The following is a 41,181-nucleotide window of genomic DNA, read 5'->3' as shown; positions in this document are numbered from 1 at the left end:
AGTAAGCCGAATTACTACGACTTATTACGGATTACTCCGTTTCGTGTACTCCTCATAGGGCTAAACACACTCAGAGCTAAACACAGTCTTAATATTGTGTTTTTGCCTACCTGAATACTCTCGAATTTCTGCAAATCCTGCTTTTGTAAGAAGTTTTGCCCCAAAGCTACACAGATGAAACGTAAAAATTCGATGTATGGTCTTAAGGTAAGAAGCATGTGTCCTGAAGCCAAAAACCTCTAAAGAACGTTCCTGGTTGTTATAGCCCCACCCAAAATTCAAAAGTTCTGGATTTGTTATCATCATCCCAAGTTGATGAGCAATGATTTGCAGTTGCTGCACATCTTGCTCGCCAAATTGGTGAGACTGAAATTTACCAACATGTAGAACTCCTACTATGCCCTGTTCAAGAGGTAAGGGGATGCCTAAGAGCGATCGCAGATTCTTCTGACGCAAAATATGGCTGAAAATCTCGACTTGCGATAAATCATTAACTATCATTGGTTCCATCTTCGCGGCGATCTGACCAGCAATGCCCTGTCCTATTGGAATCCGGATCTGTTGTTCAATTTCCTCTTCAAGCCCAATGGTAGCGTATACAGCCAAATTCTGTTGGTCTATGGGCACAAGGAGGGTAACAGTGTCTACGGACATGTAATCTTGCACCCACTTCAGTACTTTTTTCGCAGAGTCGGTACGCTCAGCTTCTGTACAGTTTTGCTCATGATCCATAAGTATATTCCAGCCTCTATAGGACTTGGGCAAATCTGTATTGTTTTTCCAAAACACCATAACTCAACTCCATTAATTAACTACCAAATACTGAAATGATAGTTATAATTTGTGACATTTACAACCCTACCGTACCTGAAAATTTAGGGATTTATTCACATTCTTTTTTTTCCATAGAAACGTATTTTAAGGAAATTCCAAAAAATAAATGATCACTGCTACTGCATTCACCACGACTTCTTGCCCCTTGTTCTCCTTACCTTGTGAGCAATTGAATCTTTTTTTATTTGGAAGTCCCTAATGTGAGGAGGCTTAAGCAATTCAAAACTAGGTTGAAACTGAGTTTAGCTTAGCAATAACATCATCAGCAGCCTTTTGCCCAGCGCGAATAGCACCTTCTATGTAATTGACCCAAATACTAGAGCGTTCCGTACCAGCCCAATGAATTCGACCGACTGGACTACGGAGAGCAGAACCAGCAGTCGTGAGTAAACCAGGTGGTAAGACAGAAATGCATCCACCTGTCCAAGGTTGATGATTCCAATCGAATTCTACCCACTCCAATGGTTGTTGTGTTGTTTCACCAAAAGTTTCTCTCAAAAATGCAAGGCACAACTCTTGGCGTTCCGACTTCAGTAAGGTTGTGTAATCGGGAGCTAACAATCCAACAATAACACCTTTACTTCCATCTTCCGGCGAGATATCCAACACCTCAATTTTGGTATCGATACTGAGAAAGTGACCACTGATGATTTCACTTTGCCACCAAGGTTTTTCATAGATGGCATGAAATTTAATCCAACTCATCGTCTCCCACTCTGCAATCAGTTGATGGTGAATCGGAGGAAGAGGAGGGTCAAATTGGATACGAGCAACAGCTTTGGGCATCATCGCCACAATAACTTGTTGAGCAAACACAATTCCATGTTCATAAACCAGCTCAACACAGGAGCCATCATAACCTGATATTTTAGTAACAGGCGCATTTAGTAAAACCCGTTTCCCTAAGCGTTCTGCAATATTTAAGGAAATCTGTTGTGCTCCACCAACAAAACAAAAATCTTCAGCAGTCTCTAACAAATCATTGAATCCTGCGGTATGAACAAAATGAAGCATCCATAAAAGCGAAACTTTGTTTGGATCACCACTGAGAATTTGCCGTACACACCCCTCAAACCAAGCCCGTGCTTCATCAGTGCTTGTATTCTGCTCAATCCAAGTTCCCATTGTCATAGAGTCTAAACCCTTTCCATTCGGAGCTTGCCAAGGAGCTTCTACTGGAACAGTACGGCATAAAGCCTCAAACGTTGTCATCGCTTGAGCGAAATCTTTTTGAGCAATGTCTGATTCTAATGTTGGAGAGACTTCTAGCATAGTCCATTTCTGGCGGAAACCATAAAGTGTCTGACCTTCAAGCTTTCCTTTTTTGATAGAAACCTCCATTTCTTTTGCTAGATTCAGCAAAGCAGTTTGGGTAGGACCTGCCCATGTACCACCTTGTTCAACATAACCCCCTGACACAAGAGGATAATTGAGAGTCCGTCCGCCTACTCGTGAATTGGCTTCTAGTACAACTAGAGATTCAACTCCTAATTTATACAATTGCCAAGCTGCACTCAAACCAGAAATACCTGCACCCACAATAGCAACTTCTACATGAAAACTCATGGTGATGAACTTTATTTATGCTACATAGTTGATTTATACTATATAGTTACAACTTTTTTAGGCAAAACAATACCAGTTAACTGTATTCCTGCGTAAGTCTAAGGATATAAAGATTTAATATCGCAATCCTAAATAATTCGTCAAAAAAATGAATCACATATAAACAACGGGCAACTACTTCTCCTCAACAAAAAAGCCTCTCACATCATGAGAGGCTGGAATAGGACAGGAAGATAAGATATCAAATTATACTAGCAAAAGTATAGCAACGGCTCCTCCAACAGCGGAAAAAATTCCTGAAACGACTGCTGTGGTAAAGAGCCACCAGGCCGCAGATGCAGCAGCTTTGCGTGTTTCTTCGGCTTGGCGTTGTGCTTGAAGTTTCACTTCTTCTAAACGTCGCTGTGCTTCCTGCTGGATGCGTTCTGCCCGTTGCAGTACGTTGTTTCGTGCTCGTTCAACTTGGTCGATAATACGGTTAGCGTCTTCTTGGGAGATATCCTCACGGGAACTCAAAACTGCGACTAGGGTATCGCGATTGAAAGAAGATAGGCGATCGCGCAACGCATCAAACCCTGCTTGTGGGTCATCAAACAATGTGCGAACATCACGCTTAATGCTATCGTAGTTGAGTTCCGGACGCTCTAAAGAGTTGAGGTAGTTGCGAATGCGACCAAAAACTCCATCAACCACATCTTGAATGCGCCGCTGGATACCCCGCACTTGTTCCACAACCTGCTCACGCACTGATATCATTGTATCTGCAATTCTTGCGGCTTCCTCATCACTCAAGTCTTCCCGCAGCTTCAGCAGGGTGATGATGGTGGAACGGTCAAATTGGGAAAGGCGATCGCCTATACTTTCTATTCCCACTTGTGGATCATGCAGCAACAGATTGAGGTCGCGCTTAATACCTTCTGGATTGAGTTCATCTTTGCCACTCCTGCGTAGGTACTCTTCCAAATATGCTTGGAAAGTTTGTACTCTTTGCTGAGTTCGGGTGGCTAGGCGACGAGGTGTATGTATGATGTTGCGAATCGAAGTTTGCACAGAATCAATAACTTGATTGACTTGCTCTTCACTCAAGTCCTGACGTTGACTGAGCAACTTGACTAAGGTATCTCTATCAACCTGTGACAACCGACGACGCAGTGAGACGACGCCTTCTTTTGGATTTTGGAACAGTGTATTCAAATCCCGCTGAATTCCTTCAGGGTTGAGTTCTTGTTTACCCGTGTTCCGCAGATAATCTGCAATTGTGGTCGTTACGGAGTCGTACTGTTCTTTAGCTTTATCTACGACAGTTCTTGGTGCATAGCGAATGTTACTCCAGTTTTCCTCAACATTGTCCAAGATTTGATTCGCTTGGTCTTCGCTCAAGTCTTGCCGCTGACTCAGTAATTTCACTAATGTATCACGATCAAAACGAGACAACCGCGCTCTCATTGCTGCAAATCCTGCTTGTGGGTCATCTAAAAGTCTTGTGAGGTCAGCGCGGATACCGTCAGGGTTAAGTTCTTCTTTGCCTGTGTTCCGCAGGTAAGATTGTAAATTCAACCACAACGATTCAGCTTGATATTTTGCCTGCTCTGCAATTCCTTTGGATTCGACTAAGACTTGATCACGCTGTTTTTCTAACTGGTCAAGGATTGTGTCTGCTTCTTCTGGATAAATATCATTGCGTTCTAGCAGGATTTCCCGCATTTCCTGACGGTCAAACTGAGCAAGTCGGCGAGAAAGAGTTTCATAATCTGCATCTGAATCTTCCAACAGAGGCTTGAAATCCCGATGAATGCCTTCTACACTTAAGTCTGACTTGGGGGTCACAAGTAGATAGCTTTCGACTCGGCGTTGCAAGTCTTGTACTATCTCTCTTTCTTCTTCTGCAGTGACCGCAATCAACACGTCTTGGCGGATCAATTCCAACTGATTTGCAATGCGCTGAATTTCTGTTTGAGTCAGTAGACCTCTAGTTTTCAGGATTTTAACAAAATCACTCCGAGAAAGTCGCTCTAACTCTCGTCGTACTGTTCCTGGATCTGCGGCTGGATCGTAAATAACCTCACGAAATTCTTGGGTAACTTTTTCTGAACCGAGTTGCCAAGCGTATGTGTTAAGTAAGTAATTTTCTACATCAGCACGAATGGGAGTGTAAGGCTGTTTTGGTGTAGGAAGACCCAGCTTATCTGCTTGTTGGGTAAGTTTATCTTTAGCATTTGTCAAGGCAGCGAGAATTTTTTCGACATCCAAGTCTGATAAATCGGTTCGCCCCAACGCCACACCGGTTAAGGTTGTGATTGCCTGCTGAATTGTCCGTTGAATTGGACCTGGGGCGGTTTCTTGAGCTGCCCTTTGGTCAGCTTCTTTTGCAGACCGCATTTGGACCATCAGTTGATCCAGTTTGGCGTTGAGTTCATCAGTTCTGGTTTGTCCGGGTGGCAATGACTTGAGATAATTAACCAATTCTCCCAAACGGTCTGGCATTGGTTGTTGTTGACCGACCACCTGTTGCCAAACGCTATACAGTGTGTCAGCAATACGGTTGATTTCTCGCTTGGAAAGGTCAGTGCGACTGCTGATTAATTCCACAAACTTCTGGCGATCTATATTGCTTAGATCTGGACTACCGGCGATCGCCTTCAGTTGCGGATCGTTTAGTAAGCTTTCAAATTCGCCCCGAATCTTAGATATATCGAGTTCTGGTGGACGCACCATTTCCAAGTAATCTTCGACTTTATCTCGAAGCGTGCCGGGGTCTATAGCACTGCCTAATTCCCGACGTACAGCAGCAGCAGCAGCCTCAGCTGTTGCGACAACTTGCTGATTGACAGCTTTTGCCCCCAACGCAGCCGTCGCAGTTCCCATAATCGCTTGTAAGCCAGAAGTTGCTGTGTTGACTAACGAGCCAATTAAAGAACCCACCGTGGTTGAACTCACCCACACCAGCAGCAAGAAGTACGCTCCCCAAATCACCAACCCAAGAATTGCTCCTTGTACAGGAGACCAATTTCCAAAAATACTAAGTCTTACCGCTAAAAAACAAGCAATAGCAAGTGCGATCGTTACAGTTATTAATGTCCATAGTCCTACTGCTGTACCTATTTTGCGAATGGTACCGCCGAAACTTTCAACCTCTCCATGACCTCCATTTGAATCTGATGGACGACCCAAGTAGGAAATACCTGCAGCAACGGAGAGATTTGTGAGAACTAATTGTATGGCAAAAGCCAGGATCACACCAGAGATTAAAGCGAAGAAAAAGTGTGGCCCTAATCCAGGTAAATATGACTGGTTAGCATTTGTTGGCTGGTTATCAATTTGTGCCACCCAAAAAAGTGACCTGTATAATGCCAGTGTGATGTGCGTACTCTGAAACATCCTAATTTCTTCCTCTGTAGCTCAAGTTGGTGGCGATGAAAGTTACATGAGAGTAAATTTTGTATTTGTCATAATACAGTAAATTTTGTATCTATCATAAATACCCAACTCATGAGCATAGAATGCTGGAATTATAGTACTTTCAGCATCCCTCCAAGGTTTGAAAGCTTGCTACAGCGTGAGATAGAAGTTTTTCTACCTATTCAATTGCGTGAATCTTCTAGTGTCAAAGAAAAATTCCGAATTTTCACTCTTGACTTTTTTGTCTTATTTCCTATTCTGATTCCTTCAATTTTTACAAAAATTTTGTGAGGATTGATAGGCTTATTACTCATATGATATTCTATCGGGCTGCAAGCGGGAGGATGAGAACCCCTACCATGCGCGGGAGACGCATTGTCCCCGAAAAATTAGCCAGCCTTATTTACATCACGAGTACCCGACTTCGCCGACAGATCAACCAGGAAGGCTGGCTAATTTTTTACGTGTAAGACCCTCGGGGGGATGAAATCCGACTCGACGGGTTTTAACCCGGCGTTTCTGTTTCTAGGTATTGGCGGATAGCTTCGCGAATAAGGTCATTGATTGACCTTTCTGTAGAAGCAGACTTTTTCTTCAAATCTTCATACTCTTTATCGGATAATCGAAGATTGTAACGCTGCATAATCCCATATAAGTGTTAATATAGGATTAGTTTAACACCACTGGATGAAAAACTCCAAATAATAAAAACGTGTGTGCTAAACGTCTGAACCACGACAATTGTTAGCGTAGCGTGCGCCCTTGGCGCATAGATATGGGGTTGTGTTGAAAAGTCTTTTTTGAGCCGTCAACACGTAAAATCTAGTTCCTAAGAGGAACCGCTACGCTTCACGGTTGGAAGATACCAAAGTAGCCGCACAGCCTAGAAATAGGTCGAGGCGGGTAGGACTGTTTGAACCAGTCAAAGCCCCTTTGGGGCAGAACAACGTTGCGTAGTCCGATTTCTAATCGGCGTAGCAACAACAGTTCAGAATCTACGTTTTTCAAAGCGTGGAGAGTTCAAGCAAAACATACCTCTAATTCACTCTAGTTGCCATACACTCTCCTCCACCCCGATCTAGTCCACCTTGATGTAGGATGACACGTGATGCCCTGCCTGTCTCATCTACTACGAATGTGCGTTGAGCGTTTATCACCTTCAAAAAAAACTTTGTTGAGGACTCTGGAAACATTTCAACTCGTTCTTGTCCAGCCCATTGAGTAAAAATGTGATTAGACTCTTTTGTAACGGTCAAGACCAATCCAATGATCATTGGTATTGAATTAATGGAATCTCGGACGAAAAAATCATGGTTTGGGAAGGTCGTTTTGAATGCGATCAGCCGGAGGCTAATCGCATGTGCGTATCGCAAAAGTTAAAAAGATGCCGTGAAAAGTCAAATTCCGAGCTAATCTCTCTTTGATGATCATGAGCAAGCAATATTTGCTCTGCCCATGCTATCTCTTTCTACCAAGCACTTTTAACCACACCGATTCAAAACTGGCACTCATATATTTTGCTATTTTGCTCAGTTTTTACAAAGTCCCACAGGTCACGAGGTTCCGGCTTAGAAAAACAGCCAGCCTTATTTACCACGCGTAAACGAGGGGGCTTGACGATCAACACCTCAGCTTTGCTGTTTTTCTCTTCGCCTAATGCGTCAAAACCAGCTTATTCGTTACTTTTGTAACATTTTTTTACAAAAACTTTTTTTGCACCATCTCTAGGTGGATTTATTTAAGAAAACATCGTTGTCATAATCGTCCACAAGAGGTGCAGATGGTTTGTACCCAATGACAGAAAGCAGCAGAGTTGTAAATAGCTACATTGAAGTCAAGACACAAACTGAACTTGAACAAGGAAAAAAAATGGAAACTCGTCCTAGTACAAATTTGCCACCAGTTGCTACAGAATACAACGGCAAAGACCGCAATGCCTTTCTATTTGGTTTAAATCCCCAAGCAGAACTGTGGAATGGTCGATTGGCAATGATTGGTTTTCTTGCCTATCTACTTTGGGATTTGGCTGGCTACAGTGTCCTGCGTGATGTTCTGCACTTCATCGGATACTAATCTAAATTTTGTAGAGATGTAGCGTGCTACGTCTGTTAATCAAGTTAATCAAATATCAGCTTAATTTTGGAGAAACAAACAATGCAAACTCCTGAAAATCGCCCCTCTACAGATTTACCAACTGTTGCGACTGCTTACAATGGTGTAGATCGTAACGCCTTTCTATTTGGTTTAAATCCCCAAGCAGAACTGTGGAATGGTCGTTTGGCAATGATTGGTTTTCTTGCCTACCTACTTTGGGATTTGGCTGGCTACAGTGTCCTGCGTGATGTTCTGCACTTCATCGGATAATAGTCAGAAATTTAGTAGAGACGTAGTACGCTACGTCTCTACACTAAATATGAATGAAAACTTATTTTTTCTAGTTTTTTCTGAGTTTATTTCAGGATGTACTCAACCAAGTATTATTACAAGTTACTTTACAACTTCAATAGTGTTTTTATAGTAGAAAACGAACTAATACATAACATCCTGAAGTCAAAAGTTGTAGCAACATGACTGGTATACCATAGTGCAAAAAAGTTTTAAATGATATACGACGACCGTGCTGTTCAGAAATTCCTGCAGCGACGATATTAGAAGATGCTCCTACCAATGTACCATTGCCTCCCAAAGTAGCACCGAACATCATAGCGTAGAACATTGGCAGGACTTCGGGTGGAAATTGCCCGTGAAAATCTGGTGCAAGCACTTCTGTAGGTGCTAACCCAACGTTAACAACGTACTGTTTCAATAACGGTACCATTCCTACTACTAAGGGAATATTAGGAACAACACTGGATAACATCCCTACAAAAAATAGTAGAGATAAAGAACCAAAGAAAATATTTTTTCCTAAAATAATTGCTAATATCTTAGATAAACTATTGATGATACCTGTTTTTTCTAATCCTCCAATTAAGACAAAGATACTCATAAAAAATATCAATGTACTCCAGTCTATATCCCGTAATATATTGTTGACTGAGTCTATTTTGCTTTGATGTGATAAAAGCAGTGCTAAAGCTGCTCCTAGCAACGCAACACCAGCGGGTGAAATAGGAACTGGCAGATATTCTCCAACAACAAAAAATATTAGTACAAAAGCCATTATTAACCCACCGAGCATCAAAACCCGTGGATGATTGATTTGAGGATGTGGTAGTTGTTCAAGATTTTCTAGTTGTGTGTTCCAAATTTTGCGAAATAAAATTGGTAAGATAGCAACCACAGTAGCAACGGCGATCGCCCCTCCCAAACTTAAACGCCATAGATAATCTATAAAGCTGATATTAATAGCATCACCCACGATAAATGTTGCTGGATCACCAACTAAGGTTAACAGTCCTGCACTATTAGCAACAAAGACTAAAAGAATAAGTAATGGTACAAAATTTACCCCTACTTCTTGTGCCATAGGTGGAATTAAAGGCGCTAAAAGCATGACTGTGGTAGCATTTGGTAAAACAGCACAAATCGGAGTCGTAATCCCTACAATACCAAGTAAGAGACGATTGCCTTTTCCTTGAGCAAGGAGTACTATTTGTGTCGCTAGGTATTCAAAAATTTTGGTTGGTTCAAATGCCCTGATAAGCACCATGACTCCAAAGAATAAACCTAGTGTTCCATGACTGTTGCCGATATATCCAACAGCTTCTTCTAAAGTCATGACGTTAGTAAAAACCAGTAACAATGCTCCCAATAAGGCAGCAATTGTGAGGTGAACCCACTCTGTCATTATTAGTATAATGACACTTAGAAATGTGACAGCGCTAACAACTGTGTGCCAGTTTTCCACTCAAAAATCCTCTCTTATATTTTTTATTTAATAGGACTTACGCACTCGCGACGAAAAATAAGGCTTTGCGATTGCTTCCCTCCGGTCGCAATGACTCCAATTGCGTTATTTTTGCGTAAGTCCTGTTTAATTGAAAAAAAAACCACATATTTATGTGGTTTTGCACATCAAAAAATAGGAACAATCATCCTGTTAGTCAAAGGTTTAAGAAACAAAGTTTCTATACTCAGGAGTCTCTCCACAACATTCCCAACTATCTGGGCTAAATGTGTTTTTCATTGACAAAATTAGGTATCCCCAGTACTGAACAGGGAAAGTTATCACCAAGCTGTTGGACTATCGGATGATTAACAGAGTTACAGCCAAGTAAGAGTAAATTGGCAGCTTCTGATGTCACGACTTTTCTTAGTTCCTTGGCAATACAACCAAAGCGAAGATGGGCTTTAAAAGAACTTTTCCATTCTGCAGCTAGACAACTTGCTTGCCGAAGAATACATTCTGCTTGTGCAAATTTATCTACCAATATTTCTTGGGAATGGGCTGCATTATCTTGTGGTTTGGGTTGAGTTGTCACACCTGTGTCAAACTCTCTTAAGGAGAAACTAGTGGAACTGTATGGTGAATTTTGTTCCGTAACACCCTGAGTGACAAATTTTTCTCTTTGCAAAATATCTGCGCGATAACGATTCTGCTTTCCCTCTATCACATAGACAACTTGAACTGTTACTTGCGCCTTTGTTGCCAAACGTGTTTGATGAGCCATTAACAAGGCAATATCTAACGCAGTATGACTGTTGGGAGAGCTATTATAACCAACGATTAAATTGATTGATTTTGCAGATTGAGCCTGTGCAGAAACAGGTGTCTCTGGTACGGGAATTAATACCATTTGCTCAATCAAATCGTCTCTTCCGATTGCGTTTTGCAGACGCACCAAGATTGGTTTAAGATTCATAACTTTATAGTATCGCTAGAGAAAAATTTACAAAGACAATAATTGATTTGCTGTTTCTAACCCGTAATTAAGCTGATAGTTGCGAATTACGGATTATGAATGAGAAACTTTTTGATTACTCGTCTTGGGTGAAATACCGATCCAGGAAATTGAGCGCGTAGTTGCGCAGTTCGTAGTATTCTTTTGAGTTCCTCATAGCAGTGCGATCGCGTGGATGAGGAAACGGTACTTCTATGATCTCCCCAATGTTCGCAGCTGGTCCATTCGTCATGAGAATAATGCGATCCGACATATAAATCGCTTCATCCACATCATGGGTAACCATCATGACTGCTTGCCGGTGACTTTCCCAGATATCTAACACTTGCCGCTGCAATTTACCCCGAGTCAGCGCATCTAACGCTCCAAAAGGTTCGTCCATGAGCAACATTTTTGGGCGAATCGCCAATGCTCTGGCAATACCCACCCGTTGCTTCATGCCACCAGAAATTTCATCAGGATACTTATCAGCTGCTGCTGTCAAATTTACCATTGCCAGGTGTTCGTTCACAATGCTAATTTTTTCAGAACGATTAGCATCTTTTAGCACTTCGTCTACAGCAAGCCGGATGTTTTCCCGGACAGTTAACCAAGGCAATAATGAGTAGTGTTGAAACACCATCATACGCTCAGCTCCTGGTTTACGAATTTCTTTGCCATCTAACCGCACTGAGCCAGAAGTTGCTTTTTCTAATCCTGCCACAATCTTCAAAAGTGTGGATTTACCGCAACCAGAGTGCCCAATCACAGAAATATATTCATCTTCACCCACTGTCAAATTAACGTTATCTAAAACAACAAATTGATTGCCATCAGGTGTTCGATATGATTTCTGCAAATTTTCAATTTCTAAAAATCCAGTGCGCGGTGAAGCCTGATCATAGGTATCTTTTGAGAAAGAGGTAGATTTCATTTAACACTCCTGCAAAACTCTATTTATGAATCGTTCAAAAATGACAACATGAGTTATTCGTAAATCACTAAGGACGAATTGCCAAGAACAGTCAACACCAAGTTGACTTTGGTTAGTCTCTTAAGACATAAAGAAAGATTTAGGAGCGTTAGCTCTAATTTCAAAACTCTTAAGATATCCTTCTGGATCACTGGGATCAAAAGCTTTTTTGTCGATAAATAGTTCCGCCTGTTCTATCTTGTAATCTTCTTTTGGACATTCAATTCCCATGTCAGCAGCAATTTCTCGATACAAGTCAGTTCGCCAAGCTTTACGAGCTAATTCTTCAGCATTTTTGGGAATTTCTTTAATTTGTCCCCAACGAGCCGACTGAGTCATTAGCCAAAGACTCTGAGATTGCCAGAGAAATGTAGAATGGTCATTTGGTGCTTTCACAAGATTAGCCGGTGTGTCAAAGAAAATTGTTGTTTCAGGTGCTTTCCAAATCCGTTTTTGACTATCAAAACCGCCGTAATTGTATTCACCAACAATGGCTGGTTTTGTGAGTTTAAGTTTTGCTCCTGTAAACGATTTGCTCGTGAGAATTTTAGCGACTTCCTCCCGGTTTTTTGGATCACTACAATAGCGACAAGCTTCTATCATTGCCTTAACCAAAGAGCGATAGGTTTTCGGATTTTCTTGGATGAAAGATTCCATCACACCTAAAAGTCTGTCTGGATGTCCTTGCCAAATTTCTCTCCCTTGAGCAAAGGTGAAGCCAATCCCGTCATTACCAGTAATTGCTCGTGAATTCCAAGGTTCTGCCACCATATATCCTTGCATTGCTCCAATTCTCATATTCACGACCATCTGCGGAGGCGGGACAATAATAATGCGAAATTCTTGATCAGGAGCAACTCCAGCAGCAGCAGCTAAATAGCGGACAAAGTATTCATAAATTGCTGAACTCAGTACTACTGCCCAAACTTTTTTCTCAGATGGTAATTTTGCAAAGTAATTACGAAAATCTCGTCCAAACTCTTCTAAATTACCGTTATAGTCTCGCCAAGGACGCAATCCAGACTCCCACATTGCTTTATTCATCGTCATCGCATTACCATGACGGTGAATTGTCATCGCTGCACACAAAGGAGCATGACGTGCGCCTTCTGCACCTGTTCTCGCGTTTGTGACTGCACCACTCACCACCGGGGAAGCATCAAGGCGTCCAAAAATAATACCATCACGAGATGTCGCCCAGCTTGCTTCACGGCTGAGGGTGACATTTAAACCATATTTACGGAAAAGTCCTTTTTCCCAGGCTACAGCAAAGGGAGCGCAGTCATTCACTGGCACATACCCCACTGTAATGTTAGGTTTTTCTAGTGTCTTGGGATCGACGACTGGTTCTACCGCCGACGCCGCTTTTGACAAGCCTTTAGGAGCACGGTTAGCATTAATGGCACAAGAAGACATTCCAGTTGCGAATGCTGTTGCTCCTAGCCCTGTGATGAAGTTTCGTCGCGTCCAGTTGTTTGTGTTATTGTGACTCATGAAAAACCTCCTGCGGCGAAATGACTCAGAATATTAGCCACGAAGACACAAAAGTTCCTGTTTCATCTGTCACATCTTTTATTTGTGACAGTTCTAGCAGGTAGGCTGCTTGTTAAGCAGTGAGTTTTTCTGTGAATTTTGATATCTGAATTTAGAGTTGCTGAACTGCCCTACTCTGTACAATTCATCATTCGATTTCAAAAGCTCACATTTCTACCGCTGTAACACACTCTTATCAGAGGTTGTCATGCAATGGTACAATTCATGCAAATGACTAATTTGAAGTTATCGGGCGATGAGTCACAAAAGCTTGTATTCTACCTATGGCGTAATCAAGGAACAACCCTGTTAAGCCAATGACAAGCACAGCAAGAAAAACAGAATTGAGGTTCAAGCGACTCCATTCATCCCAGACAAAAAAGCCGATCCCGATACCACCTGTGAGCATTTCTACAGCTACGATCACTAGCCAAGCAATTCCTATACTAATTCGCAAACCTGTAAAAATATAGGGTAAACTTGCAGGCCAAATAATTTTTGTAATTCTTCGCCAATAAGGCATTTCGAGGACTCGTGCGACATCTATATAATCCTTATTAACACTGGAAACTCCCAAGGCAGTGTTAATAATTGTCGGCCACAAAGAGGTGATGAAAATGACAAATATTGCTGATGGATCTGCCAAATTAAAGATTGCTAGAGCAATCGGAAGCCATGCTAGAGGTGATACTGGTTTGAAAATTTGGATAATGGGATTAAGAACCATCATTGCCGTTCTTGACATCCCGATGAGAAAACCTACTGGAATTGCGACTAAAGCACCGATCGCAAAACCTAGTAAGACACGTCTAATACTTGCGATTAATAACCAGCCTATACCTAGGTTACCTGGTCCTCTTTGGAAAAATGGGTTCAGGATGTAATCTAAATTTGCCACTAATGCCTCGGGTGGAGTGGGCATTAACTCATGATTGGCAAGGGCAATAATCCACCATATGACAATCACGCCCAAAAAACCAAGCAAAGGCAGCAAGAAGGCATCCCTTATAATAATGGGCTTAGTTTGTTTCCAAACTGTTCGACTAGCAACCGCCAAAATAGCAGCTACATTCAGTTGAAATATCATTAAGTTGACCTCAACAGACTTAAGTGCAGGTACAATTAATCCGAGCAGCACCAGCCCAGGACACTGATGAGATCAACCATTACAATAATGCCGTCCCTTCAGTCTCCTCTCATTGCCTACGAAGTTAGCTGACGGGCTAGGGTTGAGAGATACCCTTCTTATAGAATTAGGAAAAAACAAAAAGTCAGTTAAAGATATATCTATATTTTGGTTATTCTTTAACTTTGTTTTTCTGTTTTCTATAAGATACGCCCCATATGTTGGTTCCTCCGCTCCAACTCATGCAATGCAATTTGTTGGATTAGGCTGACTTACTCTTAACTTTCTGACAAATGTAACACTGGTGCATAGTAGCGTCAAGTTACCTTAGGATATACTTATTTCCACTAAAAAGCAAGCATCTTCATGGAGAAAGTTTATCTATATTTAGATATATAAATATTATTTTGATAGATTATTTCAATCATATCTCAAGTTGTATATTTTTATTTTTAATCATTATTTTTTTGACACAAATGTAATATTTGTATATTTTACATAAAGATAATAAAATCTTTATCTTGTGTTTGTATACAGCGGTTTTATAAGAATTGCTGCACTTGTTAAGCGTTCAAGAACTGCCTACTCCGAAGCTCCGACCAGAATTTGTAAGGAGTTTAGCATGATTGGTGTATTTATTTCACCAATAGTCATCAACAGAAATAATATTATAAATTATTCCGCTCGCCTTGAATTTGTTATGATGAATTCATCTGCAATTTAGTTAAATTGGCGCAAATTTTTAAGTTATGCAAAGAAAATTCAACGTAGGGTACGTTAGCTGAAAATATAACACACTATCAACAATTTCAGGTGCCGTACTTTCTTCTAACACACCCTACCTCGACTTCATATTAGTTTACATACATTGATTTTTCTTGCTGACTGACTTACATTTCACTTCATTTTGCACGAAATAACTTTAAACAAGAAAGAACTCACCGAGTCTGGAGCCACGCCTACGCTCTGTCTCCAGTTAGCAATGAATACTGCATTCTGACTTCTTCTTTAAATAAGTATGGTGCCTGTCATCCTGGTGGTTTGTATTTGATGGAAATGAAAAACATGATAAATAACTCATGCTGTGTATTTCTTACACCACCTGATAAACAAAACTGAGACTTGCCCAATGATTGACATCCAACACATAGGAATCAGTTACGGTGCTGTTTATATCGCTGACAGCACTGGCATTATGCAAATCTTGCAGAAGAGCTTGTGTGACTTCTAAAGGGGCGATTAAGGGGTGAATGCGGTGTTGTTCTGTTTTAGGCGGCTTCGCAGCTTCCAAAGCCAAGAGAGATTGGGTAAAAGGTGCAGTACTAAAGATGAGTTGGGTTTCACTTAAAGAAGTTGGTTCTTGCACAACCCATTCAAAACCTGAAGTCGTTTGTGGTATTGTCAAAGTCTCCCCTGGAGAGATCACTATATCTTTGAGGACTGGTTGAACTTTTGATGGTTCTGATTCAGTACTCTTGCACCAAGGAAATAAGGCGATCGCAGTCCTACTACTATTTAATGCTAAGAGCATCAGATAAACAGGGCGATCGCTGATATTTTCGACTCGGTACTGTATCTTACTACCAACACTCACAGTTGTAAGACTTCCGAGTTGTGGAACAGATGCTTTGTTGTTTGACGTTTCAGTACTTTGGGTTCGCAGCGTTTCTCGTTGTATGAGTGCGCGAGGTGTTAAAGCGCCAATCAGTTCTAATGTTGCCTTAATTCCCAAGCGAGAAGAACCTGCATTCTCCGTTAATCGCCATAATTTTGCCGCCAGTAAAGTTTGCAGTTTTGCTCCTAACCTCTGTGCAGCGGTTTTCACTGCTTCTCCCGCATCTCCAGCAGTGTTTGGAATTAACTCGCCACCGAGAGAAAATAAGCCGTAAGGAGTGGGAGACACAACTGTGGAGTTTGTTGCTGCTAAATCTTTATTCTTCGCTTGTGGTAGTCTGCCAAAAAGATAATCTGCTGGTTGTTCTCCTGCAATGACACTTGATACATAGGGTGTTGCAAAAGCACTTGTCGCATCTACTCGCTCAATTCTTTCGAGTTCATTGAGAGCAATTGTTAAACTTATCTTCCGGGGTATAACTCGCACAGCTTCCTGAACAAGTTGCCCAACTTGGAGAGAAGTTGTACTTTCAGGAATAGAAATTTGCGCTTTTGCACTCAACCCAGCACGCGATTTCACAACCAGCTCCACATTATTTGACTCTTCTTTTGTGACTAGAGTGAGTCGTGAATTCACTCCATAGTATTCCAAAACTGGTGCAGGTAATCCCCCCAGCCATAGTAAAATTGTTTTCCCGTCGTCTTCTACTCCTGTAACGACTCCTTCTGCATAAGTGCTGCTTGCAAGCAAAATATTTGTAATCGATGTACGAGAAAGCTGATTTTTTGGATCTAGCAATAAAGCTGGTTGCTGTTTTGTGCTACCCAACTGTTGAATAGAACCTGCTATATCAGAAAGACACACTTGAATTGTTGTTGTTGGTGTGGCTTCCCATAAATACTGGGTTAAGGCATGGGTAAATAATCCAGCACTAAAACCAGAAAACTGCTGCTCTCTTGCCAATTGCTCAGGGAGAGAGGTTGCGCAAAGCACAACGGCTGACTGCTCACTAGAGGCTTTTTCTTGTAGCTGTTTTTGCAACTCAAGTTCTTCTGCTAACAGGATAGCTTGTCCTGGTCCTGGACAGCTGCGAATTCCCAAGTTCGTTGGCAAAGAGTTGGAGGGAGCATAGTAGCTCGTATCCAATACTGCTGCTATATGATTTGTGGAAAGCGATCGCAACATCAGCAATAGTGTTTCTTCCAATAAGTAGTTGACAGTTTTGGTTTCTTGTGTATTTATTTCATCAACTGGAACGAGAGCGTTTTGCTCTGTTTCTTGTGTTTCCAATTTGATACGACTGCCATAGCCACTATAGTGGAAGACAACCACATCATCAGGTTTGGCTTGCTTAACCAAGTGCTCGAAAAAAGCCGTCTCGATAGATTCCCTCGTCGCTTGTGCATCAGTTAACGAGACAATATCGGAGGCACGAAAACCAAAGCGGTGAATCAAAAGTTCCCTTTGCAGTTCTACATCGGTTAGACAACCGGTAAGAACTGGAGATTGTGGGTACTGATTGATACCGACTAATAAAGCCAATTTACGCGGTACAGATTGTGCCAATGCTTGATAATAGCGGCTTCCCAAGGTCAACCACCCTGTCTCAACTGCACTCAATACCGCGAGTATAGAGCTAAAACTTTGTAAAAACGTTCGCCGCTTCATAAATTAACTATCAGCCCTCAGTCCATGAGCTATAGCTTAAAGGGCTGAGGCTGTAGTGTAAAGCAACCTTTTACACTTTATTATTTGCCTTTGATGTGCTTTAAATTTGATAAGTATGAACTGGTACTTGGATTGCTCGCGCCAATTCTGCAGCGACTTCTGGACGAGAAAATTCTGGTGGAGGTAACTCGCCTCGACGCAGCATTTCCCGCACTTTTGTTCCTGAAAGATGAATACGCTCTTCTGGAAGACTAGGACTTGTTTTACTTGTCGCCATTTGCTGGGTACGCATGCAATAAAAGGCGTGTTCAAACATCATCGGCACAATACCCAGTTCTTCAGGCTTAAACTCATCAAAGATGTGCTGAGCATCATAAGTGCCGTAGTAGTTACCGACTCCAGCGTGATCCCGACCAATGATAAAGTGAGTACAACCGTAGTTCTTGCGAATCAGAGCATGGAAAATTGCCTCTCGAGGACCAGCATAACGCATAGCCGAGGGATTAATTGCTAAAAGAACGCGGTTATGTGGGTAGTATTTTTCCAGCAAGATTTCGTAGCAACGCATTCTTACATCTGCAGGAATGTCATCTTCTTTTGTCGCTCCTACCAATGGATGCAAAAATAGACCATCCACAATTTCCAAAGCACACTTTTGGATATATTCATGAGCACGGTGGATGGGGTTACGAGTTTGAAACCCAACAACAGTTTTCCAACCCATTTCTTGAAACAACTGCCGAGACTCGGCGGGATCAATTTGGTATTTTGGAAACACAGGATGAGGAGCGCGTTGTAATAACCACACATCACCTGCTAAATTTACAGAACCTTGATTGTAAACTACCTGTACACCAGGATGCTTTGAATCATTAGTTCGATAAACATGAAGGGCTTCGCGGGTTTTGTCGTAATGATATTTTTGTGTTAATTCTAATACCCCAATATATCGACCAACAGAATCATCCAAGCGGATTAAATCACCTTCTTTTAAGGGGGCGGCAACTTTCTCATCCACCGAGAGTGTAACAGGAATTGACCAAACAGTACCGTTAGCCAGCCGCATTTGATCAACAACGCGGTTATAGTCTTCCTGATTCATAAAACCAGTCAGTGGACTAAAACCACCAATTGCAATCATTTGCAAATCCGATACCGCCCGTCCATCAAGTTGAACTCGCGGTAGAAAGTCGGCTTTTGAAAGAAATACTTGTCTTTGCTCAGGTGTAGCGATGCGATTCACTAACTGCCCACCGTGAGGGGTTATGCCATTAGGATGATAACTCAAGGCTGTCCTTTTTGTACGATAACTACATTTTTTTTTAATCTATGTATTTAACTTACCAAACCATAGGACGCATAGAGCAAAGATTATGAGTAATCGGAAGGAGGGAGGGAGAGAGAGAGGGATGTTTTCCTACACTTTCACAGTCTTTTTCATTTTCCCTCATCCCTGATTCGTCATTTCGCTAAACTGTTCAATGATCCCACCAGCCAACACTTTCTCCCCGTCGTACCACACAGCGGCTTGTCCGGGGGTAATGCTGAACTCAGGTTCATCAAATACTATGCGAACATGAGAGTTTTCTAAGGGAATCACTGTGACGGGTACAGGAGTTGAACGGTAGCGAACTTGTACTTGAGCCCGGATGGGAGTTGCTGGTTGAGCAATAGATACCCAATTTACCCTTGCGACAGTGCATTCTGGTGCTCGTGCTTTGGTGCGATCGCCTACAACAACCCTGTTATTAACTGCATCCAATGCAATCACATACAATGGTTCAGCTGCGGCGATACCTATACCTTTACGCTGTCCAATTGTGTAATGATGAACACCATCATGTTGACCGAGTATTTTACCTGAAGTATCAACGATATCTCCTTTTTTGGGTGTGAGATATTTATCAAGAAACGCTCGCATTGAGCCGTTACTTTCTACCAAGCATAAGTCTTGGCTTTCTGGCTTATCTGCTGTTTTCAAGTTATATTCATCAGCAAGACGACGGGTTTCGCTTTTGTGCAATTCTCCAAGTGGAAATACGCTTCCTGCTAGTAAATCTTGCGACAAATCATAGAGAAAATAGGACTGGTCTTTGTTGCGGTCAATTGCTCGCAGCAATTGGTAACGTCCAGAAACTTCATCATACTGAATGCGAGCATAATGACCAGTCGCAATGCGATCGCATTTCAAATTTTCGCGAGCGTACTGCAACATGGGACCAAATTTCACAGTTTTGTTACATTGTGAGCAAGGCAAAGGAGTGATCCCAGCGCTATAACCAGCCACCAGGTAATCAATAATATTAGTGGTAAAGACGTCCCGAATATCAACAATATGATGGGGAATGCCCAGCTGTTCACAAATATAAGCCGCATCTATCATACCTTCAGAGCAGCATTGACCTTTCCCTTTCATCAGCCAAAGGGTTAAACCAATAACTTCATAACCTTGATGGTGCAAAATGGCTGCTGCGGTGGAACTATCAACGCCACCAGAAAGACCAACTACGACTTTGTTCATAATGCATAAATTTAGCGCTTGCTTGTGATGGTTCCCGATGAGTACAACTTTGTACTCTGGTTAGGTCTTTAGGGACTTTACCAACTCTACGTCGTTGGTGTGAGTGGTATTTCCAGGGTACCAAATTTGGCAGTTCTCGCCCACTTTCTGCGTTTTCACACTAGGAACAGATTTCCGAGACTACGAAAACTTCGCTAACTTTCGCTAACTATTGTATGATTTTGCTACAAAGATATTTTAGATTCTAAATAAAATCCCTGGTAATTTTTTGAAGTCCTGCATGCGTCATTCACATGTTTGCGCAATTGACAACCATAAATAATATGCTCAACGCAAGACCCAATCAGGTTATGGCATTTATCAAAATCAGCCGACCATCTTTGACTTTGCATCTGCTTTTAGGAGGATGGTTAGCTTTTTTATGTCAATCTAACTTAGCATATGCCCAAATTAACCGTGGCGAAGAAGCTTTCATCGCGCAGCGCTCGGTGTATGATGGGGTACCACCTGCACCTCCAAGTTCTGAACCGTTACCAGCACTACCTTCTAATCCAGAAGGTTATACACCTCCTGAGGTGAATACACCGTCTCAACGTTCTATTGAATTTCAAGCAGAGCCGTCGTATCGATATAACCGTGGTTCCGCTCCTTATAAAGTGTATGTTGATAATAATGATTATGGACTACAGCGAGGAACACGTCTAATTCCAACAGATGCTTTTAGACAGCGATTTCAAGGACGTTCTGTCATTCAAGTAGGAGCCTTTAGGACAAGAGAAGGAGCAACAAGCTTAGCCAGAAAACTAGAATCCAACGGTGTATATTCTGCAAGAGTCGTCTATAGCGATCAGGTTGTCTACAACGGACGGGATGATAGACCTGATGAACAAGACATTTCCTATGATTCTCGTAGAGGCGATGATCGTAGAGAAAGGTCCAACTATTATTATGTCATTCTTCCTGCCAAAGCGGAAGAGATACCCTACTATAGAAACGAAATCAGGCGTTACGTCAGACGAAATGTCTATGCAGGACGAGATGTATACGTTATTCCCAGAGATGAACCGCGAGGACCACATGTAGCAGTTGGACCTTTTGTCAAGCGTTGGCAGGCAGAAGAATGGAATAGTTATCTGAGGAAAGATTCAAGATTTGGTAATGCCAGGGTTTACTATGGTAAGTGAGTCGGTAAGTGAATCATCCAAAAAAAAGATGGCTTGAATATCCTTGAACATTAACAGCCTCCAATGCCGTAAGTCAAAATAATAGTATGCAGCTGCAGGAGGCGCTACCATGTCTGGTTTAACACAAATTATTCGGAATCTTTTTATTCGCCTTGAAGGTTTTTTCTCTGTTGTTTTTAGAACTGTGTTTAATTTCCTGGGAAATCTGTTTGGTTTCTTCGGTAGGCTTTTTGGATTTTCCAATTCTGGATATTTTCTAGAAGCTGATCAACAACAGAGCATCAAACGAGAAACAACACAACAATCGGTTTCGACTGAGGCTTCAAAAGCTTCCCAAACCCCTACGACTTCTCGTCGTCCTAATCCCCAAATGGACTACTACCGGAAAATGGCTCAGGAAGTCAAAAAGAGCTAGATTTCACTAAAACTGTGGAGGCGATAGGCGATCTGCTGAAGCGCGTAGCGTGCGCTTTGCGCTCGTAAGGCTAGCGTTGCTATCGCCTCCTGTCAATTTCCACAATTTTTTTAAGTGCAATAGACATCTTGCAACTGTTCTTTGTAGCCTACACCTTAGCGCATACGAAACGCAGTGTAGGCTTCGTCTTTGGCGTACGCTTTGCGTTTACGCTCAACATGACATTTCAAGAATTTTTGCAAGAAGTCTAATGAAATTCCTTTACAGACTATGAATAGGCTGGGCTGGGCAGATTTGTCTATTTTTCAACCAACCCTGCAAAACATAGCTAAGAAATGAAATGCACTTACACTGCTACTTCTGATGCAAAATAAAAGACTGCATTGGATTGTTCTTTATTATTGATCTACACCCTCTTCAGTTCAAAATCGGTTTTCTGTTTCTGCTTTCAATACTTTTCTCGTTGAGACATTGTCTTTATTAAGTTTTGTCTAATCTGCATCTGCTTTTACATTGTAGATAATGAGTTTCTGGTCATTCTGAACACTGCTTGAAGAATAGTGGGCAATGACAAACAGCGGTAGCGTCAGAGTTAAAAGACCGATCACTGTTCCTACAATCTCTGCCAATCTATGGGAAGATGTACTGGCAGGGTCAGCAGATTGGGTATTTGAATGCATAGAAAATCGAAGTTTTTGAGATTTATTTTGTTTTGACTTTTGTTTTGACTCTTTTTTAAGAGAGTCTTGCTTCTATTTTAACCATCTTTTAAAATTATACTATCTATTAATAAATAATATCAATCTTTTTTGAGGTTATCTATAATTTGTTTTCGTACATAAAACACTTGATACCAAATTCCGAGTGAAATATTTTCTTTTTGATTTTGTCATGAATCTTACAAGCTACCTTCATTTTGTCATGTCATCATGAATGTACGCTTCTTCTGAGAGAAAGGTATTAAAGTTTACATTGAAGTCGGAAAGAATTTTCATCGATGAATCAGACCAAATTATTCTTGTAAGAATTCACGCCCATTAGGAGTTAGACAATTTTAGATAGGACTTACGCACCAAACCGGGTTTCTTTACTGACATCTTGCACCATTTTCAACAAGACCTAAAAAACCGGGTTTCTAAACGGGAAATTAAGGTTTTAAAGTGTTGTCATTTTCAAGAAACCCGGTTTTTGACCTTGGTGCAAGATATAAGTTTACGAAAAATCGTCATTTTAGCCGTAAGTCTCTGTTGAGAAACCCGGTTTCTTTCGTGTCTGTGCGTAAGTCCTGTTAGATTTTAGATTTTGGATAATGGAATTGACCCCACAGATCAATCAGGGGGCTTGGAAATTTTGGATTTCAGATAATAGCATGCTTTTGCAAGAGATACGCTAGAAATGTAACACAATACTAACTTTTCCAATTTTGAATGAGCAATCATATGAACAACTTTTCAGTAAATGCACTCAAAAAATATTTTCAACTGTATATGAAGAACTTCGAGTATTAACTGAGTCATTCATCAGAAAAACCACTAAACAAATATTTATGGGTCATAGAATAGTCTGTAGACAGAAAATTTAATAATATCTCCTACATCTTATAGCTTAAGCCCAAGGAATGATTTCATATCTAAACATTACTGAAGATATATTAAACCTTTGACAAAAACACAAGACTTACGCACGAATAACCTAACTATAGTCCGCAGCGACTGTCCCTTGCGCGTACCGTTAGGTATAGAAAAGCAATCGCAACCTGCTTTTTTTCGTAGCGCGTACGTAAGTTCTAATGGTATAACCGGCGTTGCATTCATCATAAAAAAACCGCCACTTAATTTAGGGCGGTCTGGTTAAGCAATCGGAGGGTATTTACAGCTTACTCTGCCAGTTTTAGGATTGTTGTAACAGGGTTTGCACTTGTTGGTGATATAATGGACCAAATGCAACTATCGTTTGGCATATGCACTCATGGGTTCTTTGATAAATCTTATATAAAGGTGTTTGAACGTAGACTTGATAACGCGGGGCATTCCAAAATCGATGGCAAGTAACTTGTCTGGTAGTCGCCAATCATCGATTTTTAGTAAGTCGGGATGTAGGTGAGGAAAGTTGATGTCGTTCAGTTCACCAGCTAACCCTAGTCGCATTGATGCAGCGAGAGTGGGTACTTGTTCTGGTGGAACATTGAGGATTTCCACTATTGCACGATCCAAGGCAAAAATATCTGATGATGCGGCTAAAATCCCTAGTGGACGAGGTTCACCACCGCTAGGACCATTGCCTTCATGACCGATGATACCATCAACGATGGTTAAGTCAGGATGAATTGCCCTGGCAGTTTCCACTAACATTTCACCAAAACGATTTGCGTCTTTTCCGGCTTCCATGTGCCACCAAGCTTTCATTTTGCCTGGAACGCAACCAAACAGGTTTTTGACTCCTAAAGTCAGCACCAGTTGAGTATGAGATTTCACCTTGGGTAGGTTAATCACGACATCCGCTTCCATTGCCTCTTTACACAGTAGCAGATGATCAAAGTCTTCGCTGACAGTTTGGTAACGCTTGCCTTGAAAATCGATGATCGGGAGATTCAGTTCTTCTAAAACAGGCTGATAACCATTTGCGACTGCGACTCCCTTGGCACTTCCAAAAGCGGGACTATCTCCCAAAAACGGTTTACCACCTGCTTCTATAACCATCTGGGCGACTGCATAAACCAGTTCTGGGCGAGTCGTACACTCTTTACCAGGACGTGCGCCTGTTAGCAGGTTGGGTTTGAGTAAGACGCGGTTTCCCTGTTTGACAAACGCTGGTATTCCTCCCAAAGGTTCCAGCAGTGTTTCTAAAGATTCCCGGAGTGCTTCCCGTTCATAGGAAGTGGCGCGAATTAAACTGACAGATGGTTTTTGAGTTTGCATGGTCAAATAAAAAACGAAGAAGAAAAAAGTCAAGAAGGAAGAGTTGTTTCTTTTATCTTCCTTCTTTCTTCTCTAATCCGATGTGCCGTCTAGTATATTTAGAGGCACTATCGCACTCATTTGTTCCAGGTTTAAGACTTCGGCTAATTCTGTTTCACTCATGAAACCACGTTCTAAGACAATTTGCCGCAAAGACTTACCAGTTTCTAAAGATTCTTTCGCGACAGCCGCTGCATTCAAATAACCAATGTGCGGATTTAATGCTGTGACTAAGGCTAAACTGCCTTCAGCGTATGCTAAACAACGTTCCTGGTTGGCGGTAATGCCTTTGATGCAGCGTTCAGTAAGGGCGGCGATGGTGTTACCGAGAATTTCGATGCTGTGAATTAGATTATAAGCAATCAGGGGCATCATCACATTCAGTTCTAATTGTCCTGCTTGTGCAGCAAGGGCGATCGCACTGTCGTAACCCATCACCTGAAAACACACCATCGATGTCATCTCTGCCATCACTGGATTGTACTTTCCTGGCATAATTGAGGAACCAGGTTGCACGGGCGGTAGTTGAATTTCTTTTAAGCCAGTTTTTGGTCCCGAATCCATCAGACGCAAATCATGAGATATTTTAACTAAGTCTTGAGCTAGATTGCGTAAAGCACCAGAAACATGAACAAATGGTGCCATACTCTGCATTGCTGCCATAAGATGGGGTGCAGGTTCTAGTGGGAGATTTATCAAATCTGATATTGTATCTACCACACGGACACGATACTGAGGATGAGTGTTTAAACCTGTTCCTGCTGCACTTCCTCCCAAACCTAACACCATTAAATCAGAAGAAGCTGTGTAAATGCGGTTTTGATGTTCTGTTAGGATATATGCCCAAGCGCGAAAATTCTCACCCAAGCGCACGGGTACAGCATCTTGCATGTGAGTTCTGCCAGATTTGACGACATTTTGAAATTCTTCGGCTTTTTCTTCCAATGCTGCTATTGCTTTTTCTAAAGCCGGATGTAGCGTTTTTGATAATGCCAATAAGCCACCAATACGAATTGCTGTGGGAATGACATCGTTGGTAGACTGTCCGTAGTTTACGTGGTCGTTGGGACTCACGCGCTTGTAATTGCCTTTTTCTTCGCCGAGAATTTCTAAAGCCCGATTTGCCAGGACTTCATTAATATTCATGTGATGGGAAGTTCCAGCACCAGCCTGATAGACATCTACCACAAATTGGTCGCGAAACTTACCAGCAAGCACTTCATCAGCAGCTTTCACAATTGCTTGACTGACATCTTGGGGAATACAGCCGAGTTTACCATTGACTATTGCTGTAGCTTTTTTAATAATTACGCCGGCATCTACGTAAGTAGATAAAGGTTTTATGCCGCTAATAGGGAAGTTTTCTGTTGCTCGTAGTGTTTGAATTCCGTAGTAAGTGTTACTTGGTAGTTGGCGATCGCCCATCGAATCGCGTTCTATTCTCACTTGAGAATTGATTTGTTGAGTCATACTATTTTTTGAAATTAATCATCACTTCCCGAGTGTATATTCTCCTAATCCCCTTGTCCCCTTATCCCCCTCAAGCTGTTACACCTATAGTTAGCAACTAGACGGATTATCAGCATTAAGTTTCCGAATTTTGAATTTTGAATTTTGAATTGTTTATGACTTTACCTAACTGGATTACCTTCTCTCGCCTTCTAGGGATACCATTTCTGCTTTACGGTTTACACAACCCGACACCCCAAGCCAGATGGATTTGTTTGGCAATTTTTCTCGTCGCCTCGTTGACTGACTGGTTAGACGGCTATTTAGCACGGAAACTTAACCAAATCAGCGATTTGGGCAAGTTTCTTGACCCCTTGGTTGATAAACTACTTGTACTTGCGCCGTTACTAGCTTTAATTGAACTAGGACAAGTTCCTGCTTGGGGAGTCTTTCTTATATTAGGGCGAGAGTTAGCGATCGCAGGTTGGCGCGTTAGTCAAACTAAGATTACAGGGGCGAATATTTGGGGCAAACTCAAAACTGTGAGTCAAATTGTGGCGATCGCACTTCTGATTGCACCTCTACCTCAAGTCTGGCAATTACCTGCCATAATTGCTTTCTGGATTTCTGTTGTCCTCACAATTATTTCTGGTGTCATTTATCTTTTACCGCCAAAAGACAGTGTTAACACTTCGGAATAACTGTTTGACAGCTACTCTAGAAATATGATCCTAGCTGCGCTCAAATTCAAAATATGGCAATTCGTGCCAGCTGCGCTATCAAAATTTAAAATTCAAAAATAATAATCATACTGCTCGCGGGTAAAATTTGAACTTGTGTCATGCAGAACGTAACCCTTCGCTTCGCGAAGAATGACAGTTTTTAGCCGTTTTTAGTATAATTTGAATTTTCATTTTTTGAATTTACTTATTTTCATCAGGACTTACGCAAAATAATGAGAAAATAAACCGCAAAGGACGCAAAGAGCACGTTAGCGCAGCGTGCGCCCTTGGCGCATAGGTAAGAGTGTTTAAAAGGGTTTTTGCGTAAGTCCTATTCATGCTTGGGCATTGTTTAGACACTTGCCCTGAAATAAGATACCAGCCGTGTGTGTATGGGTTGCGACTACGGCGAGAGATTTAAGTTTGACGGCTAAAGCACTGGTACAGTAGTCCCAAAAACCCGGTTTCTATAAGTTGAGTCAACGAGATATCAAGCTTTGCAGGCGAAGAAACCGTGTTTTTTTCTCCATCTTGATTACTGTACCGGTGCTCTAGTATTTTAATTTTGCCATCTGTGCTGAAACGATTATGAGAGCAATATGAATTTTTGTAACAACCTCAGAAGACTATGAAATAAAAATGAAAAGAATATGAGAGCATTATGAAAACCAAAGGAGTCTTATTGATGAACGACTTCACTCAACAGATTCAAAAACTTGAGATTTTTAAATACTGGGAACGCTTTTGCAACTGGGTTACCAGCACAGACAACCGTATCTATGTAGGTTGGTTTGGAGTGCTGATGATTCCTACTTTCCTAGTCGCCATCATCTGTTTTACCCTTGCTTTCATCGTTGCACCGCCTGTAGATATGGACGGTATTCGAGAACCAATCGCTGGTTCAATCTTGAGTGGTAACAATATCGTGACTGCTGCTGTAATACCGACTTCTGCGGCAGTTGGACTACACTTTTATCCAGTGTGGGAAGCTGGGAATATCGATGAATGGCTTTACAATGGTGGCGCTTACCAACTCATTGTGCTGCATTTCCTGATTGGCGTTTGGTGCTATCTAGGTCGGATGTGGGAACTGAGTTACCGACTGGGAATGCGTCCCTGGATTTTTGTTGCTTTCTCTGGTCCGGCGGCAGCTGTTACTGCAGTCTTGCTGATATATCCTATAGGTCAAGGTAGCTTTTCTGAGGGAATGCCTTTAGGTATCAGTGGTACATTCCACTTTATGTTCGCTTTCCAGGCTGAGCATAACATCCTGATGCATCCATTTCACATGCTGGGTGTTGCAGGTGTGTTTGGTGGTTCTGTACTCAGTGCTTTGCACGGTTCTTTGGTGACATCGAGTTTGGTACGTGAAACCAGCGAAATTGAATCTGCTAACGTAGGTTATAGATTCGGGCAAGAGACCGAAACCTACAACCTGTTTGCTGGACATACTGGCTTTTTCGGACGTTTGATAATTCCCAGCCTAGCGCTTCGCAGCAAACGTTCTGTTCATCTTTGGTTAGTGCTGCTACCGACGATAGGCATTTGGTTTACAGCTGTTGGTGTCGGGACAATGGCATTTAACTTGAATGGGTTCAACTTCAATCACTCTGTTGTGGATGGATCAGGACACGTTATTCCTACCTATGCAGATTTAGTAAATCGGGCTGATTTGGGAATTCAGTCTATGCATTCACCAAATGCTCACCATTTCCCAGAACTGTTGGCTGTTGAACCCTCTTTGGTCTAAAGACACAGAGAATGACGCCACATTCTTTAATTCAAAATTCAATCCGGGACTGCGTCCCGCTGCGCTAACAAAATTCAAAGTAGTCATTGTAGGGTGTGTTAGAAGGAACGTCGTCTCGCACCAAGATCTTAGGATGATGCACGATTCCTGCGGCATAACACACCCTACGTATATGTTCAAAAATCAAATAGGAGTCGTATATAAAGTAATTCATTTATTATTTTTGTATGAGTAAATCATACTATAAAAAAGCGTAAGAATTCAGGAGCCAGCAATTCTTGATTCAGAATACCTGAAGAATCAAGAAGAAATTTGATGGAATGAATACTAATCATCATAGACTCCTTATAAATTCTGACCGGAGGCGGAGCTTTCCTTGCTCCGCTTCTGACTCAAGAAGTCCTGAATTCTTACAAAAAAGCTTGCATTGCTTATCTATTGGTTTATGAGAGCAACTCATGAACTAATAGTAAGTAATAATTGATGCTATCTATTACCAAGTGAATGAACAGTGAGCAAAGAAATTTTCCACAAGCAAATAAATTAGCGATATCTATGCTAGGCTTATTTATAGGAATCAAAAAAGCGCGTATGGCAACAACCTTAAGGGGAAATAAAGATTAGTTCAACCTTGGTCTATTGCTCTGGTAAATCCGCATCAACTTGCTACGCTTTTTGTCACCAAGAGATAGATCCAAATGAAGACCGATAGCGACCTTCGTAACAATTTGAAGTCGATTAGAACCCGCTTGGGCATGAGTCAGCAAGAATTGGCTAGCTTAGCAGGTGTGACTCGTCAAGCAATTAGTGGTGTAGAGTCAGGACAATGCGCTCCTTCAGTCGCCATGACGCTTCGTTTAGCCAAGGCGCTTGGTTGCAAAGTCGAGGATTTATTCTGGCTAGAACAGGATTTGCCTCAAATCCAAGCAGTTCTGGCGAAATCTATCCCTTACAGTCAACAACAGCGAGTGAGTTTGGCGCGGATTGGGGGGCAATGGATTGCATATCCCCTGATTGGGAACGATGCTTTTCGTATGGAGATGATTGGGGCTGATGCCCAGATTGATAGTCAGATAGATACGAATACAGTCCAAGTCAGACTTCTTGACGATATAGACAGATTTGAAAATACAGTTGTGATTGCCGGTTGTGCGCCTGTACTTTCACTATGGGCAAGAGCCACTGAACGCTGGTATCCTCAACTGCGAGTCCAGTATAAGTTCGCTAACAGCATGGCTGCGTTGCATAGTTTATGTCGAGGTGAGACTCATATTGCCCTGATGCACCTGTACGATCCTCAAACTGGAGAGCATAATCTTCCCTTTGTTCGTGAAGTCTTAGCAGGAAAAGAAGCTGTTTTAATCACTCTTGGAATCTGGGAAGAGGGGCTATTAGTGCAGTCTGGTAATCCAATGCAAATTACAACAGTGACTGACTTAGTAGAAGCAAAAGCAAAGATTATTAACCGCGAAAAAGGAGCTGGCACTCGGTTGCTTTTGGAACGAAAACTGCAAGAAGAGCAACTGCCGTGTGATTCTATTAAAGGATTTGATAGTATCGCCAGAAGCCATCATGATGTTGCTTCTGCTATCGTTTCAGGACTTGCCGATGCAGGAATTTCTACAGCATCTGTAGCTGCAGCTTTTGGATTGGAATTCATCCCTTGGCATTCCTCACGCTACGACTTAGTGATTCTCAAGAAATACTTGGAAGAAGCACCAGTACAGCAATTACTCAATACCTTGGAGCATCGGTTTATTCATTCACAACTAGAAATTCTTGGTGGCTGTGATACCAGCAAAATCGGGGAGTTAGTGGCAACCATTTAGAGTAGATTACGATTGATTATGGTTAATTTTGTGGTGATATCAAGTTCGGATGAACACTTGTAATACTGACGCGCCAATTCGATTACATGAGGACGCGGGAAGTTTTGAATTATGAGTCATTAAGCAAACTTGTTGTCAGTTCTTAATGTCTACAAACAGTTTTTGCAACAAAGCAGGTATCACACAAATTCAAGGTAAAGCAGTTAGACAAATTGCTTTATTGATAGGGTTAAATTGTGAATTGTGCAACGTAAAAAGCAATGACTAGTCATTAGTTATTAGCAAAAATAAGTAACAGAAATGCCCTTCAGGTAACTTCTTGTAGGGTAGGACAAATAGTTACCAACAAAGACGAACATGATATTTCTTCTTTCTATGTATGCGGTAGAGCGATCGCCTCCTTAGGCGCTGTTGTTTGTCAATCACCTCAGGTTGGCACAACGACGCCAAAGTGCGACGTTCTACATACGCAAAACAGCTGTCACTTCAAAAGTGAACGCTTGATTAAACTACCAGACCCACTCATAAATTTATCAATTGCAGGAGAAAACTCATCATGTCCGTTGATGAAAAAATTAGACAAATAGCATTCTACGGTAAAGGTGGTATTGGTAAGTCCACCACTTCTCAAAACACCCTCGCTGCTATGGCAGAAAAGGGTCAACGCATTTTGATTGTAGGATGTGACCCGAAAGCAGATTCCACCCGTTTAATGCTGCACAGCAAGGCTCAAACCACCGTGCTGCACCTCGCTGCTGAACGGGGCGCAGTAGAAGATTTGGAACTCGAAGAGGTGATGCTTACAGGCTTCCGTGGTGTACGTTGCGTGGAATCTGGTGGTCCTGAACCTGGTGTAGGTTGTGCCGGTCGCGGTATTATCACCGCCATCAACTTCTTGGAAGAAAACGGTGCTTACCAAGACGTGGATTTCGTTAGCTACGACGTGTTGGGTGACGTTGTCTGCGGTGGTTTCGCTATGCCTATCCGTGAAGGTAAAGCACAAGAAATTTATATTGTCACCTCTGGTGAAATGATGGCGATGTATGCTGCTAACAACATCGCTCGCGGTATTCTCAAGTATGCTCACTCTGGTGGTGTGCGTTTGGGTGGTCTGATTTGTAATAGCCGCAAAACTGACCGGGAAGACGAACTGATTACCACACTAGCATCTCGATTAAGCACCCAAATGATTCACTTCGTCCCGCGTGACAACATCGTGCAACACGCTGAGTTACGCAGGATGACTGTGAACGAATATGCACCTGATAGTAATCAAGCTAACGAATACCGTACATTAGGAGAGAAGATTATCAACAATAATTTTCTTGCCGTTCCTACACCCATTGAAATGGACGAGTTAGAAGCGTTGTTGATTGAATTTGGTATCCTCGAAAGCGAAGAAAATGCTGCGAAACTGGTTGGCGTAGCCAAAGCTCAAGAAGAAGCTGAGAAAAAGCAAGAAGACCAGATAGGCGAAGCGTTAGAAGCATTGAAAAAAGGAAATGTAGAAGTCGTTGCTAGTAGTGACAAGAAGTAAGACTATTGTTCCTACGAACGCTGGTGAAAACAAGGTCAGTCATTTTTGCCTGGAAATAAAATACCAGCCGTGTTTAACAGTAACGGCTTGGTGTTGAAGGATCTAGTGGTATTTTATTTTTGTGGTCCTCCCTAAGCAGGTAGGCTTTTTAAGCCTGCCTTCTCCTCAATTGTTGAAAGGATTTGGAGGTGGTCAGATAGCTCATTTATGGTTCTATACTTTGAAGTTTTCCATGTCAGCATAAATTTGTCAATATTCGTGCGGTAAAACGACTAGTTTCGTTTTTGGTTTTCTCCTTTTATTTGGTTAGTTGGTTACATTTTATGGAAGAGAAAAAAGCAATTTCCTATTCCTTTTTTCTCTATCTATCTTTATATGGATTTTCTACTTTTATGAGTCGTCAAAATATATTGAATAAGAACGTAGAACACAAAATGCAGAATGAAGAATATGTCTCCAGAGACGTTCAAGAGGATTGTGCTTTTGATGGTGCAATGGTTACCCTAGTACCAATTACCGATGCTGCCCATTTAATCCACGAACCAAGTGGTTGCATCAGCAACTGTTGGGTAAATCGCATCAGTCTTTCTTCTGGTTCTATACTCTACAAGACTCGCTTTACCACCGATATGGATGAAAATGATATCATCTTCGGTGGAGCGAAAAAGCTGTACAAAGCCATTGTAGAATTGGAAAAACGCTACAAATGAAGCCGACGATTTGTAAGCGCTTGTCAATTTGCTTGACTGCTGACTACTGTGCTGTTTACTTATCGCCCTATGCCTAACGGCACGCTACGCTATCGGGCAAGGCAGAGGGCAGAGGGCAGGAGGCAGAAGGGGGAATTCCAACTCTTAAGAAAGGTCCTCTTGCCTTGCCCTTCAAAGGTCTAATACCCCACCGTCTACGGGGGTGTCAATGGGAAGGTTGGGGTCAGAATCCCCATCCAACCGATCCTTCTGCTCTCTGCCTCCTGCCTCCTGCCTTCTTCAATTTAGATACTATTAGACTATTTACCAATTTTATTGGTAAAGAACTGATGTACCTGGTAAAATTCTCACAATATACAATATATAGTTTGACATAAAACCAAAAGGACAATTATTGCAGATATAACGAAAAAAAATTCGGTATACAGTAACCAGAGCGCTATCGACAGTAAAACTGAGTGGCACTAGCAAGCAGTAACAAGCCAAAACAGGACAGAATAAACATGCGATTTCTCATAGGCATAGATGATACTGACAATCTAACAAGTGGTGGTACAGGCAACTTGTGCCGACAATTGGGGGCAAAACTTGCTGAATTGAACTTAGCAGAGCCTATCGGAATAACCCGCCACCAGCTTTTCCTAAGTCCCGAAATCCCTTTTACCTCGCATAACAGTTCAGCCTGCATCATGGTAGAGATTGATATACACAAGCTTGAGATTCTAGCCAGTTATTGTCAAGAGTTCCTTCTTACTAAGAGTGAGCCTGGGTCAGATGTGGGACTATGTTTAGCTCAGTGGGATCAGGTCAGTACAGCAGTACAGACTTTTGGCAAGCAGGCAAAAGAGAAAGTCCTGACTCAAGAAGAAGCAATCTCGCTCGCCCAGCAAGCTGGACTGCACTTAGAGGGTCTGACAGGCACAAAAGATGGAATTATTGGAGCACTTGCCTCAGTGGGTTTGCGGAAAACAGAGAATGATGGACGGTTTTTATGGCTACCTGGTTTGCGTGACCTAGAAGGCGTGTTTACTGCTCAAAAACTTTATCAAACAGCCACCATCGACCGTATTCAGGATTTGGAAGGTAGGTTAGTACCTGAAAACACTAAGATACAAACCAGTCCTTGGCCCCGTCCAGTCTTACTGAATGGACAAGCTATCTTGCTTGTGGAAAAAACTAACGATGAAGCTCACGAAATAGGAGAAAAAGACTATGAGTACCAAATCGCTCCCAAAAGTATCATTCGCCAGTATTAAGGATTGGCGTCAACTAAACTGGCTCGAAATTCTAGGGCTGATAGGGCTGGGGTTGGTCATAGCGTTGGTGCAAGCAAATGTGCATTTCCCACTAAGGTTACCAGGTTGGCGAGGAATCCTCTGGTTAACACCTCTTGTTGCTACCCGTATGCTGACTTCTAGCTTTGGTGCAGCTTCTGTTACTAGCTTGAGTGCTGCAGGCTTTTTGCTCCTACTTGGTGTGAGAAACAACCCCTTTGATTGGTTCTTTTATCTTGTGGTTGGGGAACTGCTAGACTTAGCCTATTACTTTGGCAGACGATGGCGGCAAAAAGCTTGGTTCTGGGCAATAGTAGCAGGATTGGCTCACCTAACTAAGCCCATTACAATGATTATCCTGAGTGTAAGCGGTGTTTGGGTATTTAATTTTCTCATTTTTAGAGGTCCTATCTATCCTCTATTGACACATCTGTTGTTTGGTGCATTAGCCGGGTTTGTAGGGTCACTAGCGGTGTTGTGGGTTAAACGAATAAGGCGGATTTCCTGATAAATTAAACAAATCCAGTTAAATTTAGATTTTTCCAACTTAATACTCGATAGCATTCTACCCAAAGATGATGAACACACAATAGGTAGTTGCTAGTATGAGGGAATTAAAAAACAAACAGGGAGCATAAAAATATGGAAATTAGTGCTCGTAATGCTTTCAAAGGTACTGTGAAAAAAATTGTCACCGGATCTGTTAATGATGAGGTTAGTTTAGAAATTGCACCAGGAATAGAAGTCACTGCAGTCATCACAAAAACTTCAGCACAAAAGCTAGGACTCAAAGAAGGAAAAGAAGCTTACGCCATTATCAAAGCATCAGATGTGATTATTTCTGTTGATTAAATGACTGTTTTTGTGCCAATGTCAAGCTCTTAGCTACTAAGTTGGAACCCCAGCAATAGAATGACTGGGGTTCCTAATAGCTGATACCGTGATTATTAAGAAAGTTTGAGAACTGGTGTTTAGACGAGTCAGGAGTACGAAACTCGAAACAACTTCAAATCAAACGTTTGATAAGAAAATCCCCGTGCGGATTGTTAAAACTGCAAAGAAAGAGTCCCCAGAACAGTCAACGGCGCACCAGGGAAAATCTGTGTTCTACTTTGAGCTGACTCAAAGTATTGAGTGTCAAACAAATTCTTGATATTAACAGCTGCCCTCAAATTACCTCGGTTGTAGTAAACTGCTGCATCAACGCGAGCATAGTCAGGTAATGTAAAGCTATTGTTCAAATCGCCAGAGCGATCGCCCCCCACAAAAACCCCAGCACCAAAACCCAATCCCTGAAAACCTCCATTGAGGATTTGATAGGTTGTCCATAAACTAAAGCTGTTGTATGGTACACTGGCAAGGCGATTTCCTTCTGCAAACGTTGTATCACTAGTAATAATTGCATCAGTGTAAGCATAAGATGCAATCACATTCCACCCCGGTAAAATCTGACCAATGACATCCAACTCTACACCACGACTGCGTTGTTCACCTGTTTGGATAAAGTATGTTTGACGTTGAGGATCAGTAACTAAAACATTAGTCTTGGTGATTTCATAAAGTGCTAAGGTTGAAGAAAGGCGACCACCAAACCAATCTGCTTTCACCCCCACTTCATACTGAGTTCCCCGTTCTGCTTTGAACGGTGTCCCCTCGAAACTACTCCCAGATTGTGGGACAAAAGAGCGACTGTAATTGGCGTAGAGGGAGATAGTTTGACTTGGTTGATAAACAATACCTACCTGAGGACTAAACGCCGAGTCATAGGTTTGTGTCTTTTTTCTTGTGAGATTATCTTTCAGGTCGAAATCGACAATATCAAAACGTCCTCCTAATAGTAATTTCAGATTATCTGTAAAGGCAATTTCGTCTTGTAAATAGAAACCATAAAGATTAGTCTCTTCATTCCTGTCTATTGTTTTTGTAAACCGACCAATAGGAAATTGATACATAGGTCTAAAAATATTAATAGACCCTGCATTAGCATTTTGAGTCTCTACATCTCTGGATTCATGACCAAACTCAAATCCTACGAGAGTTGTATGTTTGACCGAACCTGTAAAAAAATTTCCAACTAAGTTTGTTTGAAAAGTATCTGTACTAAAGAACTGATTGCTGTTTTGTGCTTGAAGATTTAATGTCCGATTATCAGGCTGCAAAACACCTCCTCTGGCTTGAATTGCCGAGAAATACTGGTCACTTGATGTCGCCCGAAAACCACTTTTAATAGACCAATTCTCACTAAAGCGATGGTCGAGAAAGACATAACCTCTTCGCTGATAAACATCATTTTTACGATTGGAATCGCCAAGAAAGCGACTGATGGGAATATCTGCAACACGGTTACCAACGGCGACTAAGCCAAAATCCACTGGACGGCTATCTTCCTGATATTCCCCAAAGAAACTCAATGTCGTCTTTGATCCGAGGTTAAAAGATAATTTAGGGGAAACAAAGAAGCGTTCCGACTCTACACCATCTCGAAAGCTACCTGCATTTTCATAGGCAAGATTTAGACGGTATCCGAGGTTATTTTTAGCATCTATTGGTCCTGTTAAATCAAGATTAGAACGGTAAAAATCATAGCTACCAACAATCAAATCAGCCCCATAATAAGGCACAGAAAGCGGTTGTTTGGTCACCAAATTCACGATTCCACCTGGTTCTGATCGCCCATAAAGCACCGCTGAGGGACCTTTGAGGACTTCAATACGCTCGATATTTGAGATTTCAGTGGTTACTCGATTGGCATTATTTCCTTCACTGAATCCATCTCGAAACTGGTCAGCTGTAAATCCTCGCGTCAAGAGAGAAAACTCGTTGCGTCCTCCTCCTCTTCCAGATAAAGCAAATCCGCTAACGTTCCGCACCGCTTCACTCACAGTCAGTGCTTTTTGGTCTTGAATTACCTGTTGCGGAACAATCTGTACAGAAAAAGGAAGGTTACGTAAGAAAAGATTATTTTTGGTTATCGTAGCGGTGTTAGGGACGATGTACTCACTTGTTCTTCCCGTGACTATGAGTTCGATATCAGAGTTGTCATTGTTGTTATTAGTTGGAGTGAAACTTAATACCAAACCATTTGCACTTGAGATAACTTGCGCGTTCGGTACAGTAGCTTCTCCCGTCACACTAACTCGAATATTTGTTGCATTTGTTTGAGTCACACTAATGACTTTGATACCCTGTACAGGATTCTGTGATCGAAACGCTTGACCATCGGGTAGAGCCAATACAGCATTGGGAATATCTACAATCAGCGTGTTGTTTTCACTTTTCGTTATGGGCTTTTGCAATGTGACTGTAGGTGTTTCTAATACTACTTCAATACCAGTAGGAGTTGGCTTAATTCTGACTGCTGTAACTTGTACAATCGTTGGAGTCTTTTCTGGTTCTTGAGCAAGTAAGGTAAGTACACTTGTCACTGTGGGTGTTAATTCACTGACGCGCTTGATTTCAGTAATTGGGTATTGGGTATGGCATTTGCCTGGAAATAAAATACCAGCCGTGTTTAACGGTAACGGGTTGGTGTCGAGGGATCTAGGTCTGACGGCTGGTATTTTATTTTTGTGGTCCCCCCTAGATGGAATGGGTACAAATTGTACATCAGATTTTTGCTGATGAATTTGGGCTTGTGCAGAGTCTAGAAATACAAGAAATGTACCACTGATAAGGGTCAGCAAACTACTAAACAATTGGACTTTCTTCAAGTTATTCCTCACACCAATTAGGAGACTAAATTCATCTGTGCTACCTGCTTTTACAGCGCTTTTCAAGTAAAAAACTACCGGGTAAGGGCAAAGGCTAGCCGTGCCCTACGAAAATCTGTGGTTCAATTAACTGAAAATAGCTGTAAGAAGAGAATTTAAAGTGGATTAAGGTTGCCGGAAATATTTGGCTTTTAAAGGGGAAGCAGGAGCAGAGAGTACTAAAATGTTTCTAAGGTTGCTGATATAACGTCCCCCGGCTTTATCACCAGGCACCACCAGACGAGCAAATCCCTCATCTGTATCTGTCAAATATTGGATACTACCATCGCTTGCTTTTTTTGCATATGCAATGAGCACTTGTTTGGCTTCAAAGTTGGGGTGAATTTCACCAATACTTATAACCGATCCATAACAGTCAGTGGCTTCAGCAAGAATGTACTGTCTCAGGAAAGCGTTTTTAGAATTTTGACCGGAATTACCAGGTTGAAGTCCGCCTGAAGAAATCTCATTATTAATAAACTCCCATAAAGGAACTCCGTAGTATGTTTCTGTTCTCGGGCCTGATCCTGTTTGGAAAGACACAGTAACTTCGGTCACGACTACTGGGTCTTGTTTCTTTAAATCTTGTTGCAAATTTATAAGCTTTTGCAAGTCAAAAGTTGTTGGATTTTTGACTTCACCACCCAAGGTCAATGTCTGGGACAAACCCCCTGGACAGGCATTTTCTTCCCACACAGCTGTTGTTTTTTCTGATTCCCTGGGAACAGGATTCCCAGGAAACGCTAAAGTCGTTTGCCAAAACCCTAATATCGACAGTGTTAGGGACACAATTGCAATCCGACGAGTAAAACGCATAAAACATGCCTCTGTAATTGTTAAAAATGTAGGTAAATTTTGCTGCATGTATATATTGCTGCGGCGGAAATAGAGATACCATACCGCTACGCGTTCACAAAACAGCCAGAAAGCTTATAATCAAAAACTTCTTTTTACCAATTAAATTGGTATAAGTTTAAGAGTCTAAAGAATGAAAGAAAATTCAAAGTTAAAAAAATTAACATTCAACAAGAAATCTACAGCACTTCTACAAAACATCTTGACAAATTATCAGACCGTTTTACCAAAAATGTTGGTAATTGCAGCGAATTATACAGTTTTGATAATTGATTTAGGCTTTGATGTTATTAGGGGGTGGTATCTCCTGTGAGGAGTATACCAACTAATTTTGTCAATTTTTCATTGATTTGCTGGGTTAGGCGAAAGCTCTGCGGTCACTCAAAACTAGGTCTGTTGCTAAGCATGAATCCCGCACTGTCACGAATAGCCACTGTCAAAGCGAGTCGCCTGACAACAAGGTTGTGCCGACGCTTTAACATTAAATCTTCACCTATAGCGCCAGATTTACTTACCCTCTTTGAGGTCATCGGTTACACCGTCTTTCTGGAAGCAGATATTAAGATAGGTAGACACAAGGCTCAACGTAGTAGCGATGCCGAGGTCATTTTGTCTAATTGCCTTCGCAACGCCTTGAAGCAGATTAACCCCAAAGTTCCATGTGAGGTCATTGAAACTGTCATATCTGGGCTGATTAGCACCCACAGTTCTAACTTACTAGAAAACAACCGTCGTTTTCACAAACTCTTGACTGACGGGGTTGATGTTGTCTACCACAACGGTGATCAAATAATCCACGACAAAGTGTGGCTTCTTGACTCGTCTAATTTACTCTCCAACGACTGGCTAGTAATTCATGGGTTTACTATTGTCGAGGAATGCCATAGTCACTGTCTCGATGTTGTTGTCTTCATCAATGGGTTACCTTTGGCAGTCATTGTCTGGAGTCACTCAAGGCATGAAAAAGCGACATTTTGGAAAGCTTATCAAAGGCTTCAGATGTACCAACAACAAATACCAAATTTATTTTCCTACAACGTCTTTCAAGTCATGATTGTAGAAAATTTGGCACGAGTTGGTACGTTAACTTCCCAGTGGCAAGAGTTTTTACCTTGGCGCACAATTGAAGACTTTTCATATGCAGGAGAAACAGAGCTAGAAGTGTTGATTCAAGGCATTTTTGACAAGCGGCGTTTCTTAGAACTAGTACAGCACTTCATAGTGTTTGAGGAAACCGGGGCGAGTATCTGCAAAAACTTGCTTCGTCACCCTTTTTGTACAATACACAACCCGAAAAGTCCCTCAAGGATGATATGAATACGAACACAAGTTGGTACGAACAAGAGCTCGTCAAAGAGTTCACAACAATTATCAATCACTCGTTCCCAGAAGTTGGAAAACTACTAGACAACTGTCATGTCAAACTTATCCAATCTTTCTGGGGACAACAGAGTGTTCACTTCCTGCCTTACATTGCAATTTATTGTCCTAAAAACATGATTGCTGCTGTCAAAGCACAAATTTCTGTCTTTAGAGAAGTCGCTTTCTTTGTGGGATTAACTGAGGTTGTTTGCCTAAATGCTACATCCCTATTGCACGATCCTAAATCGAAGCTTAAGCAGAACAATCCCTACTTGTGGTTAGAACTGCAATGGATTGTCACGAAGTCTTACACGTAAAATTTTGCGCAGCCTCAACCCCTCTGGAGAATTCACGCATCACCGCCCTATGGCTCTTGCCACGCCTTACGGCACGCGCAGCGGGCAAGGGAGGGCATAGATTAAATCGGAGGTTTCCTCCGCTCTAACTTCTCTCAAAATGCGCTCATTCAAAAAAAAAGAGTTTATTCTTTTTTTGAATTGATAATTTTGTGCCTCCTGCGGAGGAGCTGCGCTGCATCATATAGGACAAAGGAAGTGTGTCATGAAAACAGGACTTTTTTGCAATTATGAGAATTATCGCTCTGATGCCCGTCGCGCCATTCTAGAACAAGTGGCGCTGGTAAAACACGTAGAAAGTTTGGGCTTTGAAGAAGCTTGGGTGAGTGAGCATCATTTTAGTGATTTCAGTGTTAGCCCATCAATTTTGGTGTTAATTGCACACTTGGCGGGCGTGACTTCTACTATTCGCTTAGGTTCAGCGGCTGTGCTTTTGGCATTTCATGATCCAATTCTTGTTGCAGAAGATATCGCTACACTGGATAATCTTTGCAATGGGCGACTTGCTATAGGTATTGCTAAAGGTGGTCCATTCCCTGAACAAAATAAGCACTTTAACACTCCCATGAGTGAATCCCGTGCTAAGACGCTAGAGGCTATGATGCTGATTCATAAACTATTGTATCACACTGATGTGTCGTTTCTTGGCAAGTACTATCAGTGCGATCGCGTCTCAATTTACCCGAAACCTCTGCAAAAACAAATTCCAGTGTATGTGGCTACTAGTGATGAAGAAGCTATTGGGTTTGCAGCTTTGAATTCTTTTGGCTTGATGGGTGGAGCACCGTTTACTCTCGATAGACTCAAGAGTAATATTACTAAATACCGTGCTATTAATCCCAGTGGCTCTGATAAGTTCATGGTGGTACGATTCTTTTTTGTGGCTCGTACATATGATGAGGCGGTGAGTGAAGCTCTACCTTTTATTCGCACTTTTAGTCAAAGAATGAAGGCGTTGAGTCAAAAAGCACAAA

General features: G+C 41.8%; 31 protein-coding genes, 1 pseudogene and 1 riboswitch (1 of these 33 cut by a window edge). Of the genes and pseudogenes, 15 read left to right on the top strand and 17 right to left on the bottom strand.

Annotated features, from left to right (window positions below; translation table 11 throughout):
• Positions 1-60 precede the first annotated feature (60 nt).
• The 4 genes from DP117_RS08020 to DP117_RS08005 all read right to left on the bottom strand — a co-directional run bounded on the left by DP117_RS08020 (position 61) and on the right by DP117_RS08005 (position 6,442).
• Positions 61-792 carry a GAF domain-containing protein gene (locus DP117_RS08020; protein ID WP_169217791.1) on the bottom strand — a complete coding sequence of 244 codons (732 nt, stop codon included), beginning with the start codon at positions 790-792 and terminating at the stop codon, positions 61-63.
• Between the two features lie 267 nt (positions 793-1,059).
• Positions 1,060-2,400, bottom strand: a complete 1,341-nt coding sequence (locus DP117_RS08015; RefSeq protein ID WP_169217790.1) for an FAD-dependent oxidoreductase — start codon at positions 2,398-2,400, stop codon at positions 1,060-1,062.
• Between the two features lie 246 nt (positions 2,401-2,646).
• Positions 2,647-5,778 carry an MFS transporter gene (locus DP117_RS08010; protein WP_169217789.1) on the bottom strand — a complete coding sequence of 1,044 codons (3,132 nt, stop codon included), beginning with the start codon at positions 5,776-5,778 and terminating at the stop codon, positions 2,647-2,649.
• Positions 5,779-6,304: 526 nt separating this feature from the next.
• Positions 6,305-6,442, bottom strand: coding sequence for a ribbon-helix-helix domain-containing protein (locus DP117_RS08005; protein ID WP_169217788.1), 138 nt, complete (start codon positions 6,440-6,442; stop codon positions 6,305-6,307).
• A 1,226-nt stretch (positions 6,443-7,668) separates the two neighbouring features.
• Here DP117_RS08005 and DP117_RS07995 point away from each other — a divergent pair.
• Positions 7,669-7,872, top strand: a complete 204-nt coding sequence (locus DP117_RS07995; protein ID WP_248277583.1) for a chlorophyll a/b-binding protein — start codon at positions 7,669-7,671, stop codon at positions 7,870-7,872.
• An 81-nt stretch (positions 7,873-7,953) separates the two neighbouring features.
• The gene (locus DP117_RS07990) at positions 7,954-8,163 is read left to right on the top strand and encodes a chlorophyll a/b-binding protein (RefSeq protein ID WP_169217786.1); all 210 of its coding nucleotides are present in this window, start codon (positions 7,954-7,956) and stop codon (positions 8,161-8,163) included.
• Between the two features lie 148 nt (positions 8,164-8,311).
• Here DP117_RS07990 and DP117_RS07985 read toward each other — a convergent pair whose 3' ends face one another.
• The 8 genes from DP117_RS07985 to mnmA form a co-directional block, all read right to left on the bottom strand.
• The gene (locus DP117_RS07985) at positions 8,312-9,649 is read right to left on the bottom strand and encodes an ArsB/NhaD family transporter (RefSeq protein ID WP_169217785.1); all 1,338 of its coding nucleotides are present in this window, start codon (positions 9,647-9,649) and stop codon (positions 8,312-8,314) included.
• A 262-nt stretch (positions 9,650-9,911) separates the two neighbouring features.
• Entirely contained in the window at positions 9,912-10,604 is a 693-nt protein-coding gene (locus DP117_RS07980) for a universal stress protein (protein ID WP_211175973.1), read from the bottom strand.
• Positions 10,605-10,719: 115 nt separating this feature from the next.
• A complete protein-coding gene (locus DP117_RS07975) occupies positions 10,720-11,556 on the bottom strand; it encodes a nitrate ABC transporter ATP-binding protein (protein ID WP_169217784.1) in 837 nt (278 codons plus the stop codon).
• A 120-nt stretch (positions 11,557-11,676) separates the two neighbouring features.
• Positions 11,677-13,089 (bottom strand): CmpA/NrtA family ABC transporter substrate-binding protein, encoded by a 1,413-nt coding sequence (locus DP117_RS07970; protein WP_169217783.1) that lies wholly within the window; start codon positions 13,087-13,089, stop codon positions 11,677-11,679.
• 274 nt (positions 13,090-13,363) lie between these two features.
• Positions 13,364-14,215: a nitrate ABC transporter permease gene (gene ntrB / locus DP117_RS07965; protein ID WP_169217782.1), complete on the bottom strand. Its 852-nt coding sequence runs from the start codon at positions 14,213-14,215 to the stop codon at positions 13,364-13,366.
• A 98-nt stretch (positions 14,216-14,313) separates the two neighbouring features.
• Positions 14,314-14,533, bottom strand: a riboswitch (cyclic di-AMP (ydaO/yuaA leader).
• A gap of 814 nt (positions 14,534-15,347) precedes the next feature.
• Positions 15,348-17,537: a caspase family protein gene (locus DP117_RS07960; RefSeq protein ID WP_169217781.1), complete on the bottom strand. Its 2,190-nt coding sequence runs from the start codon at positions 17,535-17,537 to the stop codon at positions 15,348-15,350.
• 100 nt (positions 17,538-17,637) lie between these two features.
• On the bottom strand, positions 17,638-18,825 hold the full coding sequence (gene sat, locus DP117_RS07955) for a sulfate adenylyltransferase (RefSeq protein ID WP_169217780.1): 1,188 nt from the start codon (positions 18,823-18,825) through the stop codon (positions 17,638-17,640).
• A gap of 159 nt (positions 18,826-18,984) precedes the next feature.
• On the bottom strand, positions 18,985-20,097 hold the full coding sequence (gene mnmA, locus DP117_RS07950) for a tRNA 2-thiouridine(34) synthase MnmA (RefSeq protein WP_339381071.1): 1,113 nt from the start codon (positions 20,095-20,097) through the stop codon (positions 18,985-18,987).
• Between the two features lie 284 nt (positions 20,098-20,381).
• Here mnmA and DP117_RS07945 point away from each other — a divergent pair, with 284 nt between their 5' ends.
• Together DP117_RS07945 and DP117_RS07940 are read left to right on the top strand one after the other, a co-directional pair.
• Positions 20,382-21,242 (top strand): hypothetical protein, encoded by an 861-nt coding sequence (locus tag DP117_RS07945; RefSeq protein ID WP_169217778.1) that lies wholly within the window; start codon positions 20,382-20,384, stop codon positions 21,240-21,242.
• Between the two features lie 109 nt (positions 21,243-21,351).
• Positions 21,352-21,657 (top strand): threonine dehydratase, encoded by a 306-nt coding sequence (locus DP117_RS07940; RefSeq protein WP_169217777.1) that lies wholly within the window; start codon positions 21,352-21,354, stop codon positions 21,655-21,657.
• A gap of 491 nt (positions 21,658-22,148) precedes the next feature.
• On the opposite strand, the gene DP117_RS07935 is transcribed toward DP117_RS07940, so the two are convergent.
• The 3 genes from DP117_RS07935 to DP117_RS07925 all read right to left on the bottom strand — a co-directional run bounded on the left by DP117_RS07935 (position 22,149) and on the right by DP117_RS07925 (position 26,084).
• A complete protein-coding gene (locus DP117_RS07935) occupies positions 22,149-22,337 on the bottom strand; it encodes a hypothetical protein (protein WP_169217776.1) in 189 nt (62 codons plus the stop codon).
• 1,266 nt (positions 22,338-23,603) lie between these two features.
• Positions 23,604-24,575: a DUF362 domain-containing protein gene (locus DP117_RS07930; RefSeq protein WP_169217775.1), complete on the bottom strand. Its 972-nt coding sequence runs from the start codon at positions 24,573-24,575 to the stop codon at positions 23,604-23,606.
• Between the two features lie 72 nt (positions 24,576-24,647).
• On the bottom strand, positions 24,648-26,084 hold the full coding sequence (locus DP117_RS07925) for an aspartate ammonia-lyase (RefSeq protein ID WP_169217774.1): 1,437 nt from the start codon (positions 26,082-26,084) through the stop codon (positions 24,648-24,650).
• A gap of 155 nt (positions 26,085-26,239) precedes the next feature.
• On the opposite strand from DP117_RS07925, the gene pgsA reads away from it, so the two are divergent.
• From pgsA to DP117_RS07885, 8 genes and pseudogenes are all read left to right on the top strand, one after another.
• Positions 26,240-26,764, top strand: coding sequence for a CDP-diacylglycerol--glycerol-3-phosphate 3-phosphatidyltransferase (pgsA, locus tag DP117_RS07920; RefSeq protein WP_169217773.1), 525 nt, complete (start codon positions 26,240-26,242; stop codon positions 26,762-26,764).
• A 706-nt stretch (positions 26,765-27,470) separates the two neighbouring features.
• Complete coding sequence (gene psbA, locus DP117_RS07915) at positions 27,471-28,535, top strand: photosystem II q(b) protein (RefSeq protein ID WP_169217794.1); 1,065 nt, start codon at positions 27,471-27,473, stop codon at positions 28,533-28,535.
• 698 nt (positions 28,536-29,233) lie between these two features.
• The gene (locus DP117_RS07910) at positions 29,234-30,364 is read left to right on the top strand and encodes a substrate-binding domain-containing protein (protein WP_169217772.1); all 1,131 of its coding nucleotides are present in this window, start codon (positions 29,234-29,236) and stop codon (positions 30,362-30,364) included.
• A 556-nt stretch (positions 30,365-30,920) separates the two neighbouring features.
• Positions 30,921-31,901 carry a nitrogenase iron protein gene (nifH, locus tag DP117_RS07905; RefSeq protein WP_169217771.1) on the top strand — a complete coding sequence of 327 codons (981 nt, stop codon included), beginning with the start codon at positions 30,921-30,923 and terminating at the stop codon, positions 31,899-31,901.
• Between the two features lie 476 nt (positions 31,902-32,377).
• Positions 32,378-32,608, top strand: a pseudogene (locus DP117_RS07900) (nitrogenase component 1); the annotation flags it as partial.
• 506 nt (positions 32,609-33,114) lie between these two features.
• Positions 33,115-33,867: an ABC transporter substrate-binding protein gene (locus tag DP117_RS07895; protein ID WP_169217769.1), complete on the top strand. Its 753-nt coding sequence runs from the start codon at positions 33,115-33,117 to the stop codon at positions 33,865-33,867.
• On the top strand, positions 33,824-34,393 hold the full coding sequence (locus tag DP117_RS07890) for a hypothetical protein (protein WP_169217768.1): 570 nt from the start codon (positions 33,824-33,826) through the stop codon (positions 34,391-34,393). The genes DP117_RS07895 and DP117_RS07890 overlap by 44 nt, the downstream gene beginning before the upstream one ends.
• 134 nt (positions 34,394-34,527) lie before the next feature.
• Positions 34,528-34,737, top strand: coding sequence for a molybdopterin-binding protein (locus tag DP117_RS07885; RefSeq protein WP_169217767.1), 210 nt, complete (start codon positions 34,528-34,530; stop codon positions 34,735-34,737).
• Between the two features lie 194 nt (positions 34,738-34,931).
• Here the strand turns inward: DP117_RS07885 and DP117_RS07880 are convergent, their stop codons facing one another.
• Both DP117_RS07880 and DP117_RS07875 read right to left on the bottom strand, forming a co-directional pair.
• Positions 34,932-37,661: a TonB-dependent siderophore receptor gene (locus DP117_RS07880; RefSeq protein WP_169217766.1), complete on the bottom strand. Its 2,730-nt coding sequence runs from the start codon at positions 37,659-37,661 to the stop codon at positions 34,932-34,934.
• A gap of 99 nt (positions 37,662-37,760) precedes the next feature.
• On the bottom strand, positions 37,761-38,450 hold the full coding sequence (locus tag DP117_RS07875) for a hypothetical protein (RefSeq protein ID WP_169217765.1): 690 nt from the start codon (positions 38,448-38,450) through the stop codon (positions 37,761-37,763).
• A gap of 444 nt (positions 38,451-38,894) precedes the next feature.
• On the opposite strand from DP117_RS07875, the gene DP117_RS07870 reads away from it, so the two are divergent.
• The 3 genes from DP117_RS07870 to DP117_RS07860 all read left to right on the top strand — a co-directional run.
• Entirely contained in the window at positions 38,895-39,806 is a 912-nt protein-coding gene (locus tag DP117_RS07870; protein ID WP_169217764.1) for a type I restriction endonuclease, read from the top strand.
• Entirely contained in the window at positions 39,803-40,168 is a 366-nt protein-coding gene (locus tag DP117_RS07865; protein ID WP_169217763.1) for a hypothetical protein, read from the top strand. The genes DP117_RS07870 and DP117_RS07865 overlap by 4 nt, the downstream gene beginning before the upstream one ends.
• Before the next feature lie 244 nt (positions 40,169-40,412).
• On the top strand, positions 40,413-41,181 hold the 5' portion of the coding sequence (locus DP117_RS07860; RefSeq protein ID WP_169217762.1) for an LLM class flavin-dependent oxidoreductase. 239 nt of this gene lie beyond the right edge of the window; only the first 769 of its 1,008 coding nucleotides appear in the window; it begins with the start codon at positions 40,413-40,415; the stop codon falls past the right edge of the window.

Origin of the sequence: Brasilonema sp. UFV-L1, assembly GCF_012912105.1 — a bacterium.
In the GTDB taxonomy this organism is placed as follows: domain Bacteria; phylum Cyanobacteriota; class Cyanobacteriia; order Cyanobacteriales; family Nostocaceae; genus Brasilonema.
The sequence above is the reverse complement of the archived record's forward strand: the minus strand, read 5'-3'. Positions and strand labels throughout refer to the sequence as shown.

Excerpts from the sequence above, each read along its gene's own strand:
- DP117_RS07890 (WP_169217768.1), top strand. The coding sequence starts at position 33,824 with ATGAGTACCAAATCGCTCCCAAAAGTATCATTCGCCAGTATTAAGGAT.
- DP117_RS07895 (WP_169217769.1), top strand. The coding sequence starts at position 33,115 with ATGCGATTTCTCATAGGCATAGATGATACTGACAATCTAACAAGTGGT.
- DP117_RS07875 (WP_169217765.1), bottom strand. The coding sequence starts at position 38,450 with ATGCGTTTTACTCGTCGGATTGCAATTGTGTCCCTAACACTGTCGATA.
- DP117_RS07940 (WP_169217777.1), top strand. The coding sequence starts at position 21,352 with ATGTCTGGTTTAACACAAATTATTCGGAATCTTTTTATTCGCCTTGAA.
- DP117_RS07870 (WP_169217764.1), top strand. The coding sequence starts at position 38,895 with ATGAATCCCGCACTGTCACGAATAGCCACTGTCAAAGCGAGTCGCCTG.
- DP117_RS07975 (WP_169217784.1), bottom strand. The coding sequence starts at position 11,556 with ATGAAATCTACCTCTTTCTCAAAAGATACCTATGATCAGGCTTCACCG.
- DP117_RS07885 (WP_169217767.1), top strand. The coding sequence starts at position 34,528 with ATGGAAATTAGTGCTCGTAATGCTTTCAAAGGTACTGTGAAAAAAATT.
- DP117_RS07910 (WP_169217772.1), top strand. The coding sequence starts at position 29,234 with ATGAAGACCGATAGCGACCTTCGTAACAATTTGAAGTCGATTAGAACC.
- DP117_RS07980 (WP_211175973.1), bottom strand. The coding sequence starts at position 10,604 with ATGAATCTTAAACCAATCTTGGTGCGTCTGCAAAACGCAATCGGAAGA.
- DP117_RS08015 (WP_169217790.1), bottom strand. The coding sequence starts at position 2,400 with ATGAGTTTTCATGTAGAAGTTGCTATTGTGGGTGCAGGTATTTCTGGT.
- DP117_RS07990 (WP_169217786.1), top strand. The coding sequence starts at position 7,954 with ATGCAAACTCCTGAAAATCGCCCCTCTACAGATTTACCAACTGTTGCG.
- nifH (WP_169217771.1), top strand. The coding sequence starts at position 30,921 with ATGTCCGTTGATGAAAAAATTAGACAAATAGCATTCTACGGTAAAGGT.
- pgsA (WP_169217773.1), top strand. The coding sequence starts at position 26,240 with ATGACTTTACCTAACTGGATTACCTTCTCTCGCCTTCTAGGGATACCA.
- ntrB (WP_169217782.1), bottom strand. The coding sequence starts at position 14,215 with ATGATATTTCAACTGAATGTAGCTGCTATTTTGGCGGTTGCTAGTCGA.
- DP117_RS07930 (WP_169217775.1), bottom strand. The coding sequence starts at position 24,575 with ATGCAAACTCAAAAACCATCTGTCAGTTTAATTCGCGCCACTTCCTAT.
- DP117_RS07960 (WP_169217781.1), bottom strand. The coding sequence starts at position 17,537 with ATGAAGCGGCGAACGTTTTTACAAAGTTTTAGCTCTATACTCGCGGTA.
- DP117_RS07995 (WP_248277583.1), top strand. The coding sequence starts at position 7,669 with ATGGAAACTCGTCCTAGTACAAATTTGCCACCAGTTGCTACAGAATAC.
- DP117_RS07925 (WP_169217774.1), bottom strand. The coding sequence starts at position 26,084 with ATGACTCAACAAATCAATTCTCAAGTGAGAATAGAACGCGATTCGATG.
- DP117_RS07970 (WP_169217783.1), bottom strand. The coding sequence starts at position 13,089 with ATGAGTCACAATAACACAAACAACTGGACGCGACGAAACTTCATCACA.
- DP117_RS08005 (WP_169217788.1), bottom strand. The coding sequence starts at position 6,442 with ATGCAGCGTTACAATCTTCGATTATCCGATAAAGAGTATGAAGATTTG.
- psbA (WP_169217794.1), top strand. The coding sequence starts at position 27,471 with ATGAACGACTTCACTCAACAGATTCAAAAACTTGAGATTTTTAAATAC.
- DP117_RS08020 (WP_169217791.1), bottom strand. The coding sequence starts at position 792 with ATGGTGTTTTGGAAAAACAATACAGATTTGCCCAAGTCCTATAGAGGC.
- DP117_RS08010 (WP_169217789.1), bottom strand. The coding sequence starts at position 5,778 with ATGTTTCAGAGTACGCACATCACACTGGCATTATACAGGTCACTTTTT.
- DP117_RS07865 (WP_169217763.1), top strand. The coding sequence starts at position 39,803 with ATGAATACGAACACAAGTTGGTACGAACAAGAGCTCGTCAAAGAGTTC.
- DP117_RS07945 (WP_169217778.1), top strand. The coding sequence starts at position 20,382 with ATGCTCAACGCAAGACCCAATCAGGTTATGGCATTTATCAAAATCAGC.
- DP117_RS07935 (WP_169217776.1), bottom strand. The coding sequence starts at position 22,337 with ATGCATTCAAATACCCAATCTGCTGACCCTGCCAGTACATCTTCCCAT.